This is a genomic window from Bacillus sp. SRB3LM (assembly GCF_015712745.1).
Lineage (GTDB): Bacteria > Bacillota > Bacilli > Bacillales > Bacillaceae_G > Bacillus_A > Bacillus_A thuringiensis_K.
Genome location: NZ_VWVQ01000021.1, coordinates 288,358 through 346,028 on the forward strand (window position 1 = coordinate 288,358; position 57,671 = coordinate 346,028).

The following is a 57,671-nucleotide window of genomic DNA, read 5'->3' on the forward strand; positions in this document are numbered from 1 at the left end:
TGGATTACGCTCGTAAGGAATATTTGAAAAATTGAGTTTACCAATTCCATTGTCTTTCATCCAATCTGTTAAAAATGTTATTTGTTCTGTTTCATAATAGCATTATTTTTCAAGATTGCTAGCATATATAATTTCTTTTGAAAGAAGGATTTCAGAATCTTTTTCTTGTAGTCATGTTTTATGTCCAAAGTCATATATTGAACTTGTAACACCCTATATGGTATATGCTTAAGGAGGGATGAGAGAATGAAATGTCCGTCATGTCATACAGAAAATGCAGCAGAGGCAAAATTTTGCGGGAATTGTGGACATTCGTTAACGGAAGAGGTAGTGGCAAGTAGTGGTCAAGAAGAAGGGCCGGAACAAGCACGTGCGGCACAAGCGAAGAAAACTGGGCCAAATGAAACGGTAGAACAAGCGAAGCGGTTTGCGAGCGGCTATTTTCAATTTTTTAAACATGCATTACAAGCACCGACAGCGATTATGAAAAGCGGCGCTATTGAAGTGCGAAATGGAATTGTAAGTCTTATTCTTATTTGTTTTTTAGGAGCATGTATTTTTTATAGAATGATGAGTGCAGCATCAGCAGTTACGAGAACATTTGCACCAGATATATCTACTCCTACGTTTTTTGGAGAATCTATAACGGTCTTTTTCTTTTTATTAATTTTAACTTTATTTGTCGGATTTATTATTTTTGTAAGTGGTAAGATGATGAAATCATCTTTTTCGTTTCTTGAAGTATTCGGTATATGGGGAACGATAGCGACGCCGGCTATTGTCATATTAGTCCTTTCTTTTCTTTTTAGTTTCTTATTAATCTTTTTCTTACCGATATTATTATCGGTAGCTACAACTTATATAGGGATTAGTATAACTGTAGCGGTATTAAAACTAGCCAATGGCGGATTAGATCTCGTTTACACACTTATTATTGCGAATGTTTTAATTGGAATTGCAACATTCATTGTACTTTGGTCTTACATTAGCACGATAATTCAAGCCTTAACACAAGGAATAACTGGCTTCTAATGAAAAGGTGGTTGACTGGATGAAGGTATGTACAAAGTGCGGAGTTCAGTTTGAAGATGGTGTGCAATTTTGTCAAAACTGCGGGACGAAGAGGGGACGTTCTGTAGTAAAGAAGAACATGAGCGGTGGTGTAAAAGTTGGCATTACACTGTTAGCGCTATTTGTTATAGCGATTATTGGATTGTATTTGTACGGATCGTCGTATTATACGCAGGTGGCACAAGTAGACCGGATGATTACGATTTTACAAGAGAGGGACGGAGAGAAATTAGCTGAGATCGTTACGGCAGATGATCCATCGATTATGATAACGAGAGAGAGCGTAACGCCTCTATTTTCATATATAAAAGAAAATCCATCTTACGTAAATGAATTAAGAGAATACTTGAGACAAGGTGAAAAACAACGGGATGGAATAGAAAGAGCTGATTTTTCATTAACGAAAGACGGAAAGTATTTCTTTATATTTGATCGCTATAAATTGAAAGCGAAGACGTACTATACAACTTTGCTTACAAATGAAAAAGACGTATCGTTAAAAATGAACGGAAAAGAAATTGATAAGACAGATGACAAAAAGTTTGAGAAGCAATATGGGCCATTTCTTCCGGGAAATCAAGTGTTTCAATCAGAATATAAAAATGACTACGTAAAACTATTGCGTGAGGAAAAGGTTGTACTTATGAAACAAAGCCAAAATAACGTAACGGTAGATTTAACGTTGCAAGGTCAATATATTACAGTTCAAACGAACGCGCCTGGTGCAACATTGTACGTAAATCAAAAACCAGTTACAGCGCTGGCAGGAGAAGAAATTACATGGGGGCCTGTAGCGACTGATGGAAGTGCGACGATTTATTTAGAACGAAATGGAGAAAGTGGACGGGAAACGACAAAAGTAGAGACGGTAACGGCACTTTCGTCTTATAATCTTCCATTCCAAAAGAAAAGTACAGAAAAAACAGTTGTTTATAATGTTACTCCAACGCCCGCGACTGAGTATGTATATAATGGTTTCATCTTTCCTGATAGTGATATTCGAAAATTAACGAGCGCAGATTTAACATATTTATCGAAAGAGCAGTTGAAAATTGCTAGAAACGAAATATATGCAAGGCATGGCCATATTTTTCAAACGAAAGATATGCAAGCGTATTTTGCAAAACAGTCTTGGTATAGAGAAAATCCTTATTTTACAGGAACGTTAACAGATATTGAAACTTATAATGTTGAACTAATCAAATCAAGAGAATAGAGCGCTTGAAAAAGGTACAGTGTATATTGCTGTACCTTTTCTATCGTTATTTAGCTGGACCAGGATCCCTAGAGAAAAAGATATGAAAGAGAAATGTGACTTTACTTGCTCCCCCGGATGTACTGGCTTGCACATCAGATAAAGAACTAGACGTTAAGGCAGCTTCAGAATGAGGAGGAACGACTATTTTGAGTGCATCATCTGATTCTGATGATATAGTAACCGTTATTGTATCATCAGAAACATTTACAACTTTAATAGTACCGACGGGGAAGATGGACTTACCAGCATGTGATGCAGAAGCAAAGCGAGTGGCTTTCCAAATAGTTTGAGAGAAAGTATCATTGTCTGATAACCAAGCGCGAGCACTGTATAATGTTGCATTAACGGTAAATTCTTGTTCAAGCGGGAGGGCGGCTTTCGGTTCTTTCGGTTCCTCTGGAAACTGAGCGAGAAGACCAGCGCACATGTATGTTTCACCTACTTTCAATAGTTACTGTTATAGCATATTAAACATGTTGTTTATAAGACACGACAGTTACCTATTCATACATAAGTTTGTGCACCAAATTTGAAGATGAAATTCTCTTTCTTTACAATGGAAGTAGGTGTTATTTCTATAAAATATGGAAAACGTAAAGAATATGTAAAAAAGAAGGAGTGGTAAAGTGAACTATGTCATTATTGGCGGAGATGCAGCTGGTATGAGTGCAGCTATGCAAATTGTTAGAAACGATGAAAATGCAAATGTTGTAACTTTAGAAAAAGGTGAAATTTATTCATACGCTCAGTGTGGATTACCGTATGTCATTAGTGGTGCTATCGCTTCAACTGAAAAGTTAATCGCGCGCAACGTGAAGACGTTTCGTGAGAAATATGGAATTGATGCGAAAGTGCGTCATGAAGTAACGAAAGTAGATACGGAAAAGAAAATGGTGTATGCAGAGCATACGAAGACGAAAGATGTCTTTGAATTTCCATATGATCGATTATTAATTGCGACTGGAGTGCGTCCTGTTATGCCAGAATGGGAGGGACGGGAATTACAAGGTGTTCATCTTTTAAAAACAATTCCTGATGCTGAGCGCATATTAAAAACGCTAGAAACGAGTAAAGTTGAAGATGTAACGATTATTGGAGGTGGTGCAATCGGACTGGAAATGGCAGAAACATTCGTCGAACTTGGTAAGAAAGTAAGAATGATTGAGCGAAATGATCATATCGGTACGATTTATGATGCGGATATGGCGGAGTATATACATAAAGAAGCAGATAAACATCATATTGAAATTTTAACGAATGAAAATGTAAAAGCGTTCAAAGGGAATGAACGAGTAGAAGCAGTTGAAACGGATAAAGGTACGTATAAAGCGGATCTTGTTTTAGTATCTGTCGGAGTGAAGCCGAATACTGATTTTCTTGAAGGAACGAACATACGTACAAATCATAAAGGGGCCATCGAGGTAAATGCATATATGCAGACGAATGTGCAAGATGTATATGCAGCTGGTGATTGTGCGACACATTATCACGTGATAAAAGAAATTTATGACCATATTCCAATTGGAACAACTGCAAATAAACAAGGGCGACTTGCCGGGCTGAATATGCTGGATAAACGAAGAGCTTTTAAAGGAACGTTAGGTACAGGCATTATTAAATTTATGAATTTGACGCTTGCAAGAACAGGCTTAAATGAAAAAGAAGCAAAAGGACTACATATCCCGTATAAAACAGTCAAAGTAGATTCCACAAATATGGCAGGCTATTATCCAAATGCGAAACCACTTTACTTAAAATTACTATACCGTTCTGACACGAAACAATTATTAGGTGGACAAGTAATTGGAGAAGAAGGCGTAGATAAACGTATTGATGTGATTGCGATGGCGCTTTTCAATAAAATGAGTATTCATGATTTAGAAGATGTCGACTTAAGTTATGCACCACCATATAACAGCGTGTGGGACCCAATTCAGCAAGCGGCAAGGAGAGCGGAATAGCACTTTTTAAAGTGCTATTTTTTTTACAATGAGGGAGTAAATAAAGTTTCACTTTATTTTGAATATACCGTGCCCCCTTGAAAACATCGTACGTATCGCTTATATTTTCATATAGTATTTATTTTTTAAACGAAGCAATGAACGAACCAGGGGGCGCAGTATGGCAATTAACATGAAAACAATCGAAGAATGGATTGCTGAATCAAATGCAAGACATGAAGAAGACTTTGGACACGTTGTGGAAGAAATGAAAGAAGTATGTGTCGGACTTGATAACGCGACATTAATTTATACGAAAAATGTATTTTGTTTCGGTAAAAAAGTAGAAGTCTTTTTCTTCTTCCAAGACCATGTCGTGATCGGACAAGAAAAAGACGAATATATTGAGATTGAAAAATTAAAGTATGATGCCATTACAAATAGTAATTTAAAAACAAATGACAAAAATACTACGTTAGAATTAAAGTTTGCTAACGGACAATCTATTAATTTAGATAGTTTAAATGATAACTACGGTACGAAAAATTGGTTATTTGCTAGACAAATTAAGAGTATTTTTAAGTTAATCTAGTAAAAAAGCACGCCGTCCATCGGCGTGCTTTTAACTATGCAAAGCCCCTTTTAACCAATTCCGCGCCCGATATGCCCCAACTGGAACTTGAATAAGAGATGTTTCATTCCCAGCATCAATACCGTACAATTGATCACATGAATTTGTATCAAAACTTAGTAACGGATGCCCGCCCATCCCCATAGCAGTTGCAGCGAAAATGAGTTTATGAACGAGTATACCTGCTTCCATTTGGTGAATGCGGTATCCTCTATAGCCTAATGCACGTGTATAGTAATCTTTCTTTCCGACTACATGTAAGCAAAGTGGTACTTGAAAAAGGTTAACGTTATCCATCGTCATACTAGACTGAAGTGGGTAGCGAAGGTCTCCATATCGAATTGGTTGTATGGAATGTGTTTTACTGTTATAAGCGTAAGCCCCGTTTTTAATATTTTTCACGTTATAAAAACATCCATATAAGGAGATGCGTGTATTTTCATTTGTATACTTACCGTCAAGATCGTTGTAATAGGGGAAGGAGAGACTCGCTTCTTGTAGTAAAGTAGCGAGCTCGGCTGCATCCCATTTCGTTAAAATAAAGTCCGCATCAGGAGAATATCGTTTTCTGCAAAGTTGCAAGAAATCATACGATAACCGTTCTACTTTTGGTAGCTGTACAGCGTACGTATTATGTTGATAGTGCTCTTCATGATGTAGTGTTTGGAAGTGTGCTGTCGATTCGATCATAGAAGCTTCATTTATTTTTGTTATCATCGGATATTCATCTACATGTTTTGAGCGAATGAAATGTTCATGTGCGAGCGGCGGAATTTGTTGCAACAACTCATGAGAAGTAACTGTTTTATTTTCACGGTAATCATTGTGAAACCAATTAGTTTCTGGCTCTGTACTTAAAGGAATAACGGCATACAAACTTTCTTCACCTTCTGACAATCCGAGTAAATGGTTCAGTGCACGGTCTAGAAATTGAAAGTATACGCCGTTCGTATAACCGAACTGTTTTGCACATTCTAGTAATTGTCCAATGAGAACCCCGCTATCTAATCCTTGAAGTCGATATGAAAAGTTATTGTATTTAAAGAAGTTTTTCCAAAACATAGTCGATACGAATGCAGCACCGAAACAATCATGTATATTACAGCGATTACCGAGTGCGTCTGTTAAATAAGAATCGAAATTTCCTTCGCGAAGTAAAATAAGTCGGTGATGTGCGGCGTCATAATGGTAAATGCCGTCTGGATAATCGTCAACCTTTAAATAGATATACAATTCATTCGGGTATAAGGCACCGCCTGAAGGAATGGATCTACGTAATACATTTCTCTCGCTATTTAGCTGACATAATTGTGTTACACCAAATGAATACCAAAGGTAATAACCAATCTCATTTAGAGTAGGTGTAGTAGAAGAGTTCGATAAAGATAACGGGATTTCTAAGGAGAGCGGGATGGTAGGTACATTTCGATATAATTTATAAGGAAGCGGTGCGTCTTTCCAGTCCACCTCATGATTCGGCATAATTTCATCGATAGAGAAATGGAGATGATGTAAAAAAGTATCTAGCTGCATGAAATCCCTCCTTTACTATGGAAACGGATGTGGATGTGGATTTAATTTTTCATTCGTTAAAGGTTCGTCTGTATATCCAAGTGTCATCGGTACGGTATATACCCGGTCCAATCCTGTAACCCGAGTAAGATGGTGTCCGAACGTCATCGGTAACATGCCTGGAATAATAACTTTTACACAGTATAGTCCGTTCTTTTCTATAAGGGGAACGGTTTGATCTACAACAATTATTTCCAGATTAGATTGATGCAAACGATTTATAAGTTGGTGGAGATCGGATGTTAAATCCATATCAAATGATTGTGATACATTCATTTCTTGGAACGTTTGCACCGGTGCATCTTCTCGTAAAAGGAAGTGAAGACGTTCTTCCGTTTCTTTCAATCCATACAGCATACTATGGTCTTCCATTTTATTAACGAAATAAGGATCTTGTAAGCATTTTTCGTAGTATTCTCTTTTGTGCTCGAGCTCATCGTCTGTTATAAGTAACATGCCTGCTATTTCTTGAATGGCGCTTTTTAAGGCTCGAATAGGATCTAAATGAGCGCCTCCCGCACAAACAACGTTCATTCCATTTTCACGCGTATTTTTTGCAATTACCCATAAGCTCGGGATGCCGTGTTCCATCGTCGCATTAAAAGCGTATAATTCATATCCGGTAATCGTACGTAACCGCTGGATCATTAATTGTAATTCTGTATCATTTGCTGAATTAAGATCAAGGCGGGGAAGAGGTAATTCGGCATACCAAGTGAGTAAGAAGGCATCACGCTCTACAATTTCTAAAATGCCGTGAAAAATCGCTTCTTCTAAACTACCGCCAATTGCACATCCATTTGATGTTTCATACACGAAAGCATCTCGATGACCGAGGCTGTAATAAGCAATTGATTCAGGAACTAAAAGCGGTCTGTTTTGTGATAAAGAATATCCCCATACCCAGTTTTGCTCATAATCAGGATCAAACGGTTTAAATGGAAAATTATTACGATTGTAATGTTCATTTGTATGTACACCGAGTGTGAGGGGATTTAGTGCATGTTCCTCTAAATCATGAAAACTACCATGCACATTTGTTTTTTTTCCACGAGGCGACATACCGCAATATCGTTCTAAACCTTCTAAAATGGCAGTTGCTTCACTCACTGCAAATGAATGAGTTCGGCCTGCAACACCTTCATTTCCAAACATTAATGGCATGTTTATAATGACGTCAGCGAATGGTAATAAAGAATGCTGTATTTTGCCGTTCAACATACCGACCCGATAATCTAAATAGTCTCTTGTTAAAAATGTGTTTAATTCATGAATGGAACGGCAGCGATACGTTTCGGTGCTTACTTTTAAACTCGGTTGTAAAGAAACTTCCGCCGCATCCGCAGTATCATCAGGTAAATTACTACATACAGGACAGAGAGGATCTGGAAGAAAAGAATGCCGCGTACATTGTAATGTTTGTAAGTTTAGTAAAATAAGTTCATTTTCTAAAGAGGAATGGTTATGAGTTAATATTTTTTCTGTTTCTGCGCAAATAATATGGCACATTTGCAACATTCCATTTTGGGTGGCACGTACATCACGCCTCGTTACATTATCTGCTTTAAAGGCATATTTCCGCTGTAGTTCCCACATTTCTTTTTGATCAAAGCCAGCGATAAAACGGCGTCCATCAGAACAATGGGAACATCCGGGCGCAAGAGGATGAATGTAAGGACCGATAATACCTTCGCCAAATGAAGTAAAACCACGTAGCCACGGGATATGTTTTGACCGAAAAATTAGCTCAGCATCATGATGAATAGTAGAAGGAGATCCATCATGTAATACGAGAGCGAGATGAATATTTTCAGGAAGTTCTTCTGTAAGGGTATGCTGGCGAATGATGGAATATTGTTTGCATAATTGATCATGTACATAGTCTGCAAGAAGGCCATCCCCTATAAGCAATATATTTTGAGTCATAGACCGTCCTCCTTTGCAATTAATACTCCGTATACACCGTCTAAGCTTTCTTTCAAAAATGGTTCAATTGCTAAATCAAATACGAATGGGTAAAAATTATGTTCTTCTAAATGTTGTAAGGCGAGTTGTAAAGATTGTACGCTTGGAATGTCTTCTTCCGCTTGTATTTCCACTCTAAAAGAATCCGTGTCATATAAAATAATAGACGATTCAGGCAAGATATTAGCTCTGTAAGGAGTCTCTTCACTTTGAATGTGGAGCAGTGATAGTTGTAGTGCGTTCCGTAACGCTAACGTCATATTAATATTAGATGCACCGTACCATCTATCATTTATACCAACCCAAACGACTGGAAAACTAAGAATCTCTTCGCTCATTGCGATTTTAGGTGTTTCATGAATTGTAGCAAGGGCATCGTAATAAAATCTACAATGTTTATCGTGAATATCAGTTAAATCAATCGTTGTAAGTTCTTCTAGCATATGTGATTGCCGCTCATACAATTTATTGTTTAAATGTTGTTGTAGTCCCCGGTAAAATCCTTCTGTCATCGTTTCTCCAGCCCCGATACCGATATCGTTATGTTCAGGAATAAGGCGGTGAATGATTTCTGCTACATATGTTTCAATTCCTGTTAAACCAGCTTCTCGGCGTGCTTCATTATGAGTCAATCCACTGCGAGTCATAAGAGGCAGAAGGGGAGCTGGGCCATCTGATAGTGGATTGGCTACTTGAATATAGCACTGTGATAACGGTAATTGATATGAATCTTGTTCATCCCATACATGGAATATACCGGATTCTTTAGAAGTTAATGAGTCAAAAAATCGGAATACATCAGTTGAAGTATGTTGGTTCGACCGATGCTCAAGTTTTTCAGAAAGATTTTCTATCGTATCAATTGTAAAACTTTCATCAGTTGCAAGAGGGTGTTTTATAAAAGGATGCCACGTTCCTTCAAGTGTTTCATAGTTTAATAAAAAGAATTGTGATTCTTTTTCACGATATGAATCATCCGCGACATGTTTAAACAATTCAAAAACGATTACATTTGCTAACATGGCAGATGTAATTGGTGAGAAGGAATCCGATGAATTTTCATTTTGCAAAGTCGTTTCATGTAGCCGATGCCATGCGGATTCCCAGCATTCATCACGATTTTCCGTTACGACAGGTCCAGCTATACCGAGTGTTGATAAACAAATAGCTGGTATAAAATTCTTTTTCGTTTCTCTACAAATAGTGTGAACTGTTTTTAAACCGTCAATGTCTCCATTTTGAGAAACATATAAAATCCAATCAAAAGGTTCGAATACTTCATGCAAGGGACGGTCAATTGTAGTATCGATTTCTTGAAGGAGTACACTATTATCAACTTCATATGCACGTTCTATTAGCTCATGTATTCTGTCATAGTTTGTTTCATCTCGATCTGTAACGAGGTAATGAAATGTAGGTAAACCAGATTCTAATAAAGAAGAAACTAAAGAAGTAAGCATATCTCCGGAGCCAAGTACAAGGACATTTGCTCCGCGGTATGTTTCAAATTTTAAAGCACCTGAATGAGAATCAGCTTCTAAAAATTCAATTTGCGAAGCATATCTATCAAGTAATACGCTGTTTAATTCATGAGGTGCATCTTGACTTACATCACGGACAAATCCATTTGTATATAAAATCTCTCCAATTTCAAGTACACGATTTTGATAGGGAAGAGGGAGACCATCCGTTATTTCTGCTAAAGAATAATTACCGTTAAACATAGGCATTAATTTTTCAATCCAGTTATAAATTCCGTCACCGTCCATACGAAATGAACTGGCATTATTTCGAAAATAGACACCCCCGTTTGAGTCGGGGAGGAAGAAGGTATCCTTATTTACTTTAAGTTTTGCATGAATTGGAAGGTTACTCATTTTAATCCTCCTTACGTTATAGGCATACATTATTAGCTTATGTCATGCAATTTGTCCCGTATGAACGCAATAAAAAAGGCTGTAGAATGATTCATTCTACAGCCTTTAATAGATTATTAATCTATCAACCTTCTAATAATAATGATTTTGGATCTTCAAGCATATCTTTAACAGCAACAAGGAAGCTAACTGCTTCTTTACCATCTACAATACGGTGATCGTAAGATAAAGCAATGTACATCATTGGGCGGTTTTCCATACGCTCGTTATCAATTGCAACTGGGCGTACTTGAATTTTATGCATTCCTAAAATACCAACTTGAGGGCTATTTAGGATCGGTGTTGACATTAGAGAACCGAATACACCACCGTTTGTAATTGTAAATGTACCACCTTGTAGTTCTTTTAATGAAAGTTTGTTATCGCGTGCTTTTTTACCTAATTCACGAATCTCGCTTTCGATTTCAGCGAAGTTTAATTGGTTAGCATCGCGTACAACTGGAACAACTAATCCATCTGGAGCTGCTACTGCAATACCGATATCATAGAATTTTTTAATGATAAGCTCGTCACCTTGAATTTCAGCATTTAATAGTGGGAATTGTTTTAATGCTGCAACAACTGCTTTTGTGAAGAATGACATGAAGCCAAGACGTACATCATGTTTTTTCTCGAAAGCATCTTTGCGTTCTTTACGTAATTCCATGATCGCACTCATATCAACTTCGTTAAATGTTGTTAACATTGCAGATGTTTGTTGAACTTCTACAAGACGTTTTGCAATTGTTTGACGGCGGCGGGACATTTTCACGCGCTCAACTGGTTTTTCGAATTCCGTTTTTGCAACTGGAGCAGGAGCTGGACTCTTTGGAGCAGCTGGTGCTTCTTTTGGTGCTGCAGCATGAGCTTGTACATCATGTGGTCTCACGCGTCCAAGTGGATCTGTACTACGTACGTCGTTTAAGTCGATTCCTAATTCACGAGCCATTTTTCTAGCAGCTGGTGATGCGATAGGACGGTTTGTATTTGGTAAACCTTGTAGTGTTGCAGTTTGCTCACCATTTGGTGCCGCAGCTTTCGGTGCTTCAGCCGTTTCTTGTTTTGGTTGCTCAGCAGCCGGTGCAGGTGTACTTACTGCAACTGGTGCTCCATTAGCATCTAAAATTGCGATAGTTGCTCCAACTTCAACTGTATCCCCAGGTTCGCCTAGTAACTTCGATACAATACCTGAATCTTCTGCAATGATTTCTACATTGACTTTATCAGTTTCAAGCTCAACAACGCTGCCACCTTTCTCAACTTTGTCGCCTACGTTGATAAGCCATTGTGAAATAGTTCCTTCAGTAATAGATTCTGCAAGCTCAGGTACTTTAATTTCGATCATTTTAAATGTCCTCCCCTTATTTGCCTAACGGTGTGTTTTTTCTTCTTTTGTCTTCGGTAATCTCCATTTGTTAGCCTGGCCTTGGGCAGATATTCTGCCCAAGGAACAAGCTAGAAACCTTCATTGTTACTTTTTAGTTGCTGTAAACTTCAATTTCTTGTTTATCTTGACGGAAGTTATACTTCACATCTAAAGCATGTGCAACAATTAGTTCTTGCTCAGCTTTGTGAGCGAATGGATCGCCGCCAGATGGACTAGAGCGATCAGGACGTCCAATGTAACCTGTTTTCACTTTATCTCCAGCAAGTTCGAACAGAATTGGAGCCATGTAATGCCATGCGCCCATATTACGAGGTTCTTCTTGAACCCAAATGATTTCTTCTAAGTTTTTAAAGCGTTTAATAATAGATTGAACTTTCTCAGCAGGGAATGGGTACAATTGCTCAATACGAACGACATGAACTTCGTCTAAGTTGTACTCATGTTTACCAGACTCGATTTCTGCTGCTAAGTCAATTGCCATTTTACCTGTGCTTAAAACAAGACGTTTTACTTTATTTGGTTTCATGCCAAGGTTTTCTTGTTCTAAAGCAGGTTGGAAACGTCCTTCGCTTAACTGACTAGCAGTTGAAAGCGTAAGTGGGTGACGTAATAAACTCTTCGGCGTCATCAATACTAATGGTCGAACAGCTTCTGTTCCTAAGATAGATGCTTGACGACGCAGGATATGGAAGTATTGAGCCGCGCTCGTTAAGTTTGCAACTGTCCAGTTATTCTCAGCAGCTAACTGTAAGAAACGCTCTGGACGTGCACTAGAGTGCTCTGGTCCTTGACCTTCATAACCGTGTGGTAATAGAAGAACTAAACCAGATTTTTGACCCCATTTTGCTCTTCCAGCTGAAACATATTGATCAAATAATGCTTGCGCAGTATTTGAGAAGTCACCATATTGCGCTTCCCACATAACAAGAGTTTCTGGAGCGAATACGTTATAACCATATTCGTAACCAACAACAGCAGCCTCTGATAACGGACTGTTATGAACAGAGAACGAAGCATTAATGTTTGGTAAGCGATGTAACGGTGAATATGTTTCATTTGTATCAGTATCGTGTAATACGATATGACGGTGTGCGAATGTACCACGCTGTGAATCTTGACCAGTTAAACGAATTGGCGTACCTTCTTGTAAAATAGAAGCGAATGCTAATGATTCAGCAAGTGCCCATTCAATTTTACCGTTCTCTTCAAGAGCATCTTTACGGCGCTCAAGAATTTTCTTCACTTTCGGATATACGTTAAAGCCTTCTGGCCAAGATAGTAGACCTTCATTAATTGCACGAAGTGAGTCAATCTCAACACCAGTATCAATTGACTGAATACCTTTTGCAACAACATCTGGTACTTTAACGTGAATTGTTGCATCACTCGTATCAGCTGGTGGTACTTGTGCATAGTCGGATTTTAATTGCTCTTGTGTAAACTGTGTAATTGTTTCAACCTCATCTGCATTTAGAACACCAGCAGCTTGTAATTGATCTGCATAAATTGCTCTTACAGTTGGATGGTTTTTAATTTTTTTGTACACTTGTGGTTGCGTAACTGCTGGATCATCCATTTCGTTATGACCGTAGCGGCGGTAACCAATTAAATCGATTAAGAAATCTTTTTTGAACAACATGCGATATTGAATCGCAAGGTTAGCAGCTGCAAGACAAGCTTCCGGATCATCAGCGTTCACGTGAACAATCGGAATATCGAAACCTTTTGCAAGGTCACTTGAATATTTCGTAGAACGAGAATCATAGCTATCAGTCGTAAAACCAACTGCATTGTTTGCGATAACATGAATCGTTCCGCCTGTTTGATACGCGTTCAATCTGCTTAAGTTGAGTGTCTCAGATACAATACCTTGACCAGGGAATGCAGCATCACCATGAACTAAAATTACGAATGATTTTGAAGTATCTTGATCTGGAAGACCAGATTTTTTACGATTCTCTTGAGCAGCACGTGCGAAACCTTCTACTACAGGATTCACGAACTCAAGATGACTCGGGTTATTTGCTAATGTAACGCGAGTGCTAACTTCTTCGTTACTAACGACTTGTTCTCTACCTAGGTGGTATTTCACGTCGCCAGTCCAGCCAGAATTGGCTACTGCGCCTTCTATTTTTGCATGTTTGAACTCAGCAAACATGTGACTATATGGTTTTTCTAATACGTGAGCAAGTACGCTTAGACGACCGCGGTGAGCCATACCAATCATGACATCCTCTACGCCGTTTTTAGCACCTTCTAGAACAATTTCATCTAAAACAGGTACAAGCATATCAACGCCCTCGATAGAGAAACGTTTTTGCCCAACGAATGTTTTATGCAAGAATTGCTCGAAACCTTCAACAGCTGTTAAACGTTTTAAAAGAGCAGTTCGTTTTTTATTTGATAGTGGTTGACGCAATGAATTTGATTCCACCATTTGATGCAACCACGCGCGTTCTTCACTATCTTGTATATGAGAAAATTCATAAGCTAAAGATTTTGTATAAACGTCTTTTAATCTATGAATTACATCAAGTGCAGTGTGAATACCTTCTGGTGCATCTGGCCATACTGTTTTCGCTGGAATCGCTTTCAAGTCAGCATCGCTCAGTTCGTTCATTGCTTTCTCAAGAAGAGATTGTCCATTTGCAGCATCTTCCATCGGGTTGATGTGAGCCAACGTGTGCCCGAAAGAACGAATCTGCTCAACAAGTTGAACGACTTTAAGAATTTTTTCAATGTTACCTGTGTTTTGAGGAGAAAAATGTGTTGCTGTGTTGTCCCCTGTTACGACATCATCTTGAAACGAAGGAGCTCCAAAAATTTCAAAAAGCTCTTGTAATTCCGGATCAACAGAACCTGCTCCAGTTACGTAAAGATCATACTGCTCAATAACATAACCAAGGTTCGGACCGTGGAACTTGGCCCAAGGGTTTGTCGTTGTATTCTTCCTCGTCATTTGTTTAAACCTCCCAATGCATATAATCCTTTTCCATACAAAGGTGCATTTTGCTCTTTTTCAATAAGTAATGAATCAGTAATCAATGTAAATGTTTTCTTTACTCTTATGTTATTACAATAATTTACATAATACCAAACACTATTACTTATCTGTTTTGTAAAAAAACATTCACAATAACTTATCACCCAAGTTAATCTTTCATGTTATAAAGTAATTTTACAGAAAAATGGGGTGGATATATTTGGTATGCCTATACTAATAGCTATAATTGTTGCATTTAAATATAGGTATAATAGTTAGAATGTTTCGATAAAAATAGTTTGAATTATGTATATTGAAATAATAAGCGCTTTCATAGATATTATACAACAATATAACGGAATATAGTATAAAAAATAAAAAATTATGAATTTATCGTAAACTTTATTTAGATAGTGTTAAATATTGAAAGGAAAGTGAAGGATTTCTACAAAAAAAGTTGCTAAACATAAAAAATGCTTCATAAACAGTTAGTTTCTATAAATATGACGAAAAACACCGTAAAACAAATAACGCATTTCGTGAAATAAAGAAATAAATGAAATATTTTAAAAGGATAAAACAAATATGGAGATATTAAATTTTAAAAAAAGAAGTGAGGAGATATAGTAACAGCTATTTACAGTGTTCCGTGTTTCGCTTCAAAATAGACGTGCTAAAATTTAAAAAAGTTTCTTCTATATTATTGAATATACTTATGGCACTTACAATGAGTACCGTCTTTATCTCATTTGTTGTTTTGGCAAAAAGATATTAAGATGGAAGAGAGAAAGGAAGATTAACATATGCAAATGATGTATGCTTTTGGCATTGGGCTTGTATTATTTTTAGCCGTATTCTTATTTATTCGTAAAGACGTTCAAGGCGGGACGTTAACGAAGCGAGGATTTTATAAATTAATCGGCTGTTTAGTTGTTATGCTTATAGCGATTATTGTAATGATCGTAGTAATTAATCAGTCGCTATAGAATGTAAAACGGAACCTTACTTCGGTAAGGTTTTTCTTTATTGTTCAACCTAAAAATTACCACTAAATCCATTTACTATAAATGACTTATATTATATAATCCAATGAAATGATAGATAAGGAGTGTAGTATATGAATAAAAAAACTATCTTCTATTTATTAACTTGTATACTACTTATAGCTAGTACTACTTATATAATATGTAACAAAAGAGAACAAGTGCCACCTATATTAGTATGGGACGAACAAGAATACTATGTTACGAATGAACCTGCCAAAGTAGAAGAAGTTGGGCAAAAACTTGGCGAAGTAACAAAGAAAATTAAAACAAGTAGAAAACCTACTAAAAATAGTGAATCTAATACATTACAAGAGAAAACAGAAGTATTCATAATGATTGAGGAAGAAAAAAGTGATTACCCGCCTTTAATCATAAAGGAAGCTTATAGTGATGAATATAGGGTAGTGAGACCGATGTTGAAGCAAGTATTATGATGAAAAGGGGATTCATATGCAGACAGTAACTTTGTATCCGTGGTCGTTAAGAAAAATATTTGTCTTTTTCCTCCTATCGGTGCCGCTTACATTTTGATGAATAGAGGAGCAATACAAAAGAGAGATTACATTTTATATTTATTATTTACTGATATTAATATATCACTTTGGTTATTGCTTATGATTTTTGATTGGAGTATGTGGATGGTGGCGGGTAGTAGGGAGCAGAAAATGTGGTTCATTTGTGCTACGGATATAGATTGATAGAAGAGGGACCTTGTAGGAATGCTGCAAGGTCCTTTATCTTTTGGGAATTAATAGGAAACGAATCATATAAATGCTATACTAAAAAATGTTTGTAATGTAAGTTTCATAATATTGTATGATGCTGACTTACTAGAAAAGATAAGAGGAGAATGAGTGTGCAAAAGATAAAGAGATTATTGCTATTAATGATGGTAGTAGGATTAACAGCAGGTGTTTTAGCAGGGTGTGCAAATCCGAAAGATACTACAGAAGAATTTTTAACAGCGATACAAAAAGGTGATGTAGAAAAAGCTCGTACATTTGTTGAGAGTGACAAGGAATTTAATAAACTAAATGAAAAAACAGATGATGCTGAGGCAAAAGCAATGCTAAGTGCAATTACAAAGAACTTTAAATTTGAAAAGCTAGAAGAAGTATCGAAAAAGGATGACAAAGCAGAAGTGAAAGTGAAAATTACATCTGCTGATCTATCCGTTGCTGTAACAAAAGCAGTGGGAGAAGTTGTGCCAATGGCCTTCGCTAGCGCATTTAGTGAAGACAAAGAACAATCTGAAAAAGCAATCGAAAAAACAATGACCTCAACTATCATCAAAAACTTAACAGATAAAGATGCAGCAATGGCAACTCGCGAAGTTACATTGAACTTAAAGAAAGACAAAGATGGCGACTATAAAATCGTTGCTGACGATAACTTGAAAGAAGTATTGTTTGCCAATGCGAAGTCTTTGGAGAAGATGTTTGGTGGGAAGTAATTGAATGAGATAAAAAAGAGACGCCATATCACGTAGAAGGTTGATATGGTGTCTCTTTTTCATATGACCCCGGAGAGGCTCGAACTCACGACCTCCACCCTGTCAAGGTGGCGCTCTCCCTGCTGAGCTACGGGATCCCAACTATAAATATTACGACCAGCAATGTGTTTTCATTCGTGTAATCGGAGGATTTATATAATTTGTTGAATATTGTAACATTTGACGTATTCTTATAATAGCAACAAACTTCAATAGTGTAAAGATGTAATTTTCTGAATATTATTATTCCAATTTGTATATAAAAAATAAGCCCAGAAGAGCTTATTTCAATAATAATAATATCACCGCAATTATCAATGATATCATCAAAAATACAAGTATAAATAATGGAGCTCGTTCATGAGCTATCTTCCTGTAAGTGTCATTGAAGCTGTATAAATTGTATCTACAGAACCGTCAGCATTTGTAATTTTAACTTTGTAACGATATTCCCCGTTTTCTGGAAGTTGTCCCCCAAAACCAGTTGTATTGTAAAATTCTTCGTTTGTTCCAGCTGGTAATTCGGAGCCAAAATTGAAGTCAGTTTCATAGTAACCCCAGCCACTTGCCCATTTCTTTTCAATAGTTACACGATAGCGCACATCTTCAGCTCTATCATTTGTGATTTTTGCAATCATATTTTGGCCGTAGCTGTACTCTGTAGCGTGTAATTGAATTGTGAAGCCATTCAACGTTTCGCTAGGACCACAAATATAACGACAGAACTCGCTTGCTCCGTCAGCATGTGCCTTTGGTGTATCAATGTTCATAGCTGTTAAACCGCCTAAAGCTAAAGCTCCTGTTAATAATACTTTACCAAATGTTTTCACTTGAAATTCCCCCTAAGTATATTCTCAATTCGTTCGATAGATATCATATTAATCTAATGGAACGTTTTTTCCTTAAGTGTATTCGCTATGAATCTTTCATCTTGTAGTAATCTAATCACAAGATAAAATTTCATAGTTTTGATTCTATATATGTATCATGATTTACATAGAACAAATCTGTTAATACGCTTTGGTTATTTACTTATTCCACCACTTATTATTACCTTTTATTGGTAAAATGTTGGTTTTATTATATAACATTATTATCTATTTACAAGAGAAAATAATACTGTATGCAAAAATGCATAATAAAAAACACTGCTTGTATTCTAGATTACAGATTAAATGGAGTGTTGGGTTTCAATTAATATTTGAGTGGAACTTAATGCTAATTTTTTATGCTTAACAGTATGCATATATCATCGTTTATTAAAGTCATAATTGATAAACCTTGTTCAGGGGACGCTCTTCCTGCTGAGTTAGAGAATCTTCAAAAGGGAAAGTATAAGCGATTATGCTAGTAATGTATGAAGGAATAATGATGAGAAGCGAATTTAGTAGAAAGTAGTCTTTGGATGTAGTGGTTATATTATTTACGATACCAATCCAAAGGACCTTCAGCACTCAAATCAACAAGAAAAGGGAGTAAGAAATGTAAAGGTAAGCTTATAAGTTCTGGCATAGCGTTCACCGTTTTCTTTGATAGATATTGTCTCATAAAACAATACGGACAATCCTTTTCAAATGTCACGAGTATTGCCCATACATCTTTTATTGTCCACTTCGTTTTACAATACGTACAACGCGTCATGAGGTTCCTCCTCATTTTAAGTTTTCTTCTAGTATACTCCATTCCATTGTAAGAAAGTCATTTGTATTTGGTGTGGTAAAATGTAAGTTATTTTATTTTTATGTGAATCTATTTAGTCATTTATGATCAATTACATATCATTTGATATTTTTGCAGAATGATAGATTTTCAGTTTCAATATGCCAATTGGCCAATATATCCTTTTTACAATTTACTGAAAATCATGTATAACAGAGATACATGATTATTTTATCTCGCTATTTGCAGGCAGTAAGATCCCTTACCTCGAAATTCAGCAAAAGTAAAGAAGTTAGGTTGGAGTCTGGATGGCCGTAAAAGTCCGATTGGTGAGGGTTGATGAAAGTTTCACTTTATAAATATTTAGAAGTAGAGGGAGAAAAGTTGTAATGGTAAGAAAAACGTTCAAGATGCGTGTGTCTAAAAATAGAACGATTTCGATTAATGGATCGATTCTTGATGTGGATGTTACACATGATGAATTTTTACAAGAGTTTGTTGAGTGGGTTGATTCTAAAGGTTGGTCGTTTATGGGAATAACAGATGAGATTACGCCCGAGGAAGCTAGTCAAAAGTTAATAGATTCGTTGATTGATGAGAAGGATAAGAAAGAGTAATTCCTTCTTATTTTTATTGTATATTTATGTTCTTCATCGTAAAAGTATGATATAGTAAAAAATAGTGAAAATTCTTCCAATATAATACAAATTACATATGATTGGTAGATTTATTATTTTGTTAAGGAGTAAATGGAAAAGGGAGAGTCATATGGTAAATTTTAAGAAAATTTTGGTTTTTATTACAGTTATTTGTTCGTTTTTTTTGACACCTATGACATTGCGTGCTGAGACGAATATTGGAGTAAATCCAGAACAAGTTGCACCACCACCTGTGGAAGGACCGAATGTTTTTAGTCAGTTTGCAACGACAATTGATGCAAAAACAGGAGATGTTTTGTATGACAAAAACGCATATCACCGCGCATTTCCTGCTAGTACGACGAAGGTGTTAACAGCGATTTTACTCATGGAGCATACAAAGCCAGAGGATCAATTTACATTTTCACAATTAGCATTAGATCAAGAGAAGAGTAATTATCAAATTGAGTTTCAACCTGGAGAGACAATTAATAGAAATACTGCGCTTATGATTTTAATGGTGCTGAGTGCGAATGATGTGTCGTATGCGATTGCGGAGCGGATTGGCGGGAGTGTTGAGAATTTCGCTAATATGATGAATGAGAAAGCGAAGCAATTGGGGGCGAAAGATAGCCACTTTGTAACACCGAATGGATTGCATGATCCGAACCATTATACGACGCCGTATGATATGGCTATGATTACGAAGGGTGTGCAAAAGTATCCTGGAATTTTACAAGCGATGAATACGAAAAGAACGACAGTTACGACGTCTAGGCAGACGGTGTCTATTTTTAATAAATCTAATTTTTTTGAAAATCCATATAGCATTGGCGGTAAGACAGGGTTTACGAATGAAGCACGTAATACACTTGTTTTATTAAATGAGAAAGATGGAAATCGTATTATAAGCGTAGTAATGGCTTCTCAAAGACCTGAAATTTATGAAGATTTGAAGCAGATGGCGGAATATTCTTTCGGTCAATTTACGAAGCAAATGGTGCTTGATAAACATAATTGGCATCAAAAAACAACATATTTAAATAAAAATGTTAATTCTGAGTTGGAACAAAGTGCGGAGCTTATGCTTAAGAAAGATGAAGGGAAAAATGTGAAAACTATTTTCCGGGCGGCTTCATTAGATAAAGAATCTTTATATCATAAAGGAATACATCGTGGTGAGGTAGTTGGTGCAGTTGATATTACGAAAAATAATCAAACAATTGCGACGGTAAATGTTCTTTCAACAGAAGATGTCACTTTTACGATGCCTAAAAAAGATACAACTATGCCTGAAGTAAAAGACTCAAATGTGAAAGTAATAAGTGTTGGGATAGGTGCGATTGTATTATTTGGAGCAATTTTATATGTAGTGTTGCGCCGAAATACAAAAGGAATGAAATCAGAAGGTAAATAAATTACTAATAAAAAGACTGTGTAAAATTTTGGCACAGTCTTTTTTCTATACTTAAAATAACTAATAATTGTAAATTTTCTTATTGCAATAACTTAAAGTTCGTTATATCATTTACTTGTGTTCTTGTTAAAGAACAAAGTGGATATTGCATACTTCAAATAATATAAAACAACGGAGAGGGAGAGAGACGATGAAATTAATATGGAAGATAATTAGCAACGCGATCTCATTTGTTTTATTTGCATTGATGGTTTTTTTAGCTTTTGTAGTTATTTCTTCAAAAGCAAGCGGTGGTGATCCGACAGTGATGGGATATCAATTTAAGAGCGTTCTTTCAGGATCAATGGAGCCGACGTTTTTAACAGGATCAATCATTGCAATAGAACCAAACAAAGATGGTTCTAAATATCAAAAAGGTGATGTTATTACCTTTAAAGAGAAAGATCAAAAAATTATCACTCACCGTATTATCGGTGTGAAAGATACAAATGGAAAAGTAATTTATGAAACAAAAGGGGATAACAACAACGGACCAGATTTAGAGCCAGTACTTGCAGAAAATGTAGTTGGAAAGTATGCAGATATTACAGTTCCGTATGTTGGTTATTTACTGAATTATGCGAATTCAAAAGCGGGAGCAGCATTACTTCTTATTATTCCAGGAGTCTTTTTACTTGGTTATTCCGCGATTTCTATTTTTGGTGCTATTCGTAGCATTGACGGAGAAAAGAAAGATAAAAAAGTAGAACAATCCGTCTAGTTCGTTTGGTTATACTTTCCGTTTAGGAAGTTAACAAATATATATTAAGGGGATATGGACATGACTTTAAAGAAAAAATTAGGAATGGGTATTACATCAGCGGTATTAGGAGCAGCTTTAGTTGGTGGAGGAACATTTGCATTTTTCAGTGATAAAGAAGTGTCAAACAATACATTTGCGGCTGGAACACTGGATTTAGCATTAAATCCATCAACGGTTGTTAACGTATCGAATTTAAAACCTGGGGATACAATTGAAAAAGAATTTAAACTAGAAAATAAAGGCTCTTTAAATATTAAAAAGGTTCTACTGAAAACAGATTATAATGTAGAAGATGTAAAGAAAGATAATAAAGATGATTTTGGTAAACATATTAAAGTAACATTCTTAAAAAATGTAGATAAACATGAGACAATTGTGAAACAAACTACTTTAGATAAATTAAAAGGTGACACACTTACAGCTGTAGATAATGATTTATCGGCTTGGTTCTGGGATGAAAAAGGTATTTCAGCAGGTAAATCCGATAAATTCAAAGTGAAATTTGAGTTCGTTGATAATGGAAAAGATCAAAATCAATTCCAAGGTGATAAGTTACAATTAAATTGGACGTTTGATGCACAACAAACAGCAGGTGAAGAAAGATAATAATAAAAAGGGCTATCACATGGATAGCCCTTTTTCTATTTTTCTAGTATTTGTCTATCAATTTTAATAGTTCTTTACTATAATATAGGTAATGTTCTGTATAAAGAACGTAACGTTCGATGGGAGAGATTAAGATGCTGAAAAGACCGCGTAATTTTAAAAAGATGCTTATATTGCCGTGTATGTGTTCTATTACGTTTTATTTAGGATCTCAAATTATGACGCATACAGAAGCGGCGTTCATTCATGAAACGAAAGTAGAAGCGACGCTTTCTACAGCAATTATATTTCCGAAAACAGTTAATACGTTAAAAGAGCAATCTGAAAAACATAAACAGTTTATTGAGCGTGAGTATGGAACGATGAAGGGGAAATCGAAAGCAACTTCTATTGAAGAAATAAAACAGGCGATTTCTGTATGGCAACAAGGGCGTGAGAAAATTGTTGCTGAGAAGGAAGCCCTGCAAAATGTATATACTGAAATAGAAGCTCCTTACAATCAAATACAAGAAGAATTAAAGGTAAATAAAGATGAGTCGATGCAGCAAGTGTCCATATATGTAAATGAAGGCTTCCGCAGTATCAAAGAGAAGCGTGACTATATTGAGAAAGAAATTAGCTTGAAAGCTATTGATGAGCAAATCCAGGCTCTTCAGCAACAATTAAACGTTGCAATTGAAGCGGAAGGACAAAAGAAAGCCGAAGAACAAAAGAAAGCCGAAGAACAAAAGAAAATAGAAGAACAAAAGAAAGTAGAGGAACAAAAGAAAGTAGAAGAACAAAAGCAAGTAGAGGAACAAAAGAAAGTAGAAGAACAGAAGAAAGTAGAAGAACAAAAGAAAGTAGAAGAACAGAAGAAAGTAGAAGAGCAAAAGAAAGTGGAAGAACAGAAGAAAGTAGAAGAGCAAAAGAAAGTGGAAGAACAGAAAAAAGTAGAAGAGCAAAAGAAATTGGAAGAACAGAAAAAGCTAGAAGAGCAGAAGAAAGCGGAGTAACTGCTTTAGTGAAACAGCCAGAAAATAAGAATGTGGTGTAAGAGAGAGCGAACGAATAAGCAAGACTAGTAATATTTATACGAGTGTGAGGGAACGTTAGCCCTCACCTCTTTGTTTTTCTTTTTTCTTATAGTATTAAATGATTTGAGTGTGAAAAAAGTTATAAATTATCATTATTTTTTCTGAAAAGTCTAAATAATATTGAGAAATAAAAATAACTGAAAATATTAATAAATATGTGTTGTGTTTATATAGGTTTGTTCGTTATAATGAACATAAGGTTTTTAAAAAAGAACACATATTGGCTAAGCTAATATAGTTTTCTTTACATCTCTTATTGAAAAATAAGTGATAAAAATATAAAAAAAGCTAGGGGGAATTGATTGTGAGTCTGAAAAAGAAATTAGGTATGGGAGTTGCATCAGCAGCATTGGGGTTAGCTTTAATTGGTGGAGGAACATTTGCATTCTTTAGTGATAAAGAAGTATCAAACAATACATTTGCAGCTGGGACGTTAGACCTTACATTAAACCCTAAGACGCTTGTAGATATTAAAGATTTAAAACCAGGGGATTCTGTTAAGAAAGAGTTCTTATTACAAAACAGCGGTTCGTTAACTATTAAAGACGTTAAATTAGCAACAAAGTATACTGTTAAAGATGCAAAAGGTGATAATGCAGGTGAAGACTTTGGTAAGCACGTTAAAGTAAAATTCCTTTGGAACTGGGACAAACAAAGTGAGCCTGTATACGAAACAACTTTAGCAGACTTACAAAAAGCTGATCCAGATCTTTTAGCTAAAGACATCTTCGCTCCTGAGTGGGGAGAAAAAGGTGGATTAGAAGCTGGTACAGAGGATTATCTATGGGTACAATTTGAATTTGTAGATGATGGAAAAGACCAAAATATCTTCCAAGGTGATACATTGAATTTAGAATGGACATTCAATGCTAACCAAGAAGCTGGGGAAGAAAGATAATAAAAAAGGCGGGTATCCCCCGCTTTTTTTTATAAAGAAAAAGAAGTGCTGGTTGTAAGCACTTCTTTCTATTATTATTTTTGATTTTGCTTCCACTTTGTAAATTCAAGAAATTCACGAAATTGTTCTTTGGAGACACCAGAGTTCATTGCATCTTTAACGAGTTGTGTCCATTCGGAGTCTAGGTTAGTTTCCTTTGTTGTTTCATCATGAAGTAAAGTATCAACTGGAATTTGTAGAACTGCTGCGATCTTTTCAAGAAACTGAATGGAAGGGTTTTTTTGTAAATTTCGTTCTATAGAACTAATGTAAGATTTAGCAACGCCAGCTTTTTCGGCAAGTTCAGTTAATGAAATACCTTTTTGTAAACGAAGGCGTTTTATACGTTCTCCAATCATATTTGCGCACCTTTCTATCAATATGTAGTTGTCTTATGATGTCATTATTATAACATAAACTTCGTTAAAAAGAACAAACCTATTGAGCCTGACTGGATGGCTTCATACGTTGGAAAAATTGCTCGATGTCTTGCATGGCGATACCAGCATCTAGAGCTTCAAGTATTAAATCAATCCATTCTTGATCCAGTGCGTCTGTCTTATCTTTGTACAAATGTAATTCCTCCCTAATTATCGGTCATAATTGCTGCTACAGAATACATGATAATGCAATCGGATTTTGTGTTTTATATAGTGAATTATCAAATATTGTGTAGATGAAACAAAGATAAAATCCCCATTAAACTCCCTCTATGGAAATTATAAATTGTTCGATAAAAACTTTCAATATTTTCAGAAAACATTGTTGAATTGTGATATATTCGTATGCTAACTATGAAATTTTTACAAATATATTAAAAATATTACATAATATGACTAAATATTGAAAAAATATTGAATTTTTAATAAAATTCAATTTGTAATACATATTATTTATTAGGGGAGGAAATATGGGATGAACAAGAAACCGTTCAAAGTTTTGTCATCAATCGCTTTAACAGCTGTATTAGGCCTTTCATTCGGAGCTGGCACTCAATCTGCATATGCTGAAACGCCTGCGAATAAAACAGCTACGAGCCCAGTTGATGATCACTTAATTCCGGAAGAACGTTTAGCAGATGCGCTAAAAAAACGTGGGGTAATTGATTCGTCAGCTTCAGAGAAAGAAACAAAGAAAGCTGTCGAAAAGTATGTAGAGAACAAAAAGGGTGAAAATCCTGGGAAAGAAGTACCGAATGGGGATCAACTTACGAAAGAAGCATCTGACTTTTTAAAGAAAGTGAAAGATGCGAAAGCAGACACGAAAGAAAAATTAGATAACCCTGCAACAGGAACACCTGCAGCCACAGGACCAGTTAAAGGCGGATTAAATGGTAAAGTACCAACATCTCCAGCAAAGCAAAAAGCGTATAACGGTGATGTGCGTAAAGATAAAGTACTCGTTTTACTTGTAGAGTACGCTGACTTTAAACATAACAATATTGATAAAGAGCCTGGCTATATGTATTCGGAAGACTTTAATAAAGAACACTATGAAAAAATGTTATTCGGTGACGAGCCATTCACGTTAGATGATGGAAGTAAAATTGAAACATTTAAACAATATTATGAAGAGCAATCTGGTGGTAGTTACACTGTAGATGGAACAGTTACAAAATGGTTAACAGTTCCTGGTAAAGCTGCTGATTACGGTGCGGATGCTGCTAGCGGTGGTCATGATAATAAAGGACCAAAAGGACCACGTGATTTAGTAAAAGATGCATTAAAAGCAGCTGTAGATAGCGGTCTTGATCTATCAGAGTTTGATCAATTTGATCAATATGATGTAAATGGTGATGGAAATAAAAATCAACCAGACGGTTTAATTGATCACTTAATGATTATTCATGCAGGTGTTGGACAAGAAGCAGGTGGTGGTAAGTTAGGTGATGATGCAATTTGGTCACATCGCTGGACAGTTGGACCAAAACCATTTGCAATTGAAGGTACACAAGCGAAAGTTCCATATTGGGGTGGAAAGATGGCAGCGTTCGACTACACAATTGAACCAGAAGATGGGGCTGTTGGTGTATTCGCACATGAATATGGTCATGATTTAGGTTTACCAGATGAGTATGATACACAATATAGCGGAGATGGTGAACCAGTTCAAGCTTGGTCTATTATGAGTGGCGGAAGCTGGGCAGGTAAAATTGCTGGAACCACGCCAACAAGTTTTTCACCACAAAATAAAGAGTTTTTCCAAAAAACAATCGGTGGTAATTGGGCAAATATCGTAGAAGTAGATTATGAGAAATTAAATAAAGGTATCGGCCTAGCAACATATTTAGACCAAAGTGTTACGAAATCTAACCGTCCGGGTATGATTCGTGTTAACTTACCAGATAAAGATATAAAAACAATTGAGCCGGCATTCGGAAAACAGTATTACTACAGCACAAAAGGTGATGATCTTCATACGAAGATGGAAACACCGCTGTTCGATTTAACAAATGCAACGACTGCAAAATTTGACTTCAAATCATTATATGAAATTGAAGCAGAGTATGACTTCCTTGAAGTACACGCTGTAACAGAAGATGGTCAACAAACGTTAATTGAAAGACTTGGTGAGAAAGCTAATAGTGGAAATGCAGATTCGACAAATGGCAAATGGATTGACAAATCATATGATTTAAGCCAATTCAAAGGTAAGAAAGTAAAATTAACATTTGATTACATTACTGATGGTGGTTTAGCATTAAATGGTTTCCTACTTGATAATGCTTCATTAACAGTAGATGGTAACGTAGTATTCTCTGATGATGCAGAAGGTACATCACAATTCAAATTAGATGGTTTTGCTGTTTCTAACGGAACAGAGAAGAAGAGCCATAACTATTATGTTGAGTGGAGAAACTATGCTGGTTCAGATAACGCGTTAAAATTTGCTCGTGGTCCAGAGTATAACAGTGGTATGGTCGTATGGTATGCAGATTCAGCTTACACAGATAACTGGGTAGGTGTACATCCAGGACACGGATTCCTAGGTGTAGTTGATTCTCATCCAGAAGCAATTGTAGGAACTTTAAATGGTAAACCGACAGTGGAAAGTAGTACACGATTCCAAATCGCTGATGCGGCGTTCTCATTCGATAAAACGCCAGCTTGGAAAGTTGTATCTCCAACGCGTGGAACGTATACGTATGATGGTTTAGCGGGTGTACCGAAGTTTGATGATTCTAAAACGTATATTAATCAACAGATTCCAGATGCAGGACGTATTTTACCGAAGCTTGGTCTGAAGTTTGAAGTAGTAGGACAAGCTGATGATAATTCTGCAGGTGCTGTTCGTTTATATCGTTAATACTGTGAAACTACCGAGAGATTTTCTTTCGGTAGTTTTTTTGTGAGCAATGAATTTTATATAGCTGAAAAAGTCATATATAATGTAACTTTAAGAATAGAAATTTGTTATATATGAAGTCTATATAAATAATGAAAGAATTGGATAAAAATAGTGGGAGAAGGTGAGTGAATGAGTATTTCCTCTATTGTAAGTAGGCAAAAGGAATATTTTTTAAAAGGTCATACGAGAAGCATCGAAATGAGAAAGAATAATTTGAAGAAGCTTTATGAAGGCATTCAGCATTTTGAAGAAGAAATATTTCAGGCATTGAAATTAGATTTAAATAAGTCAGTTCACGAGTCGTTTACAACGGAAGTTGGATATGTATTAAAAGAAATTTCCTTTCAATTGAAACATATGTCATCGTGGAGTAAACCGAAGCGAGTTCGAACAGCACTGACTCATTTTGGATCAAAAGGAAAAGTAGTGCCAGAACCGTATGGTGTGACGCTTATTATTGCACCGTGGAACTATCCTTTTCAATTAGCAATTGCACCACTTGTAGGAGCATTGGCAGCTGGAAATACAATCGTTTTAAAGCCGTCAGAGTTAACGCCAAGCGTTTCAAAAGTGCTTAAGAGAATGCTAGATGAATTATTTCCAGAAGAGCTTGTAGCGGTAGTAGAAGGTGGCGTTGAAGAGAGTACATCTTTGCTGAAGGAACCGTTTGATTATATTTTCTTTACTGGTAGTGTTAGCGTTGGAAAAGTTGTAATGGAAGCAGCGGCGAAACAGTTGACACCGCTCACTTTAGAACTTGGCGGGAAAAGTCCTTGTATTGTACATAAAGATGCAAAGATAGAGATGACAGCAAGAAGAATTGTTTGGGGTAAGTTTTTAAATGCAGGGCAGACGTGTGTAGCGCCTGATTATATGTACGTGCATTCTTCCGTGAAAGAAAAGCTAATTGAGGCACTGCGACATGAAATTACAGCGCAGTATAGTAAAGAACCTTTGAAAAATGAAAATTATGTGCGTATTGTAAGTGAGCGTCATTTTGAACGATTATGTGGATTTTTACAAGATGGTCAAGTCGTAATTGGTGGAAACTATGAGAAAGATACATTACATATTGAACCGACAGTGCTAGCGGATATTACATGGCAAGATGCTGTTATGGAAGATGAAATTTTTGGTCCGATTTTACCAATCATAGAGTACGACAATATAGAAGATGTAATTGGCACAATCCAGCAACATCCGAAGCCGTTAGCGTTATATGTATTTTCTGAAGATAAAGAAGTACAAAAGAAAGTGACGAGTAATATTTCATATGGTGGAGGCTGTATTAATGATGTTGTCTATCATCTTGTCACGCCATATTTACCTTTTGGGGGTGTTGGAAGTAGTGGATTAGGGGGTTATCATGGGAAAGAAAGTTTTCGGACTTTTTCACATTATAAAAGCATTTTAGCCCAATCTACAGCATTCGACATGAAAATTCGTTACTCTTCTACAAAAAGTGCTTTAAAATTCATACGAAAGTTGTTAAAATGATGATGGTGTTTATCAGTAGGCGTAGCCGTATGATAAAAGCCCCTTCGCAATGGAAGGGGTTTTTCTGTTCGACGTTATGTATCATGCGAAAATGAATCAAACATACTACATAAAGAATAGAAACGAACGCTTGCTAAATAACCATTTTTGTTTGGATCGAAACAAAAAATAGTCTATAGAACATAAATATTTATTCATGAATATAAAAATTTAAAATTTAAGGTAGATAGGACGGGAAAATGAAAAAGATTATTAAAGTTGAAGCAGTTGAAAAACATTTTGGAAATCAAGTGATTATCCCACCTCTTTCTTTAGATATTAAAGAGGGAGAGTTTTTAACAATTTTAGGGCCGAGTGGCTGCGGGAAAACGACTTTACTTCGTATGATCGCAGGATTTGAAACTCCAACTAAAGGGAATCTTTTATTAGATGATGAAAGAATTAACGATTTGCCGCCATATAAACGTCATATGAACCTAGTGTTCCAACATTACGCACTATTCCCACATATGACAGTAGAGAAGAATATTTGTTTTGGTATGAAAATGCAGAAAGTATCAGCAGCAGAGCAGAAAGAGCGTGCTGAAGAGGCAATGCGTTTAACGCAGTTACTTGAGTTCCGTAATCGTAAACCTGCGAAGCTTTCTGGTGGACAACAGCAGCGTGTTGCAATTGCAAGAGCGATTGTAAATAATCCGCGTGTATTACTATTAGATGAGCCACTTGGAGCGCTTGACTTTAAGTTACGAAAAGACTTGCAACGTGAATTGAAAAACTTACAACGTAATTTAGGAATTACGTTCATATACGTAACGCACGATCAAGAAGAAGCAATGAGCATGAGCGATCGTATCGTCGTTATGAATAAAGGACATATCGAACAAATCGGAACACCGAAAGAAATTTATAATAAGCCAAAAACATTGTTCGTTGCGACATTCATCGGTGAAAATAATATTGTGAAAAACGGGGAAGGCTATGTAGCAATTCGCCCTGAAAATGTAAAAGTACGTTCGGTTGAAGAACCAATTTTAAAAGAATACCATCTTGGACATATTGAAGATATTGAGTTTGTCGGAAATATGGAGAAGCTTTATGTACGTGATGAGAAAACATCAGAATTACTAATGGCATATCAAACTGCTGAAGAGGCAGCGCAGTGGGGCATTGGAGATAATGTATATGTAGGCTGGGAGCAAGAGGACGAGGTGACCTTAAATTGAAAAAAGGGAAATTACTCGCACTACCTACAGTCGCGTGGCTGTTAATTTTCTTCCTAATCCCGCTCATATTCGTATTAGGATTCGCCTTCATGCAGCGCGGAGCTTACGGGACAGTAGAAATGCAATTTACGCTGGAGAATATATCCCGTGTGTTTGACCCATTGTACTTAGGAACGTTATGGGAAACTGTTAAAATCGCAGTTATTACGACAGTAATATGTTTATTAATTGGTTATCCGTTTGCTTATACAATTACAATTGTTGACCGCAAATACCGCTCTATTCTTTTATTATTGGCAACGATCCCGTTTTGGATTAACTTTCTTGTTCGTTCATACGCATGGATTGTTATTTTACGTTCACAAGGTCTTGTGAATACGTTGTTATTAAAGCTTGGCATTATTAGTGAACCGTTAAATTTATTATATAATACTCCTTCTGTAATACTCGGAATGGTCTATTCTTTATTACCATTTATGATTTTACCAGTGTATGCAGCAATTGAGCAGCTGGATAAGCGTAAGCTAGAAGCGGCTTATGATTTAGGAGCAACACCAATAAAGGCATTTTGGAATATAACAGTGCCGATGACGATGTCAGGAATTGCGACTGGTTCTATTTTAGTATTCGTTTCTTCTATCGGAATGTTTGTTGTATCAGACGTGATGGGCGGATCGAAAGTAGCATTAATCGGAAACGTTATTCAAAACCAATTCTTAGGTGCACGTGACTGGCCGTTTGGATCTGCGTTATCGATTATCGTTGTTCTATTCTCTGTTCTGTTAATTTACTTATATTATCGTGCAACGAAAGTATATAAATATAATGAGAACGGAGGCGAATAGGCAAAGATGAAGAAGTTTTTAGTTTCTTATTCTTGGTTAATTTTGTTATTCTTGTATTTTCCAATGATGGTTTTAATGGTCTATTCTTTCAACGACTCTCGCATTAATGCGGAGTGGGAAGGTTTTACATTCCATTGGTATACAGATTTATTTCAAAAACAAGATGTTATTGATGCATTTGTAAATAGTATTACGATTGCAGTTATAACAACGATTGTGACAACGGTACTTGGTGTATTCTTTGCAATTGCTTTACATCGTTATAAATATCGTTTCGAAGGGGCTATTAATGGCCTTGTATATTTACCAATTTTAATTCCGGATATTTTAATGGGATTATCTTTACTAATTCTTTTCAGTCAGTTAGGAATGGAACTTGGACAAACAACGATTATTATTGCACATATTACATTTAGTATTTCGTTTGTTGTTGTTATTTTAGCTGCGCGTCTTTCAAGTATGGGACGTGACTTGGAAGAAGCTGCAAATGATTTAGGAGCAACCCCTTGGCAAACGTTTCGTTATGTAACGTTCCCAGCAATTGCACCGGGAGTTATTTCAGCAGCATTATTAACATTCACATTATCAATTGATGATTTTGTAATTAGTTTCTTCGTATCAGGACCAGGATCAACAACATTGCCACTATACATTTACAGTATGGTTAAGCGCGGAGTATCACCAGAAATTAATGCTCTTTCTACAATTTTAATTGTTGCTATCGTAGGATTAATGGTTCTATCTGAAATCTTCCGGAACAAAGGTGCAGATGGTGAAGAAAACTCTGGAGGACACCTTCCTTTATAATACGAACGATATAGAAAGTACAAGGGGGTAATAAATCGATGAAATTAATGAAAAGAATAGCTGGCGCAGCAATTAGCTTTAGCCTTGTTGCTGGTGTGCTTGCTGGTTGTGGTGAAAAGAAAGAAGAATTAAATATTTATAGCTGGGCTGACAATTTTGATGAGCAAGTGCTAAAAGATTTTGAAAAAAAGTATAATGTGAAAATTAACTATGACAAGTACGCAAGTAATGAAGAAATGCTTGCAAAATTACAAGCTGGTGGTGCAAAGTATGACTTAATCCAGCCGTCTGATTACATGGTTAAAACAATGGCGAAAATGGACTTATTAGCGCCGTTAGATAAAAAGAATATCCCAAATATCGAAAACATGGTTTCTAATTTCAAAACACCTGCGTTTGATCCAGAGAATAAATATTCTTTAGTGTACACTTGGGGTGTAACAGGGATTGCATACAATAAAAAGTATGTGAAAGAAGCACCTACAAGCTGGGCTGACTTATGGAATGAGAAATATAAAGGACGTGTAACGTTACTAAACGATTCTCGTGAAGTATTAGGAATGGGTCTTAAGAAGCACGGGTTCTCAAACAGTACGAAAGACGATGCACAATTAAAGACAGCAGCAGATGATTTAAAGAAGCTGCTTCCAAACTTATTAGCATTTGATACAGATAACATTAAACAAAAATTCATTACAGAAGATGCTTGGATTGGAACAGTTTGGTCTGGAGATGCAGCATTTATCGCAAAAGATAATAAAGATGTAGAATATGTTGTACCAAAAGAAGGCGGCACAATTTGGGCTGATACGTTAGCAATTCCAAAAGGTGCAAAACATAAAGAGCTTGCTGAGAAATTTATGAACTACTTACTAGATGAAAAAGTAAGTGTGAAAAACTACGAGTCAATTGGTTACAGTAATCCAAATGAAAAAGCTCATCCTCTTCATAGTAAAGAATACCGTGATAATCACATGATCTTCTTAACGAAAGAAGAGTTAGATCGTACAGAATGGCTTGTTGATGTGGACGATAAGTTAAAAGATTATGATCGTTACTGGACAGAGCTAAAAACAAAAGGTAAATAAGTAAGGAAATGCGGTTTCTAAAGTAGAAATCGCATTTTTTCATAGTAGGAGGAAATCGTTTGAAGAAGTTACATCAGTATGAGGTAATGTGTATCGGTTTGTTATTTGCTGTATTTGGTATTGTTGCTTGGCGCGTACATGCAGGTGGCGTTACAGTGATGGATACATATGTCCGTGGATTAGTAAGAGGGCTGCAAACGGAAAGTTCTCTTACATTTTTCTCGTACTTTACAAAATTGGGATCAGCAATTGGGATAGTCGCTACGCTCGTTATAAGTTTGCTTGTTTTTTGGAAGAAGCGTTATTATGCTGCGATGATTGTATATCCAATGGGAATTTTAATAACACATCTTGTGAATAAAGGGATAAAAGAGATTGTAAAGAGAGAACGTCCGTCATTAAATGAAGCGCTAGATGCACTTGGATATAGTTTTCCTAGTGGACATGCAATGCTATCGATTATGACATTTGGATTTCTTACTTATATCATTGCTGCTAATTTGAAAAGCGTAGCTGGGAAATGTGTCACAATAATTTTGATGGGTATAGTAATTCTATCGATTGGATTAAGTAGAGTCATTTTAAATGTACATTACCCAACTGATATTTTAGCTGGTTACTGCGTAGGTGGTATTTTGTTAATTATCGCGATTTACTACCATCGTTTACTTACTGAGAGATTAGGGCTTAATAAAGAGAGATAGAAAAACGTCTGGAAAAACTATCATTATAGTTTTTCCAGACGTTTTTTGTTTATATCAAGATGTGATACAGTATAAGTGACAATTGAATCATTTAAAGTAGGTGAAAATGTGTGAAGACAAATGTACATAAAGTTGATAAGTGGGGGAAGTTAGGAGCCTTTTTGTATCAGTCTCGTTATACAGTAATTGTAGCGCTACTGTTGCTCGCAATCGCACTTGGGATTTTTGCTCCAAAGCTACCGGGAGTATTAGGTGGCGATGGTTTCCAAACGGAAGGCGACTATCAAAAAACAAAAGAAATTTTAGATAAAGATTTTAAGAAGTCTCAAGATACGCTTCTGCTCGTTTTTGAGAAAAATAAAGATGTTTCGCATGAGGAATTTAAAAAACGAATAGATGAAATTGTAAAGAATGTTCAAGAGAAAGAGAACTATGAATCTTTCCATCACCCAATCCAAAATAAAGAAATGCTACAAGATGACATCGGTTATGCGACAATTTTATTTTCCGGGAAAACAAATAAAGAAAGAATGGAAAAGACATTACAATTTGCTGATGAGATTGAGAAAGAAAGTAATGTAGCATTAAAATTAACACCTACAGGATTTCCGAAAATTAATCAAGAGATTAATGAAAGAACGCAAAATGATTTAAAAGTAGCAGAAATGATTGGATTACCAATTGCGTTTCTTGTATTACTATTTTCGTTTGGGAGTCTTTTGGCATCAATTTTACCGATTTTGAATGGGGCGCTTAGTGTTATTAGTACGATGGGGATATTGTATTTCATTGGTGTTGATAAAGAACTATCTATTTTCGTGTTAAACGTTGCACCGATGATTGGACTTGCATTATCTATTGATTTTGCGCTATTATTTGTGAACCGTTTTCGAGAGGAAGTTGCTAAACGAACGGTAAAAGAAGCGATAGCAATTACATATCAAACGGCAGGACGTGCGATTGTATTTTCAGGATTATGTGTATTTGTTGGGTTATCCGGTTTGTTTTTCTTTAAGATAGATTATATTCAATCTGTAGCGATTAGCGGAATGATTGTTGTCATTATGAGCATTTTATTCTCACTCACACTTCTTCCAGCACTATTATCGTTAATAGGTAAAAGAATATTAAAAAAGAATCAAGTAGCACATACGCCGGCAAAAGCATGGCGTAAATTTGCACAATTTGTGATGAAACATCCAATTGCAATGATTATTGTTGTTACAACATTTATTGTTATTTGCTTATTACCGTTACGTACAGCTAATTTGCAGTTCCCTGGTGTTGAAGCTTTACCTGAAAAGAGTGATACAAGAATTGCATATGAAAAGTATGAAGAAGCATTTAATGAAACTGTCAAAACACACGCTGATGTTACGTTAGTTGTAGAGACGAAAAAAGATATGAAAGAAAAAGAAAGTCTACAAAAGATAGAAGAAGTCGTTCAAAAGTTAAAAGATGATAAGAAAGTACATGAAGTAAGAAGTTTATACGACGGGTTAACTGGAATGAAAGTAGATCAAGTTGTTGGAATATTACAGTCGCCAGAATCAGCGAAACTAACTCCTGTATTTGAAGCATACACGCAAGGGAATAAGACGACGATAGAAATCTTTTTGAAAACAAAACCACGTACAGAGACTGCAAAACAGTGGGTGCGTGACTTTAAAAAGAACTATAAAGAAACGGATGTTACTTATTATCTAGGCGGAATGACGACATTTCAACAAGAATTAGAAGATGAAATTAAAGATAAAGTAGTAATTGGTATGTCTGTTATATTTGGATCGACCTTTGTTATATTATTATTTGCATTCCGATCTATACTCATTCCAATTAAGGCAATTGTTATGAATATACTTAGTTTAAGTGCAACTATTGGAATTGTTGTTTGGTTATTTGAAGGTGGTCATTTCGGTTTAGAAACGAGTACGGTTCTGTTTGTCTTACCAATCTTCATTTTTGGCCTCGTATTTGGGCTTAGTATGGATTATGAAGTATTTCTTATTTCACGTATTCATGAGCTCTATGAAGAAACAGGAGATAACGATCAAGCAACGTTAGAAGGGCTCGTTTCAACAAGTAGAATCATTACATCAGCTGCTTTAATAATGATTGTTGTAACTGGTGCATTCGCATTTACTGATATTTTACCAGTAAAGCAGATGGGTCTTGGCGTTGCGTTAGCAATATTTCTTGATGCAACAATTATTCGTCTTATGCTCGTACCAAGCTTAATGAAGTTATTTGGAGACTGGAACTGGTGGTTACCATTTCGAAAAAAACGAGAAAAATCATTGTAAAAAATGCTCATCATATTGATGAGCATTTTTTATGAATAGCAAAGCCTACATTTTGCAAATAGTATGTGATAAGAACATTACATAATAAGTAGGTGAAGGCAATGTTTCGTTATTTTAAGTTTAAGTTAAATGATACAGTACAGTTTGCCGAGAACGATGGGCATATGTATCGCATTGTCGGTTATCGGTTAGAAAAAGGATTTTATCCAAAAGATGAATGGACTCATATCATTTATGAACTACTTAGAGAATTTGACGGGTATACGATGGATGCAGAAGAGGAAGAACTTGTAAAGGTCGTTCAAGTAGAGGATGAGTATTACAAAATACAAGAAGTATCAGGTTATCGCTATCCAGTAAAAATGAAACAAAAACAACAAGTGATGAAAATAGAAAAGATGGACGATTTATTAGATGCTTACAATGATTATAAAAGGTTGGCGGATTTCTTTAAGGATTTATCATATGAACAAAAAGCTGAAGAAGTATTGTTAGAAATGAAAAGACTTAGAGCTTGAGGGGCAGTCTATTATAAGACTGTCCTCTATTTTTGACGGTGCATCAAAGTGTGTTTTCCGTTACAATGAGAGAATCAATAGAAATAAGGTGATAAACAGTATGGAAACAAAGAAAAAGGGCGAATGGTGTGAAATTACCGTTCCAGCTAAATGGAATGGTATAAGTATTGAATCGGTATTAAAAGTAGAATGGGAAATACCGAAAAAGCTATTACATCAGCTTCGTATGGAAAAAGGTGTTACGGTTAACGGGGAACAAAGAAGATGGAATGAGCTTTTAAAAGAGAACGATAAGTTACAAGTCCATATGTTTGCGGAGGAAGAGTACGGTGTAGATCCAGAATATGGTGAATTACATGTAGTATACGAAGATGATCACGTACTTATCGTAAATAAACCAGAGCAAATGGACACACACCCTGCTGAAAAAGGTGGAACCGGGACGCTTGCAAATCTTGTTGCTTTTCATTTTCAAATGCAAGGTTTAGAGACGAGGGTGCGTCATATTCATCGTTTAGATAAAGATACGACAGGTGGTGTCGTGTTTGCTAAGCATAGAATTGCTGGTGCAATTATGGATCGTCTATTAATGGAAAGAAAAATTAAAAGAACGTATGCTGCGCTCGTTGAAGGGAAAGTAAAGAAGAAACAAGGAAAGATTGATGCTGCTATCGGAAGGGATCGCCATCATGCTACAAGGCGTCGTATTTCTCCAAAAGGTGACCAAGCTATCACATATTATAAAGTAGAAAAGTATTTTAAGAAGCAAAACACGACTTTCGTAACGTTACAATTAGAAACGGGTAGAACACATCAAATTCGTGTTCATATGAGTCATAATGGTAATCCACTAGTTGGGGATGTATTATATGGTGGACAAACAAAATATATGTCCAGTCAAGCATTACATGCGATGAAGATAAATTTCTTGCATCCAATTACGAAAGAAGCGATTGAAGTTGATGTGCCGTTTCCTGCAAAGTTAAATAATAAAATAAAAGAATTTCAAAAAGAAAATGCGTAAAGTATAAGTTTTAACTTGAAAAAAGTAGATTTTTGCAGGGATTTCTCTACAAGAAGCGAAGCCGTTAAGAGAAAAGAGAGGTGAGAATCACTTGATCAAATATAAGTATGTACTTGGAATATTTTTCGCTTGTCTTTTACTTACTCTATGTCTTTATCCCTATTTACCAAATCGTATGGCAGTACATTGGAATGTAAATGGTGAGCCAAACGAGTTTATGAGTAAACAAGTTGTTGTAGCATTTATTCCCTGTTTTATTATTTTTTCATATGGATTTTTGTATATTATTTCACATAATATATTTAAGTTTAATGAAAGAGAGCATGGTATTATAGGCGGATTTATAAAGAAAATTACGTTATTTATGTTGTTTATTCATATGCTTATCCTCTTTATTAATTTTGGGGATTTGATATCCTTTCAAACAGGATTAACGATTGGGATTAGTATGTTTCTTTTTATGCTGAGTAAAGAATTTAAGAAAATAAAAGGCAAAGAAAAAGACCCAATTAAATTACAAAAAATTCGTTTAGTGAGTAGACGGATTTTTCAAGTGATGGCATGTGGCATATTGTTTTCATTGTTTTTGAACTTAGAGTGGGGATTTTATGTATTGCTTAGTGTAATAAGCTGTGGATCTATGTTGTTTATGTTATATATTTTCTATTCATACATAATAGAAAGCTATGAAACTTAAAAAAGAGTCTTCTCATTATGAGAAGACTCTTTTAATCTATTTACTTCGTAATAAATTGTTGTGTCCAGTAGTTGCCGCTTTCTACATAACCAACACCGATATGAGTGAAGCCGTTATTTAAGATGTTTGCACGGTGTCCAGCGCTGTTCATCCAAGCTTGTACTACTTCTTCAGGTGTACGTTGGCCTTGAGCGATGTTTTCACCTGCAGATGTATAAGAAATGCCAAATTTCTTCATCATGTCAAACGGAGACCCGTATGTAGGGCTGTTATGATCAAAGTAGTTGTTTTTTTGCATATCTTCAGACTTAATACGTGCTACTTTGCTTAATTCAGTATCGATTTTTAGTGCTGGTAAGCCTTGTTTTGCACGCTCAGCATTTGTTAATTCAACAACACGTTGTTCAAACTCGCTTAAAGATTTTGCTTCTTCAGCAGGCTTTTGCTCAGCAGGTTTTTGTTCAGTAGGTTTTTGAGTATTGTTGTTTTCAGCAGGTTTTTGAGCTTCTGGTTTTTGAACTTCTTCAGCAGGCTTTTGCTCAACTGGTTTTTGTTCAGCAGGCTTTTGAGTTTCTGGCTTAGCAGTTGGTTGCTCAGTTACAACATTTTCAGTAGGTTGTTGACCAGGAATGAAGCAGTTTGGTTGGAAGTTTCCTTGTTGCCATTGTGCTAATGATTCAACGCCCATAGATTGTAAGAATGCTTGTAATTCTTGTTGGCTCATTTGTTTCATCATCACTTTTGAATGCTGAATATTTTGAACCTTTAAGTTAGATGGTTGTACTGTTGCAGCTTGTGCATCTAGAGAAGATACTCCTAAAGTAAGAGCTGTTGCAGCAGCTACAGATAATAAAACACGCTTTTTCATGATGTGTGTCCCCCTATATAAAGTTTTAATTTGTTTTCACACGATTTGTTTTTGACAGCCTGTCTGACTGACAAATTCATCGTAGCATACAATTTGCGAGAAAAAAGATGGAAAAAAATTCATAGACTTTAAAATTACCTAATTTATCCTAAGAGAAGAAGGGAACAAAAATAAGAGAAATATAGAGTATAAAAGGAATTTATAGTGTTTTTATACTTGGTTTTAAGAGGGGATTTTTGGATAAAGTTACCTAAATAGAAAATGAAGAATCCTATTGTATCAATGGTTTGAGCGATTTTTTGAGGAATATAATGGATTGATTTTTACAAAACTGTAATGTTTCTGTTGTTCTTTTTTATAATAAAGTAACATATTTTTAATGTTGTAGCAGACAAAAAAGCGGCTATCTCTTTACATAGACGAAGGAGATAGCCGTTTTCCTATTATTACGTATGTTACGAGTTATTACGAGTTAGTTTCAATTGCTTCTAATAATAAATCCACAATGTGAATTCCTCTCATTTTATGAGAAAGCCCTTCTCGCTCAATGCCCAATTTCATTTGTAATAAACAACCTGGATTTGCAGTAACAATGGTTGCTGCGTCTGTTTCATGCACACGGTCCATTTTGTAATCTAGAAATGCCATTGATAACTCTGAATGAACAATATTGTAAATACCAGCAGAACCACAGCAACGGTCGGCATCTTTCATTTCACGGTATGTTGCACCTTGGATAGCCTCTAGTAACATACGAGGTTCAGAAGATGTGCGCATAACATTGCGTAAATGACAAGAGTCTTGATACGTAATAACTTGCGGCGTGAGTCGTAAGTCATTACGTTTATGGAAATCTAGTTCTACTAGAATAGCAGTAATATCTTTAATTTTAGAAATAAACTGCTTAGCACGTTCAGCCCAATCCGGATCATCCTTTAAAAGATAATCATAGTCTACGAGATAAGCTCCGCAACCACCTGCATTCGTAATAATATAGTCGATGTTTAAATCTTCGAATGCTTTTATATTTCGCTTTGCTAATTCTTTTGCTCCACTCTTTTCACCAGCATGTCCATGCAATGCACCGCAGCAACTTTGTGTTTTCGGAATAACGATATCACAACCAGCTAATTGAAGAAGTTTCATCGTTGCGTTATTTGTTTCTAAAAACATCGTATCCATTAAGCAGCCTGTGAAGAATGCAACTTGTTTTTTCTTTGTACTTTCTGCAGGTAAAAATGAAGGACGATCTTTCATCGCTTTCATTTTAGGGACTTTGGGTAAAACGAGATCCATCGTTGCAAGTGTTTCAGGGAATAACTTCATAATCCCTGTTTTATGTGTTAGTGTTTGTAAACCAGAACGTTGATAAAATCCGATTAGTCCAGTTAATGTTCTCATTCGATTTTGATGGGGGAATAATCCTTCAAAAACGACTTTTCGAACAGCTTTCACTGGCACTGAGAATTTTTTATTTTGATTAATAATATCACGAGCTTCTTCTAATAAATGTCCATAATTTACACCAGATGGACAAACAGGCTCACAAGCACGGCAACCAAGACAAACGTTTAATGTATTTTCAACATCTTCATCTGGTTCGATTAAACCATCAACGACTGCTTTCATTAATGCGATACGTCCGCGCGGTGAATGTGACTCTTTATATCCGGATTGAATGTAGGTAGGACAAGTAGGTAAACAAAAACCGCATCGCATACAGTTTAGTAATTCATCTTCACTTAATCGTTCTTTAAATTCTTTTTGAATATTTTCTTTATTTAATGTGGTCATCGCTCAACCACCACTCTTTTTCGAGTGTCTTTCGCGAACATTTTTCCAGGATTCATAATGTTATTTGGATCGAAAGCTAGCTTTATTCCTTGCATAGCTGCAATACCTTCTTTACCTAATTTCATTTCTAAATATGGAGCTTTCATTGCACCAACACCATGTTCACCAGTAATTGTGCCACCAAGTTCAATTGCTTTCGCAAATATTTCAGCAAAAGCTTGCTCAGCTCGGTGCATTTCTTCTGCATTACGAGCGTCTGTCATACAAGTTGGATGTAAATTACCATCACCAGCGTGTCCAAACGTACAAATAGGAATATTATATTTTTTTGCAATGGCATTAATAGCTTCAACCATAGGAGCGATTTGTGAACGTGGTACAGTTGCATCTTCTAATATTGTAGTAGGTTTTAGTCGTGCGAGCGCTGATAGAGCACTACGGCGAGCGGTACGAAGCGCATCTGCTTCTGTTTCATCTTTTGCAACGCGAACATCAACTGCGTTCATAGAGCGGCAAACATTAGCCATGTTTTCAATATCTCGATTGACTACTTCGGGCGGACCGTCTTGTTCGATTAATAAAATTGCTTTTACATCTGTAGGTAAACCGATTTGTGCAAACTCTTCTACTACTTCAATTGTCGGTTGGTCTAAAAACTCCAGTGTTGCTGGAATGATTTTATTTGCAATAATAGAAGAAACAGCACGTGCAGCTTCATTAATATCTTCATATAATGCAAGCATTGTTTTCTTTGTTTCAGGCATAGGAACAAGTTTTAATATAGCTTCTGTTACCACGCCAAGTGTTCCTTCAGAACCGATAAATAAACGAGTTAAATCGTAACCAGCTACATCTTTTGCTAATTTACCACCAGTGCGAATAATATCACCATTTGGTAAGACAAGTTCAAGCCCCATTACATAATCACGTGTTACGCCATATTTCAAACCGCGTAATCCACCTGAGTTTTCATTAATATTACCGCCGATTGTAGAAATTTTCATCGAGCTTGGATCTGGTGGATAAAATAAACCTTTTTCTTCTACCGCTTTAATAATATCAAGTGTAATGACACCAGCTTGTACAGTAATTGTTAAGTTTTCTTCATCAATTTCTAAAATATTGTTCATATGGCGGAAAATAAGGACGATACCGCCTTCAAGTGGACATGTTCCTGCGCAAAGATTTGTTCCAGACCCGCGCACATACACAGGAATTTTGTGAGTGTTACATACTTTTAACACTTCAGCTACTTCATTTGTATTACGAGGAGCAATGACTGCATCAGGCATTGCTTGGAAGTTTGGAGTAGCATCATAACTATAAGTTAAACGCCCCATATTGGATGTATCTACATTATCTTCGCCAACAATAGATACGAATGAATGAATAATTTGTTTTTCTAACATTGGAATCCCCCTCAAACTGTTAACGTGTTTAGTTATAATAAACAACGTGGTAACAGTGCTTTCATTATAATGATAAAAAAGTTGAGGGATTCTTTCTATGTATAATCATCTAAAGATTAATCTATTTTATCGTTCTTTTTTATATGATTATCTAATAGGAGAAGTGCGAAGTATAAAACGTTTAAGTCTTTGAATTGTTTTGGATCAAGTCCTGTATGTTCTTCAATCTTTTTTAGCCTGTAATGTAATGTAATGTGTTAATGTGTATATGTAATTGTTTAGCCGTCTGTTTATAAGATTGGTTATAATCGATAAATAAGCGTAAAGTGTGCATAAGCTCAGGAAATGATAATAAGTTTTCGATGGTACGCTCTAGAAATTGTTCACGCGTTTCGGCAGAAATATCTTGTAAACACATTTCTAAACGTAAATCTTCATTAAATACAATTTTTTTCGTTTCCAATGATACAGAAAGAGCGCGTAATGCTTGTTCGTAACATATGCTCATATTGTTTGAGGTAACTGTTTGTCCAATCCCTATATATAAAGGAATAGAAAATAAAGTTTCGCAGTCTTGTTTTAATCGTTTTAAAAATTGATAAGTTTGCTCTTTGGAGCTCATTGCTGTAAATAAAATAAAACGATCATTTCCCCAGCGAACAAATAGATGCTCTTTTGTTAAAATATTACGTATGTGTTGCCATATTTTACGCTGGAGCATCGTGTCATTTTTGCCAATAGAAAACAAAATAAGTTGTTTTTTCTTATATAAATCAATGCCAAGTGTTTTTGCGCGATCAAGAAAACTCGGGGACCACTCTGTATTTTGAAGCCAATCAAAGACAAAAGCTTCATAAGAACGGTGCTCAAGTTCTAGTTGCTCTAAAAAGTAGTTTTCATGAATTAATAATTCGGTCATCTTACGCAATATTTCTCCGTAGCGTGAAATGTTTTCAGGTTCTCCTGTAATCCCAATGACACCAATTACTTCATCATGAAATAATAAAGGAAGATTCATCCCAGCCTTTACACCTTGCAATCGCCTTTCATCTTCTTTTGTAATGATGACGGTTTTCTTTTGTTTGGCGCAGCGGAGTGCACCTTCATGAAATTGTCCAATTCTTTCTATATCTGTACTTGCGATAATAACGCCTTCTATATTAATGATAATTATATTTTCTGTAATTAGTCTGCGTACTTCTCGTACAATTTTATTCGCTAAATCAGGAAATAGCATAATTGACACACCTCAAATTCTATTTGTTGTACATTATATATGTAAATTGAGTAAGAAAGGGAAATTTCACACTTTCCACACATTTATTTGTTATTTTACAATTATAACGAAATCATCTGAAGATGGAGGGAATCTTTTGAGAAAGTATGTTTTTCTTCTCTGTTTTTTATTTCTATTAGTAGGGTGTCAAGGAAGTTCATATACACCAATTGCTAAAGATAAAAATGTTATTATAACTACGAATATAAAAGAAGGCAGTATTAGTTTTATTGATAAAAAGGATAAAAAGTTAATTACGACATGGGAACTAAATGAGCCAATGGCCGGAATCACACTGCTTCCAAATGGCGATGAAATACTTGTATACGGTAAGCAATTAGAATATATGTATGTATATTCACTAGCGGAAGGAAGGCAAGTGGAAAAATATAAAACTGGAAAGGGCATTGTAAATGTGGTCGTATCAGCAGATAAAAAACAATTATTTGCTGCTGATCAAAATGTTCAAAAGGTAAGATTCTTTACGATAAATGGGAAAGAGACAGGAAATGTTTCAACAGGAAAAGGGCCTATAACGATGGTAGGGTATCAGAATCGGTTATCTGTACTAAACTTTTATGATACGAAACTAACGACAATTGATACGAAGAAAAAAGAAGTTGTTCAATCCTTTATGATTCCGCCAGCATCAACAGGAGCGACGATTAGTCCTGATGGGAAAGAAATATGGATTGGCGGACATGGTGATGGAAATCAAGTAAATGAGAAAGTGTTAGTGTATTCTTTACAGAGTGGAGAAATGGTGCGTTCTTTACACGCTCCATTTATGCCTGTGAATATAACGAAGGATAGTAAGTACGTATATGCACTCAGTCATGGGTCGAATACACTTAGAAAGTTTGATGTTAGCACATATAAAGAAATAGCTTCTGTAGAAGTAGGGTCGAATCCATTTGCATTTTTGGAGAGCGGAGCAGAAGGGTATGTAGCCAGTTATGATAGTGATGAAGTGTGCGTTATGGATATGAAGAATTTGAAAATAAAACAAACAATTAAAGTCGGAAAAGGACCGTTTCAACTCATAGAGAGGGAAGGGAAGGACAATGAATAAATATAGAGTGCTAGTTGTAGATGATGAAAGTGATATGAGGCAGCTTGTTGGAATGTATTTGGATAACTTTGGATATGAGTGGGGAGAAGCTGAAAATGGAAAAGAGGCTCTTAAAAAGCTAGAAACGGATCATTATGATTTCGTTGTATTAGATATAATGATGCCAGAAATGGATGGACTTTCAGTTTGTAAAGAAATTAGAAAAACGTCAGATGTACCGATTATATTTTTAACCGCAAAAGGTGAAGAGTGGAATAGGGTGAACGGCTTACGTATGGGAGCAGATGACTATATTGTAAAACCGTTTAGTCCTGGTGAATTGGTTGCCCGTATGGAAGCTGTGCTAAGAAGATATACAAAGCAAGAACAGCAAGAAGAGATTCAATTTGGACCAATTCTTATCAATGAAAAAAGTAGACGAATCGAGGCGGATGGTGAATTGATTTCTCTTACTGTAAAAGAGTTTGATTTACTATATTTTCTTTGCCAGCATACAGGACAAGTGTTTAGCCGGGAGCAATTACTTGAAAAGGTATGGGGATATGATTATGCCGGAAGTACAAGAACAGTAGATACGCATGTGAAAACGATGCGCTTGAAGCTTGGAGAAAGTGGAAACTACATTCAAACTGTTTGGGGTGTAGGCTATAAATTCGAGGTGTAACGTATGTTTACGATGGTACAAAAACTTTGGCTTACAGTAGTATGTGCAGTATGTGTAACAGTGTCCTTTCTTTATTTCGTATCTTTATACTCGTATGAAAAATTATACGTTGATAATTTAAAAGCTTCGTTAGTAATGGAAGGAAAAAGTCTTGCTGCTCAATATGATAGGCGTGAAGGAATATCAACTTTTGAAGAGAAAGTAAGATCGTTTGATCAAATATCTAGTTCAGACGTTATTTTTGTGTCTAATCCGCGTGACTTAAGCGCATGTTTGCCTTTTGATGTGCATCACCATTCTCTTATAAGTGAAGGAGATAGGCAAACGCTATTAGATGGGAAAACTGTGACAAAAATAGGATATGAAGAACATTTTGACCGTAATATTATGGGGGTTGTCATTCCTGTATTGGAAAATAAAAAATTAGTCGGAATTGTCTATTCGTATATTCCTTTAAAAAGTATAAAAGATTTAATCTATGATATGGGTCTTATTTTAGCACCGTTAGCAATTGCTATGATTTTAATTACGATATGGGTTGGAAGAAAAATTATAATTGCAATTACGAAGCCACTTTCGCAAATGGAGCGGGTTGCAAATCATTTGGCTACGGGAGATTTCTCGGAGCGGATTACAGTTTCTTCAGAGGATGAAATTGGACGATTAGGAAAAGCTTTTAATAAAATGGCAAATTCATTAGAAACAGAAGATGTAAAGCGTAAGGAATTTTTAGCAAATGTTTCGCATGAACTTAGAACACCACTTAGTTATATAAAAGGGTATAGCGAGGCTATTTTAGATGGTGTTGCAAAGGGACCGCAGCAGGAAAAAGTAACGCAGCTAATTCATAAAGAAGCAGGTCGTATGCAGCGTCTCGTTCATGACTTGTTAGACTTAGCACAATTAGAAGGCGAGCACTTTCCGTTAAAGAAACAACCTATCGTTTTTTCACAGCTGATTGAAGACGTATTAGATACGTATGAGATTAAGTTTATAGAAAAGGAAATTCATATTTCAACCAATTTAAATCCAGAGGTCATTGTCATGATTGATGAGGATCGTATGCAACAAGTGCTTCATAATGTGTTAGATAATGCGATACGGTATACAAATCAAAAAGGAAATATCGTTATAACTTTAAAGCAAATCTATGATTACTGTGAATTAAAAATACAAGATACAGGAATTGGCATTGATATAGAACATTTGGAAAACCTTGGGGAACGCTTTTACCGAGTTGATAAAGCGAGAAGTCGTCAACACGGTGGAACAGGTTTAGGCCTTGCTATTGTGAAACAAATTGTTCATATACATGGTGGACAGTGGCAAATTGAAAGTGAAAAAGATAAGGGAACAACGGTTAGTATTAAACTGAATGTACAGGATGAGGGGGGCATGTTCTAATTTTTAGGACATGTTCTTTATATTGAAGGAAATATTTATACATAAAAATATAAATTAATATGTAATAAATATCGAAAATTTGACTATTTTATGAACAAAACATTTGTACTTCTTATCAATTCGGTCTAAAATAGTTATGATGCAAAGTTTTTATAAATCGTTTCAATTGTTGTTTGGAAGATACTGAGGTGATTTAACTGGAGTACAAATCTATTAAACCGAAAAAAATTTACGAAGAAGTATCTGAAGCTATTTTAACAATGATTAAAAATGGTACGTTAAAACCTGGTGACAAACTACTCCCTGTGCATCAATTAGCTGAGCAGTTTCAAGTTGGCAGATCTGCTGTTCGTGAAGCGCTAAGTGCGCTAAGAGCGATGGGCTTAATTGAGATGAAACAAGGAGAAGGTACATATGTGAAGAACTTCGATTCTTCTTCATTAACGAAATCATTAAACAATAGATTATTAATGAAGAAAGAAGATATTTTGAATTTATTAGAAGTACGAAAGGTGCTTGAAGTGGGGGCAGTTCGAGTAGCGGCGGCAAAACGTACGGAAGATAATTTACAAAATATGAAACATTGGCTAGATGAAATGGCAAAGAGCATTGGAGATGAAAAGGCTGGCGAAAAAGCCGATTTTCAATTTCATATGGGAATTGCAGAGTCTTCGCATAATAACATTTTGCTTGAACTCATGAATCATGTTTCAGAGATGATTGCTGAAACAATTGGTGAATCAAGACGCATTATTTTATATGGTGAACAAACGACATCAGAACGACTTATAGAAGAGCATCAAGTTATATATGATGCGGTGTTAAAACAAGATGTAGAATTAGCGCAGCAAGCAATGCTAGATCATTTAACAAATGTAGAACATATTGTCACAGGTAAAAACGATATAAATTCGTAATTTAATCTTTTAAAAATTTAATTTTCTGATAAAATAGAGAAAGATTAAGTAAGCGTTTTCTTTAGAAGAGGGAGAGGATAGGCCATGGTTGAGCCTATTTCTTCTCTACTAAGTCATCTGATGACCATATGTTTGTTGGTGAAGTTGTAAAAAGGGGGAGTAATAGTTATGAAAGTTACTTTATTTGTTACTTGTTTAGTCGATATGTTTGAAACAAATGTCGGCAAAGCAACAGTTGAAGTGTTGGAGCGTTTAGGTTGTGAAATTGAATTTCCAGAAGCACAAGTTTGTTGTGGGCAGCCTGCTTATAATAGCGGCCATGTAGAAGCAGCAAAAGAAGCGATGAAACATATGATTGAAACTTTCGAAGATGCAGAATATATTGTTACGCCATCTGGTTCTTGTGCGACAATGTTTCATGAGTATCCGCATGTTTTCAAAGATGATCCAAAGTGGGCTAAACGTGCACAAAAAGTTGCTGATAAAACTTATGAATTTACACAGTTTATTGTAGATGTTTTAAAAGTTACAGATGTTGGTGCAAGTTTACCAGGGATAGCTACTATTCATAAATCATGTCATATGACGCGTATGCTTGGAGTAAAAGAAGCACCAGGAATTTTATTATCAAATGTAAAAGGATTAACTGTGAGAGATTTGCCAAACGTGCAAAATTGTTGCGGGTTTGGGGGAACGTTTTCAGTTAAGATGACTCCAATTTCTGAGCAAATGGTAGACGAAAAAGTAGATAGTGTCATGGAAACAGGTGCAGATTATTTAATCGGTGCAGATTGTGGGTGTTTGTTAAACATTGGCGGACGTATTGAGCGTTTAGGAAAAGAAGTAAAAGTAATGCATATTGCTGAGGTACTGAATAGTCGCTCATGAAGGGGGAACATAAGCTATGTCTATGAAAATCAGTGAGAAAAAATTTAATGATCGCGTTGGTGATGGAATTCAAGATTCGTTTATGCGCGGAGCAGTATCTTCTGCACAAACGCGTTTATATACGAATCGCTTAAAAGCTGCAGATGAATTAGGAAACTGGGAAGAGTGGCGTGAATTAGGTGAACAAATTCGTCAACATACGTTAGAAAATCTGGATTATTACTTAATGCAGTTAAGTGAAAATGTATCAAAAAGAGGCGGACACGTGTACTTTGCGAAGACGAAAGAGGAAGCTGCAAAGTATATTCAAGATGTTGCCAAAAAGAAACAAGCGAAAAAAGTAGTAAAATCAAAGTCGATGGTAACAGAAGAAATCAGTATGAACCATGCGCTTGAAGAGATTGGCTGTGAAGTGTTAGAGAGTGACTTAGGAGAGTATATCTTGCAAGTAGATAACGATCCACCTTCACATATTATTGCACCTGCACTTCATAAAAATAGAACGCAAATTCGCGATGTATTTAAAGAAAAGTTAGGCTATGAAAATTCTGATGACCCGTATGAAATGACAAAGTTTGTTCGTAAACAACTTCGTGAGAAATTTATGGATGCAGAAATTGGTGTAACTGGTTGTAACTTTGCTGTTGCAAATACTGGCTCTCTTTGTTTAGTAACGAATGAAGGTAATGCCGATCTTGTCATGTCGATTCCGAAAACACAAATTGCAGTAATGGGTATGGAACGTATGGTTCCTACAATGGAAGAATTAGATGTTTTAGTTGGTTTACTATGTCGTAGTGCAGTAGGTCAAAAGTTAACAAGTTATGTAACGGTAGCGGGACCAATTCAAGAAGAGGAAGTAGATGGCCCAGAAGAATTCCACTTAGTTGTGGTCGATAATGGTCGTTCTCAAATTCTTGGATCTGAATTCCGCCAAGTATTGCAATGTATTCGTTGTGCTGCTTGTGTTAACGTATGCCCTGTATATCGTCATGTTGGTGGACATTCATATGGTTCTATATACTCAGGACCAATTGGTGCGGTATTAACACCACTTTTAGGTGGATATGATGATTACAAAGAGCTTCCTTATGCCTCTAGTTTATGCGGAGCATGTACAGAAGCTTGTCCAGTAAAAATTCCATTGCATGATTTATTATTAAAACATCGTCAAGTTATCGTTGAGCAAGAAGGACGTGCTCCACTTGCAGAAAAATTAGCAATGAAAATGTTTAGTATGGGTGCATCTTCAGCAGCTTTATATAAAATGGGATCAAAAATGGCGCCAGCAGCAATGAGTCCATTTACATCTGGTAACCGTGTATCAAAAGGTGTTGGGCCACTTAAAAACTGGACAGATATTCGTGAATTCCCAGCTCCAAGTAAAGAACGATTCCGTGATTGGTATAAAGATCATAAGAAAGGTGGGGACAAATAATGACAGGATTAATTCAAAACCGTGATGCCTTTCTAGATAACATTGCAAAAGAACTTGGGCGCGCTCGTAAAACAGAAGGTGTAGAGCGTCCAGTATGGAAAAGTAATGTGAATATAGAAACGTTAAAAGATTATTCACAAGAAGAATTACTAGAAGTGTTTAAAAAGCAATGTACAAACATTCATACAACTGTAGTAGAAACGACAAATGACAGTTTAGGTGAAGACCTTCAAAAAGTAATTATGGAAAACGGCGGGGGACCTATTTTATTATCAGCAGATGAGCGTTTTGATGCATATGGTTTAACATCTTTATTTCAAGAAGAACTTCCAAAGCGAGACGTTGAAGTGAACGTATGGGATCCAGAGAGAAAAGACGAAAATATGCGTTTAGCTGAAAAAGCGAATATTGGTATTGCATTTAGTGATTATACATTAGCTGAATCTGGTACAATTGTTGTACAAAGTCATAAAGGGCAAGGACGTTCTTTACACTTTTTACCGACTGTATATTTTGCTATTATTCCACGTGAAACACTTGTGCCTCGTATTACACAAGCAGTTCAGGATATGAATTCACGCGTAGAAAATGGGGAGACAGCGGCATCTTGTATTAACTTTATTACAGGACCAAGTAACTCGGCTGACATTGAGATGAATCTTGTTGTCGGAGTACATGGACCATTAAAAGCAGTATATTTCATCGTATAAAAGAGGGGAAAGCAGGCCAGAAAATGGCCTGCTTTTTTAGTAGAATAAAGGATAATATGAAGTAGAAGTTCTCTCCTTTTTTTGCTATGTTTTTTGGGAAAGGAGAGGAAGGGATGTTCACTTATTTATATGCACTGTTAGCAGGGATGGTGTTTGGTTCTTTTTTTATGCTAGTTGCGATGAGGGTTCCATTAGGTGTTTCTATTATTACCCCGCGTTCACATTGTGATTATTGCAAATATGTGCTAAGGACAAAAGAACTAATCCCCATCATTTCATTTTATATACAAAGAGGCTATTGTACGAATTGTAAGAGGAAAATTCCAATTATGTATGTAACATTTGAATATATAACAGGAGGTATATTTCTTCTTACAGTTTATATGATTGGAATAGAACGAGAGCTTATTATCATTTTATCCCTTTTTTCGCTACTTCTTATTATTTCAGTTACAGATTACTTATATATGTTAATTCCTGATTGTATTTTAATTTCGTTTGCCGTTTTACTCATTCTCGAAAGTGTTTTTGTACAATTAGTTACTTGGACAGATAGTATAGCTGGTAGTGGTGTTATATTTATTTTGTTATATTGCATGCAAAAGATATATCCAGAAGGGCTTGGCGGAGGAGATATAAAACTGCTTTCGTTACTTGGTTTTATAGTAGGAGTGAAGGGAGTTTTTATCGTTTTATTTTTAGCATCTTGTTTTAGTCTTTGTTTTTTGGGGATTGGTATCGGATTAAAACGTATAGAAGTACGAAAGCCAATTCCATTTGGTCCTTTTATTAGTCTTGGGGCAATGTGTTATGTATTAGCCGCTTATTCAAATTAGAGAGTGAATCGAAAATGAACGTATATATGGATGATCAAAGAAGTTGCCCGTTCGGGTATGTGTCCGCAACTACAGTAGAATGTGCCTTGCAAATGGTTCGGGATTATGATGTGAATATTCTTTCCCTTGATTATAATATGGGCTGGGGAGCAAAAAATGGACTAGATTTTGTAGAAGCTTTTTGTACAGAGGGATTATATGTAAATGAAATTCACCTTCATACGAATGATGTCATCGGTATGCATAAGATGAAACAGAGAATGGATAAGGGAAAGGAAGAAGGAGAAATTAATCCTCACCTTTTAGTTAAATACGTGGGAAGCTAAAAACTCCAAAGTAAAACTTTGGAGTTTTTAATGTTTCATATGTGCTTGTAAAGGAATAATCTCTTCTTGTTGAGCTGTTGCGATTTCAGTTTTTTCCTGTTGAACGTCAGGTGTTTTCTTTGTTAAGTAGTGGTATACCATACCGACAAATACTGATCCACCAATAATGTTACCGATTGTAACAGGAATTAAGTTATGAATAGCACCTGAAAAAGAAATTGTCTCAGGATGCGGTGAAACTAAAGATAAAGCAAAGAGTGATAAGTTTGCAATACTATGTTCGTAGCCAGATAAGAAGAATGTGAAAACAAGTAGCATCATGACCATTATTTTTGCTGTGTCACCTTTAACCTGAGAAGGTAAGAAACAAGCAAGACATACGAGCCAGTTACATAAAATAGCTTTAAAGAATAACTGCATCGTAGGTGTGTTCATCTTTCCTTCAACGACTTTACTCATTAAGTGACCGTGATCAATTGCTTCGAAAATTCCAGTTGCGTAAAATAGTAAGGCAAAGAATAACGCGCCGGCTAAGTTACCTGCATAACAAGCAACCCAGTTACGAAGTGTATCAGAAATCGTTGTTTCTTTTCTTAAAGTTGCTACAGTAAAGTACATTGTGTTTCCAGTAAACAATTCAGCACCGCCATATATAATAAGTACGAGAGCAATCCCGAAAAACATAGAAGCAGCTAAATACGTTGCTGGTGAATCTGCAGTGTGAAAAAAGTTACCTAATTTAAAACATAGTACAATAATAAAACCGATATAAATACCCGCAAGTGCAGCACGAATGAAATATTGCATTGGGTTTGTATCTAGTATTTTCTTTTTGTTTTTAGCCAGTTTGACAACATAATCTAGTCCTTGTTCTAGCATGAGTAATACGCTCCTTTAGTAAATCTTCTATAAATACTCCTTATATGAATAAAGTACATGGAATTGTTCTCACTTTCAATAAGTTTGTGCAATGTTTCACAAAAAGGACATACATACATTGAGAAAACGTTTACAAAAGGTAGTATAATGGAATTTTTTCTGGACATTGAGAGGAAGAACGGAAAAAGAAAAAGCGCTGTAATTACAGCGCTTTTTCGTCTAAATTCTTTTCTACTTTTACTTCTACTTCTTTTGAGAAGAACCAACCACCAACTGCGATTCCGACTAATACAATCCAGAATGTAAGCTTCCACGGAGTGGATTCTGGGAATGAATGTGGTATTACATTTAATGCAGGGTGTGCTAATGTATAAACTGCTAGCTTCACACCAACCCAACCTACAATTAAGAATGCTGCAGTTTCAAGTCCTGGTTTACGTTTTAAAATCTGTACGAAAGCAGTTGCTGCAAATCGCATAATGATTAATCCGATAAGTCCACCTACAAAGATAACAACGAATTGCCCAGTATCAAGACTACCAATTGTACCTAATCCTGTTTTTGGTAAAGTCATTGCTAGTGCAACAGCAGCTAAAATTGAATCAACTGCGAAGGCGATATCAGCAACCTCAACTTTAAATACAGTCCACCAAAAGTTCTCTTGTTTTTTCTTTGCTTCTTTTTCTTCTGTTTCTTCATCTGTATTCTTTTTAACATATGTTTTAAATAAGTGATTACCAGCGATAAACATAAGGTAGATGGCACCGATTGCTTGCACTTGCCATACATCGACTAAGAACGAAATCATAAATAACGATCCAAATCGGAAAACAAATGCCCCCGCTAATCCATAAAATAGTGCTTTCTTTCGTTTTTCTTCTGGTAAATGTTTTACCATAATTGCAAGAACAAGAGCGTTATCAGCCGCTAAAATCCCTTCAAGTGCAATTAGGATGAGTAATACCCAACCATACTCCAATAATAATGATACATCCATGTACATTCTCCTCTCATTTCTATAAGTTCTAAATAAGTGAAGAATTTCCCCACTATTTAGTTTCCCCATACTCCTGCCTATTAACTTTGGAAGAATCTGGAAATGAATACAAAAAAGACCTCTGCCGTTAATAGGCAAAGGTCTTGCTAGACATATGTAATAAAAAATGCCAACAAAGCCGGAAGAACTAAGTTCTACGTAATGACGACTTTGTTTCCAAGAAATATTCTTGGACGCTACTCCCCTTTGGAGATATGTTATTGTATTCTCATTATATGGATAATTTATACGGTTGTCAACCTGTTAAAATATCTTCATTCGGATATTTTATTTTCGGGTTCTTTTTACGAGCAAATGAAAAAGCCAATGTTAAAGGACCCATTTTCCCAAAAAACATCATAAAGATAATAATAGCTTTTCCGATTATAGTTAAGTGGGGTGTTAAATTCATACTGAGGCCAACAGTCCCAAATGCTGAAAATACTTCGAAAGCACTCATCAATAGAGGAACTCGCTCAGTAATACTTAAAATTAAAATAGCAAAAAAGATAAATGAAATGGAAATAATAGTAATGGTTAATGATTTGACAATGAGAGTATCTTTAATGGATTTTTTAAATACGACAATATCCTCTTGTTGTTGTAAAAATTTAAATACGCCAAAAAATATGATTAAAAATGTTGTTAACTTAATCCCACCACCAGTTGAAGCGCTACCAGCACCAATAAACATAAGGAGCATCATTAATAGGAGGGAAGGTTTTGATAATGTAGAAATATCAACTGTATTAAACCCGGCAGTTCGCGTTGAAATTGCTTGAAAATAAGAGGCCAATCCTTCTTCAAATGGGGTAAAACCTCTCATAGAAAGGGAGTTATGGAACTCGAATATAAAAATAAAAAGGGTAGCAATAATGTTGACGATTAGAGTAGAAGAGAGCATAAGTTTTGAATGTAGTGTAAGGTTTTTAAAGTTTTTCTTTCTTTTTATGTCTACGATTACTGTAAAACCAATTCCACCTAAAATGATGAGAGAGGAAATGACGAGATTGACAAGAATACTATGAGAATGGGACATTAAATTATCGCTCCACACAGAAAAGCCAGCATTGTTAAAGGCTGAGATTGAATGGAAAAAACTATAATAGATCCCTTTCGTAACCCCGTATTTGGGTACCCATTCAAAAGAAAGAATTATAGTAGCGATACATTCGACTGTAAAAGAGAATAAAAATAATGCTTTGGCAAGACGGATGACGCCGCCGATATTCGTTTGATTTAATGCTTGTTGCAGTAAAATCCGATTTTGAAGACCGATTTTTCTTCCGAGCATAATCGCAATTAAGACAGCAAAGCTCATAATGCCCAGTCCGCCTACTTGTATAAGTGTTAAAATGACACATTGGCCAAATAAGGTAAATACCTTCCCAGTGTCTACCACACCAAGCCCTGTAACCGTACAAGCAGAAACGGTTGTAAATAAAGCATCTAGCCATGAGATAGACGTTGTTGTAGCAATTGGCAACTTTAATAAGCATGTACCGATAAGTGATAACATAATAAAAGCCAATGTAAGAACACGGGGAGGACTCATGCGAATATTAATCCGTTTCATGTTACATATCGTTCCTTTCAGTTTGCTTTTACTAGTATGTGAAAAAGTACGATTATGTATGTTAAAAATAGAAAGAGGCAGAGAATATCTGCCTCTAAGCCATATGTTATATTATTATCCACGTAGTTGTTGTTGAGCTAAAGCAACAAGACGTTTTGTTACTTCACCGCCAACTGAACCGTTAGAACGAGATGCTGTATTAGATCCTAAGCTTACACCAAATTCTTGTGCAATTTCATATTTAAATTGTTCAAGCGCTTGTTCTGCACCTGGAACTAATAATTTGTTTGTTTTTACCATGTTGATACACATCCTTATGAGTAGTCCAGTTCAGCTAAGTTCTTATCTAAACTGGTAACGTTATTTTATGTGGAAACGACGTACTCATACGCGGAAGTAATCGGTGCGATTAGAAGTTCTTGGATAGAAAAAAGAGTAGCAAATTGGTCATCTCCCTGTCAAGTAGACAGTAATAAAAAGAGTATTATGCCACGGCCTTTTCCCGATATTCTATCGGGGAAAGGCCGTGAAGTTTTTCTTGGAATCTTTCTGTATTATAAAACTGAATATATTCTTGAATTGCTCGGTAGGCCATTTCATATGTTTTTGGGCGCACTAAATACAACTTCTCTGTTTTTAAATGTGAGAAGAATGATTCGATACACGCATTATCAAAACAGTTTCCACGTCTAGAATGACTACCGACAAATCCTAATTTCTCTAACTGTTTTGCGTAGGATTTAGATGTATATTGAAACCCTTGATCTGAATGGAAAAGGGGCTTAGTAGTTAATGACTTCCCTTCTAATTGACGTAATGTAGTTAAAACCAAATCTAAATCATTTCTTGAAGATAGCTTCCAGGCAACAATTTCATTGTTGTATAGATCTAACACAGCTGACAAATAGGCAAATTGTTCTCCGATTCGTACATAAGTAATATCTGTTACGAATTTTTGGTTTTGCTTTTCAGCTTGAAACTCTCGATTCAAATGATTTTTAAATACCACAGATGTTTTTCTTCCATAAAACGGACGTTTTTTTCGAATGATAGATTGAATACCCAGCTCTCTCATAAGACGACGAACACGTTTATGATTCATTACCATTCCTTCTCGAGCCAAAGCACGAGTCATACGTTTATACCCATAGTAAGGGTGCTGACGATGAATAGATAAAATATGTTCTTTATGCCACCTATCCCTTTTCTGACGTAAACGCTGCACGTTATGATATTTCCGCCATTTATAGTAGCCAGCCTTAGAAACTTCCGCGATTTGAAGCAACCATCGGAGTGGATAGGCTTGGCGTAATGAATCGATAAGAGAAAATCGTTCTTTCTTTAGGACCATTCCTTCCCATGTAGATTTGGATTGCGCTTTTTTAAATACTCAACCTGTGCCTTCAAATAAGCATTTTCTTCTTCTAGACTATTAAAATTCTTTCGATTCCAGACACCACGTTGATCATCAAAGGACTCCCCCTGTTGCGCACGTTTTACCCACTCAATAATCTGGGCATCGCTCTTCACACCGAGTTGTTCACGAATTTCTCGCAATGATTTTCTCTCTTCTAATCGAAGACGAACTGCTTCTCGCTTTAGTTCTTCTGTATATTTTTGAAATGATTGTCCCTTTCTTGCCATAAAAAAATCTCCTCCAGATAAAACAGTATTGAGTCCATCATATCAGATGGACTCTTTTTTTACTGTCTACCTATAGGGGATAATACCAAGATGAAATGATAAGCTTCTTTATTTTAAAAAAATGAGGTCAAAGGTGTACTTTTCTTATAAAAATGCATTTCATATAAAAGGTGTAATGATTTTAGGGAAGGGGGATTGTTGTGCGTCATCATAGAAATTGCAAAAAATTCGGAGTGGCACTGCCTCTTCCGCTTATGGGAGCAACTGGTCCGACAGGTAATAGTGGTCCAATCGGTCCAACTGGAGGGCATGAAGGTCCTGTTGGTCCTACAGGGGTGACTGGACCGACGGGAGCAACTGGGCCCCAAGGTCCTCAAGGTATCAGGGGAATACAAGGTCCCCGAGGGACAACAGGAGCACAAGGAATGCAAGGAGCTATTGGTGGTACAGGAGAGCAAGGTATAACTGGCCCGACTGGTCTCCA

Annotated in this window: 53 protein-coding genes, 1 tRNA gene, 3 pseudogenes and 1 riboswitch (2 of these 58 only partly in view); of the genes and pseudogenes, 36 read left to right on the plus strand and 21 right to left on the minus strand. The window is 35.9% G+C overall.

Features of this window, described 5'->3' with window-relative positions; translation table 11 throughout:
* A protein-coding gene (locus tag F3I02_RS14700; protein WP_074594895.1) for a hypothetical protein crosses the window boundary here: on the minus strand, window positions 1–50 show its start. The gene continues 784 nt to the left of window position 1, outside the view; the window shows 50 of its 834 coding nt (coding positions 1–50); its start codon is at window positions 48–50; its stop codon lies off the left edge, out of view.
* Between the two features lie 196 nt (window positions 51–246).
* Between F3I02_RS14700 and F3I02_RS14705 the strand changes: the two genes are divergently transcribed.
* Window positions 247–1,032, plus strand: coding sequence for a zinc ribbon domain-containing protein (locus F3I02_RS14705; protein WP_046945132.1), 786 nt, complete (start codon window positions 247–249; stop codon window positions 1,030–1,032).
* Window positions 1,033–1,051: 19 nt separating this feature from the next.
* Window positions 1,052–2,287, plus strand: a complete 1,236-nt coding sequence (locus tag F3I02_RS14710) for a TcaA 3rd/4th domain-containing protein (protein WP_046945131.1) — start codon at window positions 1,052–1,054, stop codon at window positions 2,285–2,287.
* Between the two features lie 46 nt (window positions 2,288–2,333).
* On the opposite strand, the gene F3I02_RS14715 is transcribed toward F3I02_RS14710, so the two are convergent.
* Entirely contained in the window at window positions 2,334–2,756 is a 423-nt protein-coding gene (locus F3I02_RS14715) for a hypothetical protein (protein ID WP_042990049.1), read from the minus strand.
* A gap of 199 nt (window positions 2,757–2,955) precedes the next feature.
* Here F3I02_RS14715 and F3I02_RS14720 point away from each other — a divergent pair, with 199 nt between their 5' ends.
* Both F3I02_RS14720 and F3I02_RS14725 read left to right on the plus strand, forming a co-directional pair.
* On the plus strand, window positions 2,956–4,290 hold the full coding sequence (locus tag F3I02_RS14720; protein WP_001110237.1) for an FAD-dependent oxidoreductase: 1,335 nt from the start codon (window positions 2,956–2,958) through the stop codon (window positions 4,288–4,290).
* A gap of 160 nt (window positions 4,291–4,450) precedes the next feature.
* The gene (locus tag F3I02_RS14725; RefSeq protein WP_061883904.1) at window positions 4,451–4,861 is read left to right on the plus strand and encodes a DUF3908 family protein; all 411 of its coding nucleotides are present in this window, start codon (window positions 4,451–4,453) and stop codon (window positions 4,859–4,861) included.
* A gap of 30 nt (window positions 4,862–4,891) precedes the next feature.
* On the opposite strand, the gene F3I02_RS14730 is transcribed toward F3I02_RS14725, so the two are convergent.
* The 5 genes from F3I02_RS14730 to odhA form a co-directional block, all read right to left on the minus strand.
* Window positions 4,892–6,433: a SagB family peptide dehydrogenase gene (locus F3I02_RS14730; RefSeq protein WP_001175551.1), complete on the minus strand. Its 1,542-nt coding sequence runs from the start codon at window positions 6,431–6,433 to the stop codon at window positions 4,892–4,894.
* A 15-nt stretch (window positions 6,434–6,448) separates the two neighbouring features.
* Window positions 6,449–8,398, minus strand: coding sequence for a TOMM precursor leader peptide-binding protein (locus tag F3I02_RS14735; RefSeq protein ID WP_196478099.1), 1,950 nt, complete (start codon window positions 8,396–8,398; stop codon window positions 6,449–6,451).
* Complete coding sequence (locus F3I02_RS14740; protein WP_196478100.1) at window positions 8,395–10,314, minus strand: putative thiazole-containing bacteriocin maturation protein; 1,920 nt, start codon at window positions 10,312–10,314, stop codon at window positions 8,395–8,397. The genes F3I02_RS14735 and F3I02_RS14740 overlap by 4 nt, the downstream gene beginning before the upstream one ends.
* Window positions 10,315–10,438: 124 nt before the next feature.
* Window positions 10,439–11,698 (minus strand): 2-oxoglutarate dehydrogenase complex dihydrolipoyllysine-residue succinyltransferase, encoded by a 1,260-nt coding sequence (gene odhB, locus F3I02_RS14745; protein WP_000569894.1) that lies wholly within the window; start codon window positions 11,696–11,698, stop codon window positions 10,439–10,441.
* Window positions 11,699–11,831: 133 nt separating this feature from the next.
* Window positions 11,832–14,699, minus strand: coding sequence for a 2-oxoglutarate dehydrogenase E1 component (odhA, locus tag F3I02_RS14750; RefSeq protein WP_046945129.1), 2,868 nt, complete (start codon window positions 14,697–14,699; stop codon window positions 11,832–11,834).
* 724 nt (window positions 14,700–15,423) lie between these two features.
* Between odhA and F3I02_RS34905 the strand changes: the two are divergent.
* From F3I02_RS34905 to F3I02_RS14765, 5 genes and pseudogenes are all read left to right on the plus strand, one after another.
* Window positions 15,424–15,498 (plus strand): annotated as a pseudogene (locus F3I02_RS34905) (permease); the annotation flags it as partial.
* 28 nt (window positions 15,499–15,526) lie between these two features.
* The gene (locus F3I02_RS14755) at window positions 15,527–15,709 is read left to right on the plus strand and encodes a DUF3976 domain-containing protein (protein ID WP_001178296.1); all 183 of its coding nucleotides are present in this window, start codon (window positions 15,527–15,529) and stop codon (window positions 15,707–15,709) included.
* Window positions 15,710–15,840: 131 nt separating this feature from the next.
* The gene (locus tag F3I02_RS14760) at window positions 15,841–16,203 is read left to right on the plus strand and encodes a hypothetical protein (RefSeq protein ID WP_001036573.1); all 363 of its coding nucleotides are present in this window, start codon (window positions 15,841–15,843) and stop codon (window positions 16,201–16,203) included.
* A gap of 16 nt (window positions 16,204–16,219) precedes the next feature.
* Window positions 16,220–16,467: pseudogene (locus tag F3I02_RS33930) on the plus strand (hypothetical protein).
* Window positions 16,468–16,625: 158 nt separating this feature from the next.
* Window positions 16,626–17,222, plus strand: coding sequence for a DUF4878 domain-containing protein (locus F3I02_RS14765; protein WP_001169497.1), 597 nt, complete (start codon window positions 16,626–16,628; stop codon window positions 17,220–17,222).
* 64 nt (window positions 17,223–17,286) lie between these two features.
* Here the strand turns inward: F3I02_RS14765 and F3I02_RS14770 are convergent.
* The 3 genes from F3I02_RS14770 to F3I02_RS14780 all read right to left on the minus strand — a co-directional run bounded on the left by F3I02_RS14770 (window position 17,287) and on the right by F3I02_RS14780 (window position 18,902).
* Window positions 17,287–17,359, minus strand: a tRNA-Val gene (locus tag F3I02_RS14770).
* Between the two features lie 267 nt (window positions 17,360–17,626).
* Window positions 17,627–18,091, minus strand: coding sequence for a hypothetical protein (locus F3I02_RS14775; RefSeq protein WP_000846650.1), 465 nt, complete (start codon window positions 18,089–18,091; stop codon window positions 17,627–17,629).
* Between the two features lie 589 nt (window positions 18,092–18,680).
* Window positions 18,681–18,902: a hypothetical protein gene (locus tag F3I02_RS14780; RefSeq protein ID WP_000196288.1), complete on the minus strand. Its 222-nt coding sequence runs from the start codon at window positions 18,900–18,902 to the stop codon at window positions 18,681–18,683.
* A gap of 407 nt (window positions 18,903–19,309) precedes the next feature.
* On the opposite strand from F3I02_RS14780, the gene F3I02_RS14785 reads away from it, so the two are divergent.
* The 6 genes from F3I02_RS14785 to calY all read left to right on the plus strand — a co-directional run bounded on the left by F3I02_RS14785 (window position 19,310) and on the right by calY (window position 24,357).
* Window positions 19,310–19,537 carry a hypothetical protein gene (locus tag F3I02_RS14785; RefSeq protein WP_000251856.1) on the plus strand — a complete coding sequence of 76 codons (228 nt, stop codon included), beginning with the start codon at window positions 19,310–19,312 and terminating at the stop codon, window positions 19,535–19,537.
* A gap of 151 nt (window positions 19,538–19,688) precedes the next feature.
* Window positions 19,689–20,975: a D-alanyl-D-alanine carboxypeptidase family protein gene (locus tag F3I02_RS14790; protein WP_196478101.1), complete on the plus strand. Its 1,287-nt coding sequence runs from the start codon at window positions 19,689–19,691 to the stop codon at window positions 20,973–20,975.
* Window positions 20,976–21,165: 190 nt separating this feature from the next.
* A complete protein-coding gene (gene sipW, locus F3I02_RS14795) occupies window positions 21,166–21,735 on the plus strand; it encodes a signal peptidase I SipW (RefSeq protein ID WP_000767791.1) in 570 nt (189 codons plus the stop codon).
* Window positions 21,736–21,795: 60 nt separating this feature from the next.
* On the plus strand, window positions 21,796–22,383 hold the full coding sequence (locus F3I02_RS14800) for a CalY family protein (RefSeq protein ID WP_000172854.1): 588 nt from the start codon (window positions 21,796–21,798) through the stop codon (window positions 22,381–22,383).
* A gap of 134 nt (window positions 22,384–22,517) precedes the next feature.
* On the plus strand, window positions 22,518–23,378 hold the full coding sequence (locus F3I02_RS14805) for a DUF4047 domain-containing protein (RefSeq protein WP_196478102.1): 861 nt from the start codon (window positions 22,518–22,520) through the stop codon (window positions 23,376–23,378).
* Between the two features lie 385 nt (window positions 23,379–23,763).
* Complete coding sequence (gene calY, locus F3I02_RS14810; RefSeq protein WP_000053710.1) at window positions 23,764–24,357, plus strand: biofilm matrix protein CalY; 594 nt, start codon at window positions 23,764–23,766, stop codon at window positions 24,355–24,357.
* A 74-nt stretch (window positions 24,358–24,431) separates the two neighbouring features.
* Here calY and F3I02_RS14815 read toward each other — a convergent pair whose 3' ends face one another.
* Together F3I02_RS14815 and F3I02_RS14820 are read right to left on the minus strand one after the other, a co-directional pair.
* Window positions 24,432–24,755, minus strand: coding sequence for a helix-turn-helix domain-containing protein (locus tag F3I02_RS14815; RefSeq protein WP_000578885.1), 324 nt, complete (start codon window positions 24,753–24,755; stop codon window positions 24,432–24,434).
* A gap of 79 nt (window positions 24,756–24,834) precedes the next feature.
* Window positions 24,835–24,969, minus strand: coding sequence for an anti-repressor SinI family protein (locus tag F3I02_RS14820; protein WP_000276219.1), 135 nt, complete (start codon window positions 24,967–24,969; stop codon window positions 24,835–24,837).
* 342 nt (window positions 24,970–25,311) lie between these two features.
* On the opposite strand from F3I02_RS14820, the gene inhA1 reads away from it, so the two are divergent.
* The 11 genes from inhA1 to F3I02_RS14875 all read left to right on the plus strand — a co-directional run bounded on the left by inhA1 (window position 25,312) and on the right by F3I02_RS14875 (window position 38,450).
* Window positions 25,312–27,702 carry a M6 family metalloprotease immune inhibitor InhA1 gene (inhA1, locus tag F3I02_RS14825; RefSeq protein WP_001035934.1) on the plus strand — a complete coding sequence of 797 codons (2,391 nt, stop codon included), beginning with the start codon at window positions 25,312–25,314 and terminating at the stop codon, window positions 27,700–27,702.
* 171 nt (window positions 27,703–27,873) lie between these two features.
* On the plus strand, window positions 27,874–29,241 hold the full coding sequence (locus F3I02_RS14830) for an aldehyde dehydrogenase (RefSeq protein ID WP_196478103.1): 1,368 nt from the start codon (window positions 27,874–27,876) through the stop codon (window positions 29,239–29,241).
* A 239-nt stretch (window positions 29,242–29,480) separates the two neighbouring features.
* Complete coding sequence (gene potA / locus F3I02_RS14835; RefSeq protein WP_098505587.1) at window positions 29,481–30,464, plus strand: spermidine/putrescine ABC transporter ATP-binding protein PotA; 984 nt, start codon at window positions 29,481–29,483, stop codon at window positions 30,462–30,464.
* On the plus strand, window positions 30,461–31,309 hold the full coding sequence (potB, locus tag F3I02_RS14840; RefSeq protein ID WP_000715490.1) for a spermidine/putrescine ABC transporter permease PotB: 849 nt from the start codon (window positions 30,461–30,463) through the stop codon (window positions 31,307–31,309). The genes potA and potB overlap by 4 nt, the downstream gene beginning before the upstream one ends.
* Before the next feature lie 6 nt (window positions 31,310–31,315).
* Entirely contained in the window at window positions 31,316–32,116 is an 801-nt protein-coding gene (potC, locus tag F3I02_RS14845) for a spermidine/putrescine ABC transporter permease PotC (protein ID WP_000714192.1), read from the plus strand.
* 38 nt (window positions 32,117–32,154) lie between these two features.
* Entirely contained in the window at window positions 32,155–33,204 is a 1,050-nt protein-coding gene (potD, locus tag F3I02_RS14850; protein ID WP_000772487.1) for a spermidine/putrescine ABC transporter substrate-binding protein PotD, read from the plus strand.
* A gap of 86 nt (window positions 33,205–33,290) precedes the next feature.
* On the plus strand, window positions 33,291–33,908 hold the full coding sequence (locus tag F3I02_RS14855; RefSeq protein WP_003300478.1) for a phosphatase PAP2 family protein: 618 nt from the start codon (window positions 33,291–33,293) through the stop codon (window positions 33,906–33,908).
* A gap of 110 nt (window positions 33,909–34,018) precedes the next feature.
* Window positions 34,019–36,211 (plus strand): MMPL family transporter, encoded by a 2,193-nt coding sequence (locus tag F3I02_RS14860; protein ID WP_196478104.1) that lies wholly within the window; start codon window positions 34,019–34,021, stop codon window positions 36,209–36,211.
* 101 nt (window positions 36,212–36,312) lie between these two features.
* Window positions 36,313–36,729 (plus strand): hypothetical protein, encoded by a 417-nt coding sequence (locus F3I02_RS14865; protein ID WP_000490301.1) that lies wholly within the window; start codon window positions 36,313–36,315, stop codon window positions 36,727–36,729.
* 100 nt (window positions 36,730–36,829) lie between these two features.
* Window positions 36,830–37,753 (plus strand): RluA family pseudouridine synthase, encoded by a 924-nt coding sequence (locus F3I02_RS14870; RefSeq protein ID WP_000448352.1) that lies wholly within the window; start codon window positions 36,830–36,832, stop codon window positions 37,751–37,753.
* Window positions 37,754–37,844: 91 nt separating this feature from the next.
* Window positions 37,845–38,450, plus strand: a complete 606-nt coding sequence (locus tag F3I02_RS14875; RefSeq protein ID WP_000598994.1) for a DUF1648 domain-containing protein — start codon at window positions 37,845–37,847, stop codon at window positions 38,448–38,450.
* Window positions 38,451–38,490: 40 nt separating this feature from the next.
* On the opposite strand, the gene F3I02_RS14880 is transcribed toward F3I02_RS14875, so the two are convergent.
* The 4 genes and pseudogenes from F3I02_RS14880 to F3I02_RS14895 form a co-directional block, all read right to left on the minus strand.
* Window positions 38,491–39,318 (minus strand): CAP domain-containing protein, encoded by an 828-nt coding sequence (locus F3I02_RS14880; protein ID WP_074593918.1) that lies wholly within the window; start codon window positions 39,316–39,318, stop codon window positions 38,491–38,493.
* Window positions 39,319–39,783: 465 nt separating this feature from the next.
* A complete protein-coding gene (locus F3I02_RS14885) occupies window positions 39,784–41,112 on the minus strand; it encodes a (Fe-S)-binding protein (protein ID WP_046945120.1) in 1,329 nt (442 codons plus the stop codon).
* Complete coding sequence (gene glcD, locus F3I02_RS14890; RefSeq protein ID WP_196478105.1) at window positions 41,109–42,521, minus strand: glycolate oxidase subunit GlcD; 1,413 nt, start codon at window positions 42,519–42,521, stop codon at window positions 41,109–41,111. The genes F3I02_RS14885 and glcD overlap by 4 nt, the downstream gene beginning before the upstream one ends.
* Window positions 42,522–42,637: 116 nt before the next feature.
* A pseudogene (locus F3I02_RS14895) lies at window positions 42,638–43,758 on the minus strand (CdaR family transcriptional regulator).
* Window positions 43,759–43,894: 136 nt separating this feature from the next.
* Between F3I02_RS14895 and F3I02_RS14900 the strand changes: the two are divergent.
* From F3I02_RS14900 to F3I02_RS14940, 9 genes are all read left to right on the plus strand, one after another.
* Window positions 43,895–44,869 (plus strand): YncE family protein, encoded by a 975-nt coding sequence (locus F3I02_RS14900; RefSeq protein WP_196478106.1) that lies wholly within the window; start codon window positions 43,895–43,897, stop codon window positions 44,867–44,869.
* Window positions 44,862–45,533, plus strand: a complete 672-nt coding sequence (locus tag F3I02_RS14905; protein WP_001046395.1) for a response regulator transcription factor — start codon at window positions 44,862–44,864, stop codon at window positions 45,531–45,533. The genes F3I02_RS14900 and F3I02_RS14905 overlap by 8 nt, the downstream gene beginning before the upstream one ends.
* Before the next feature lie 3 nt (window positions 45,534–45,536).
* Entirely contained in the window at window positions 45,537–46,937 is a 1,401-nt protein-coding gene (locus tag F3I02_RS14910; RefSeq protein ID WP_000494798.1) for a sensor histidine kinase, read from the plus strand.
* 227 nt (window positions 46,938–47,164) lie between these two features.
* A complete protein-coding gene (locus tag F3I02_RS14915; protein ID WP_254904515.1) occupies window positions 47,165–47,854 on the plus strand; it encodes a FadR/GntR family transcriptional regulator in 690 nt (229 codons plus the stop codon).
* Window positions 47,855–48,022: 168 nt separating this feature from the next.
* Window positions 48,023–48,742 (plus strand): (Fe-S)-binding protein, encoded by a 720-nt coding sequence (locus F3I02_RS14920; RefSeq protein WP_000869148.1) that lies wholly within the window; start codon window positions 48,023–48,025, stop codon window positions 48,740–48,742.
* Between the two features lie 16 nt (window positions 48,743–48,758).
* The gene (locus F3I02_RS14925; protein ID WP_000061927.1) at window positions 48,759–50,180 is read left to right on the plus strand and encodes a LutB/LldF family L-lactate oxidation iron-sulfur protein; all 1,422 of its coding nucleotides are present in this window, start codon (window positions 48,759–48,761) and stop codon (window positions 50,178–50,180) included.
* Window positions 50,180–50,890, plus strand: a complete 711-nt coding sequence (locus F3I02_RS14930) for a LutC/YkgG family protein (protein WP_000147193.1) — start codon at window positions 50,180–50,182, stop codon at window positions 50,888–50,890. Before F3I02_RS14925 ends, F3I02_RS14930 begins: the two co-directional genes overlap by 1 nt.
* A 113-nt stretch (window positions 50,891–51,003) precedes the next feature.
* Complete coding sequence (locus tag F3I02_RS14935; RefSeq protein ID WP_000495722.1) at window positions 51,004–51,726, plus strand: prepilin peptidase; 723 nt, start codon at window positions 51,004–51,006, stop codon at window positions 51,724–51,726.
* Window positions 51,727–51,740: 14 nt separating this feature from the next.
* Window positions 51,741–52,052 carry a cyclic-phosphate processing receiver domain-containing protein gene (locus tag F3I02_RS14940; RefSeq protein WP_001103769.1) on the plus strand — a complete coding sequence of 104 codons (312 nt, stop codon included), beginning with the start codon at window positions 51,741–51,743 and terminating at the stop codon, window positions 52,050–52,052.
* A 27-nt stretch (window positions 52,053–52,079) separates the two neighbouring features.
* On the opposite strand, the gene F3I02_RS14945 is transcribed toward F3I02_RS14940, so the two are convergent.
* The 5 genes from F3I02_RS14945 to F3I02_RS14965 form a co-directional block, all read right to left on the minus strand.
* Window positions 52,080–52,931, minus strand: coding sequence for a formate/nitrite transporter family protein (locus tag F3I02_RS14945; RefSeq protein ID WP_196478107.1), 852 nt, complete (start codon window positions 52,929–52,931; stop codon window positions 52,080–52,082).
* Between the two features lie 202 nt (window positions 52,932–53,133).
* Window positions 53,134–53,928: a TerC family protein gene (locus tag F3I02_RS14950; RefSeq protein ID WP_000383326.1), complete on the minus strand. Its 795-nt coding sequence runs from the start codon at window positions 53,926–53,928 to the stop codon at window positions 53,134–53,136.
* Window positions 53,929–54,010: 82 nt separating this feature from the next.
* Window positions 54,011–54,185: riboswitch (yybP-ykoY riboswitch) on the minus strand.
* Window positions 54,186–54,223: 38 nt separating this feature from the next.
* Complete coding sequence (locus F3I02_RS14955) at window positions 54,224–55,543, minus strand: TrkH family potassium uptake protein (RefSeq protein WP_000822325.1); 1,320 nt, start codon at window positions 55,541–55,543, stop codon at window positions 54,224–54,226.
* 114 nt (window positions 55,544–55,657) lie between these two features.
* On the minus strand, window positions 55,658–55,843 hold the full coding sequence (locus F3I02_RS14960; RefSeq protein ID WP_000241212.1) for an alpha/beta-type small acid-soluble spore protein: 186 nt from the start codon (window positions 55,841–55,843) through the stop codon (window positions 55,658–55,660).
* Between the two features lie 184 nt (window positions 55,844–56,027).
* A protein-coding gene (locus F3I02_RS14965) for an IS3-like element ISBth8 family transposase (protein WP_196477519.1) occupies window positions 56,028–57,187 on the minus strand; the annotation gives its coding sequence in 2 pieces (ribosomal slippage) (window positions 56,028–56,929 and window positions 56,929–57,187; 1,161 coding nt in all).
* 200 nt (window positions 57,188–57,387) lie between these two features.
* On the opposite strand from F3I02_RS14965, the gene F3I02_RS14970 reads away from it, so the two are divergent.
* A protein-coding gene (locus F3I02_RS14970) for a collagen-like protein (protein ID WP_163050839.1) crosses the window boundary here: on the plus strand, window positions 57,388–57,671 show its 5' end (the start). The gene runs 2,224 nt beyond the window's last position; 284 of the gene's 2,508 nt are visible here — the first part of the coding sequence; it begins with the start codon at window positions 57,388–57,390; the stop codon falls past the right edge of the window.

What these genes read in the sequence shown, in the direction of transcription:
- F3I02_RS14705 (WP_046945132.1), top strand. Translation starts at nt 247, where the DNA reads ATGAAATGTCCGTCATGTCATACAGAAAATGCAGCAGAGGCAAAATTT.
- F3I02_RS14710 (WP_046945131.1), top strand. Translation starts at nt 1,052, where the DNA reads ATGAAGGTATGTACAAAGTGCGGAGTTCAGTTTGAAGATGGTGTGCAA.
- F3I02_RS14715 (WP_042990049.1), bottom strand. Translation starts at nt 2,756, where the DNA reads ATGTGCGCTGGTCTTCTCGCTCAGTTTCCAGAGGAACCGAAAGAACCG.
- F3I02_RS14725 (WP_061883904.1), top strand. Translation starts at nt 4,451, where the DNA reads ATGGCAATTAACATGAAAACAATCGAAGAATGGATTGCTGAATCAAAT.
- F3I02_RS14730 (WP_001175551.1), bottom strand. Translation starts at nt 6,433, where the DNA reads ATGCAGCTAGATACTTTTTTACATCATCTCCATTTCTCTATCGATGAA.
- F3I02_RS14735 (WP_196478099.1), bottom strand. Translation starts at nt 8,398, where the DNA reads ATGACTCAAAATATATTGCTTATAGGGGATGGCCTTCTTGCAGACTAT.
- F3I02_RS14740 (WP_196478100.1), bottom strand. Translation starts at nt 10,314, where the DNA reads ATGAGTAACCTTCCAATTCATGCAAAACTTAAAGTAAATAAGGATACC.
- odhB (WP_000569894.1), bottom strand. Translation starts at nt 11,698, where the DNA reads ATGATCGAAATTAAAGTACCTGAGCTTGCAGAATCTATTACTGAAGGA.
- odhA (WP_046945129.1), bottom strand. Translation starts at nt 14,699, where the DNA reads ATGACGAGGAAGAATACAACGACAAACCCTTGGGCCAAGTTCCACGGT.
- F3I02_RS14755 (WP_001178296.1), top strand. Translation starts at nt 15,527, where the DNA reads ATGCAAATGATGTATGCTTTTGGCATTGGGCTTGTATTATTTTTAGCC.
- F3I02_RS14760 (WP_001036573.1), top strand. Translation starts at nt 15,841, where the DNA reads ATGAATAAAAAAACTATCTTCTATTTATTAACTTGTATACTACTTATA.
- F3I02_RS14780 (WP_000196288.1), bottom strand. Translation starts at nt 18,902, where the DNA reads ATGACGCGTTGTACGTATTGTAAAACGAAGTGGACAATAAAAGATGTA.
- F3I02_RS14785 (WP_000251856.1), top strand. Translation starts at nt 19,310, where the DNA reads ATGGTAAGAAAAACGTTCAAGATGCGTGTGTCTAAAAATAGAACGATT.
- F3I02_RS14790 (WP_196478101.1), top strand. Translation starts at nt 19,689, where the DNA reads ATGGTAAATTTTAAGAAAATTTTGGTTTTTATTACAGTTATTTGTTCG.
- sipW (WP_000767791.1), top strand. Translation starts at nt 21,166, where the DNA reads ATGAAATTAATATGGAAGATAATTAGCAACGCGATCTCATTTGTTTTA.
- F3I02_RS14800 (WP_000172854.1), top strand. Translation starts at nt 21,796, where the DNA reads ATGACTTTAAAGAAAAAATTAGGAATGGGTATTACATCAGCGGTATTA.
- F3I02_RS14805 (WP_196478102.1), top strand. Translation starts at nt 22,518, where the DNA reads ATGCTGAAAAGACCGCGTAATTTTAAAAAGATGCTTATATTGCCGTGT.
- F3I02_RS14815 (WP_000578885.1), bottom strand. Translation starts at nt 24,755, where the DNA reads ATGATTGGAGAACGTATAAAACGCCTTCGTTTACAAAAAGGTATTTCA.
- inhA1 (WP_001035934.1), top strand. Translation starts at nt 25,312, where the DNA reads ATGAACAAGAAACCGTTCAAAGTTTTGTCATCAATCGCTTTAACAGCT.
- F3I02_RS14830 (WP_196478103.1), top strand. Translation starts at nt 27,874, where the DNA reads ATGAGTATTTCCTCTATTGTAAGTAGGCAAAAGGAATATTTTTTAAAA.
- potA (WP_098505587.1), top strand. Translation starts at nt 29,481, where the DNA reads ATGAAAAAGATTATTAAAGTTGAAGCAGTTGAAAAACATTTTGGAAAT.
- potC (WP_000714192.1), top strand. Translation starts at nt 31,316, where the DNA reads ATGAAGAAGTTTTTAGTTTCTTATTCTTGGTTAATTTTGTTATTCTTG.
- potD (WP_000772487.1), top strand. Translation starts at nt 32,155, where the DNA reads ATGAAATTAATGAAAAGAATAGCTGGCGCAGCAATTAGCTTTAGCCTT.
- F3I02_RS14855 (WP_003300478.1), top strand. Translation starts at nt 33,291, where the DNA reads ATGTGTATCGGTTTGTTATTTGCTGTATTTGGTATTGTTGCTTGGCGC.
- F3I02_RS14865 (WP_000490301.1), top strand. Translation starts at nt 36,313, where the DNA reads ATGTTTCGTTATTTTAAGTTTAAGTTAAATGATACAGTACAGTTTGCC.
- F3I02_RS14870 (WP_000448352.1), top strand. Translation starts at nt 36,830, where the DNA reads ATGGAAACAAAGAAAAAGGGCGAATGGTGTGAAATTACCGTTCCAGCT.
- F3I02_RS14880 (WP_074593918.1), bottom strand. Translation starts at nt 39,318, where the DNA reads ATGAAAAAGCGTGTTTTATTATCTGTAGCTGCTGCAACAGCTCTTACT.
- F3I02_RS14885 (WP_046945120.1), bottom strand. Translation starts at nt 41,112, where the DNA reads ATGACCACATTAAATAAAGAAAATATTCAAAAAGAATTTAAAGAACGA.
- glcD (WP_196478105.1), bottom strand. Translation starts at nt 42,521, where the DNA reads ATGTTAGAAAAACAAATTATTCATTCATTCGTATCTATTGTTGGCGAA.
- F3I02_RS14905 (WP_001046395.1), top strand. Translation starts at nt 44,862, where the DNA reads ATGAATAAATATAGAGTGCTAGTTGTAGATGATGAAAGTGATATGAGG.
- F3I02_RS14910 (WP_000494798.1), top strand. Translation starts at nt 45,537, where the DNA reads ATGTTTACGATGGTACAAAAACTTTGGCTTACAGTAGTATGTGCAGTA.
- F3I02_RS14920 (WP_000869148.1), top strand. Translation starts at nt 48,023, where the DNA reads ATGAAAGTTACTTTATTTGTTACTTGTTTAGTCGATATGTTTGAAACA.
- F3I02_RS14925 (WP_000061927.1), top strand. Translation starts at nt 48,759, where the DNA reads ATGTCTATGAAAATCAGTGAGAAAAAATTTAATGATCGCGTTGGTGAT.
- F3I02_RS14930 (WP_000147193.1), top strand. Translation starts at nt 50,180, where the DNA reads ATGACAGGATTAATTCAAAACCGTGATGCCTTTCTAGATAACATTGCA.
- F3I02_RS14935 (WP_000495722.1), top strand. Translation starts at nt 51,004, where the DNA reads ATGTTCACTTATTTATATGCACTGTTAGCAGGGATGGTGTTTGGTTCT.
- F3I02_RS14940 (WP_001103769.1), top strand. Translation starts at nt 51,741, where the DNA reads ATGAACGTATATATGGATGATCAAAGAAGTTGCCCGTTCGGGTATGTG.
- F3I02_RS14945 (WP_196478107.1), bottom strand. Translation starts at nt 52,931, where the DNA reads ATGCTAGAACAAGGACTAGATTATGTTGTCAAACTGGCTAAAAACAAA.
- F3I02_RS14950 (WP_000383326.1), bottom strand. Translation starts at nt 53,928, where the DNA reads ATGGATGTATCATTATTATTGGAGTATGGTTGGGTATTACTCATCCTA.
- F3I02_RS14955 (WP_000822325.1), bottom strand. Translation starts at nt 55,543, where the DNA reads ATGAAACGGATTAATATTCGCATGAGTCCTCCCCGTGTTCTTACATTG.
- F3I02_RS14960 (WP_000241212.1), bottom strand. Translation starts at nt 55,843, where the DNA reads ATGGTAAAAACAAACAAATTATTAGTTCCAGGTGCAGAACAAGCGCTT.